Source organism: Candidatus Latescibacterota bacterium (genome assembly GCA_019038625.1).
GTDB lineage: Bacteria > Krumholzibacteriota > Krumholzibacteriia > Krumholzibacteriales > Krumholzibacteriaceae > JAGLYV01.
The window spans coordinates 1-56214 of record JAHOYU010000116.1; the positions used below are offsets into that span (position 1 = coordinate 1).

The following is a 56214-nucleotide window of genomic DNA, read 5'->3' on the forward strand; positions in this document are numbered from 1 at the left end:
GTTATATGTCGAGCCGGACAGGTATGATGTCAACAGCCCATCCTCTCTGGTAGGTAACGGCCCCGGAAGCAGGGCGAAGAACTTTCACTTCAGTCACGTATATCATACCATCTTCTGGGATTCGGGGAATCTCAATTCCGGGACGATCACAGAAGGCACCGCTCATAGCGACAAAAGTAATGACTGTCAGATGTTGCTCGACTGGATGAACTTGTCGGAACATAAGGTGGGGCTGTGGGTGATGGGGGATGATGTGGCGAACGATCTCGCTGGATCACCTGCCCCTTCGGCGCTTGGCCTTTTGAACGTCTGCGGGGTCGAATGTCTGAACGATAGTTACTTTGAGCTCTCCGGTGGCCATGTTGCCGGCGGTGTCGTGAATCCTCTGGTGGCGGGGGTTGGAATATATACTGGAATTACATACTATGTCTTCGGCGGCTGTCCTGTGATCAACGGTTTCGACGTACTCGAGACAACGGGCACCGGTGCCTACTCACTGCAACTGCCCGACTACAGCAGTAGCCAGTATTACATCGGAGTAACAAACAGCCAGCTGAACTCGGCTGCTAGTCCGATGCGCACATCATGGATCGGCCACAGTATGATGTATGTGCGTAATGTCGGAGAGGGCTATCCGGTTCGGGAAGAGCTGCTTCAAATGACAATGACTTTTTTCGTGGATTATACCTTCCCTCCTACGGGTACCGGAGATATTCCTGCAGTATCCTCTCTCACCCAGAACTACCCGAACCCGTTCAATCCGTCCACAACACTTAATTTCGGTATGGCGAAAAAAGGCCATGTGAGCCTGAAGATATACAATGTCGCGGGGCAGCTCGTGCGCATGCTGGTAAATGAGGAGCGCGACGCGGGCAGCTACAGCGAGATCTGGGACGGAACATCCGATTCGGGGTCGAAGGTCGCGAGCGGCGTCTACTTCTACAGGATGAAGACAGGCAGTTTCGAGCAGAACAGAAAGATGGTGCTGCTCCGATAGCATCATATTTTTTGAATAACCAGGGTCAAAAAAGGCCCGGCTGCCAGGTCGATGAAGGACTCTGCAGCGGGGCCTTTTTCTGTGTTACTGCGTTACGGCTCAGTCGAAATGCATGTTGATGATCGGAAGCACACGCGCACCTGATGGATTATTTTTCGCGATATTGATCAGGCCCAGCTGGATGCCCTGAAGATTTTCAGTAAAATTGACCAGGCCGATTGCGAGTCCCTGCTGGTAGTCGTTGTACCAGTTTACGCAACTCGCGGAAACCCCTTTCATCTCATCCGCCCTGACCATGATTCCTGCTGTGGCGGCTCCCGTTATCTTTCCGGCGCGGATACTGATCCCGCTGACTGCCAGGCCGAAGAGTTTGTTGTGTACCTTGATATCTATTCCGTGTGCTACGAAGATTCCCGCGTTCTCGGCCCGGATCCCGATCAGCTCAAAGTCTTCATCATCATCAATTCTGCCCCTGGATCTGGTTGTGATCAGGTCTCCGTTGATCCCTCCCAGGCCTCCGATCGCAATGCCAAAGATGTCGGATTCGGAGATTATGGCTCCGCCTGTCATGTGGATACCGGTAAGGTCGCGTTGGGACACTGTGACGATTCCGCTGAGAGAGATACCTGTCATGTCACCTTGCGAGACATTGGCGAGGCCACTGATCATGATGCCGGTCTGTTTTTCGTCAGCAACATTGGCGAGGCCGGCAACGCTGATACCGGTCTGTTCCCCATCAGCTACATTGGCAAGACCACCGACAGATATTCCTGTCATGTTTCCATCGCTGACGTTGGCAAGCCCTCCGACAGATATTCCCGTCATCTCTCCATCGCAGACGTTAGCCAGGCCCCCGACGGATATCCCGGTCACTGATCCATCGCAGACGTTCGCCAGGCCACCCAATGTAAATCCACTTACAGAGCCGTCAGTGACATTGGCAAGCCCTCCGACAGATATTCCTGACAACGAACCGTCGGTGACGTTGGCGAGTCCTGCTATTGAGATTCCGTTCAGGTCTCCCGCGATGACGTTTGCCAGCCCACCGCAGGTGATTCCGGAGGCACTGCCATCTGCAATGTTTGCCAGCCCTGCTATTGTTATCCCGCTTACCGGGCCATCCGCGACAGTGGCAATGCCGCTCAGAGCTATGCCGTTGATCTCTCCTCCACTTACAGTCGCGACACCGGCGACAGCTATTCCCGAAATGGAACATTCCGCTTCAACAGATAGAAGGCCCGCCAGCAGGCCTGAAAGCTCACACCCCGAGGGGCCGTAAAGTCCGAGGGCAATTCCACTGATCCTTGCATCCGGGTTGTATCCCGGCTTCCAGAGAGTGAAATTGAGACCGAGCACTTCTTCAACCTCGCTGTCCCGGAAGTTGATCCTGACCCCCTTCATGTGACTCGAATTTCCAAAACTCAGGCCATAACCATTGACAGCCAGGTCCAGGCTTCGATGGCTGTCGCTGCTTTCGCCGCGATATTTTCGAATATTATGGCTTTCGATCCCCATTGCTGAAGCGAAGCTGGAGAGAAGGAGAAGAGACAAAATGGACAAAGCTGCTATTCGTCTTAGCATTTCAAGCCTTTCAGTAATAGATCTGCCGGGAATAAGACATTTACGACTGTGCATTTGAAGCCTTTTAATAACTAACACGCACCCTCGTTCGGTATTATGTAATAAAATACGGATAATATCGAAGTATGTTGCATGGAAAGAGAAAACCCCTGATTATTATACAATCAGATCCTCGAGTATTTCTGAGGCTGATCTTACGAATGACAGGCATTTTTCGAAGTATTCCCTGTTTGCGTGGACAGAATCGTAACCTTCAGGAGTACTTATATCGACGCCCAGCAGCTGGTTGCATTCAAGGGAGCCATGTTTTTCTCTGAATCTGCGCGCAAACTCCTTTACGAGAGCATAATTTTTTTCCCTGATTTCAGTCTGTCCGGCTTCGGTACGTCCAAAATGAAGGCCAAGCACCATGAAAGCCCCTGTCACAGCGCCGCACACTCCACCCATCCCACCCATTCCCCCACCGAAACTGGATGCGATCTTCAGCGCGGTCTCTTTATCGAGCGGAGGCCCCTCAGCCCATGGAGCAAATACCGACTGAGAACAGGCGAACCCCTTTTCGAAGTATTCTATTGATTTTTTAGTCTTATCCATTATTTATTCTCCCGACTGACCAACCGTCTTCAGGCATCAATATTCAGTCTGCCCGGTTCAGCGTAATTTACAGCAAAGCATCATTCTGACAAAGCCGAAAATAACAAAGGGATGGAAGCTTGCCGAAGAAGGAAAGCTGATCGCTTCGCTGGGTGTACCAGATAAGCCCTGCCAGAACATCTTCTAATCCAGGCAGGCTAATGATCGCACGGTGTTTCAATCAGCAATCAAGGCTTGACTATTTAGGGCATTATACCTACGATTACTCTCGCTTTGGCAATCGAGACGGAAAGATAATTTTCAACCGTTTCCCCAGTTTTTGTATGAGAGAAACTTTACGATATTGCTACATCCTTGCCTTCATAGTGGCTGTTGCTATTATTGTTATCCCCGTTGTTGTCAGTCTATTCTTCATCAGTTCCGGATCTGGCTGCCCGTTTGATGCCTGTAATGTCATCGGTGGCAATGCGATGGCTGCCCCGGTAGTCATTGATGCGGACCCCAATCTCAAGGTCGGGGTCTACCAGAGCGAACCGTATGTATCGATCGATTCCACAGGGAGCGTGAGTGGAATCTGTGTCGATGTCCTCGAAGAGATAGCCGGAAAAGAAGGCTGGTCGCTGGAGTATATCCCCGGCAGCTGGGAGCGTTGCCTCTCGAACCTGGAGAGGGGCAAGATCGACATCCTGCTGGCGATCGCCTGGTCGGAAGAGAGGGAAGAGAAATACGACATCTCTTCGGAAACCGTTCTCCGGACATGGGGACAGATCTTCGTGTCGAACGATATTCCGATAGAGACGATTCTGGATCTCGATGGGCTGACCGTCGCAATCATGAAGAGGGATATTTATGGGCTTCAGATACGTGACATGGTGGACAGATTCGGAATAGAACCAGCATTTATAGAGCTGCAGGATTACAGTGCTGTACTCGAAGCTGTACAGAGCGGCAGAGCGGCGGCAGGACTGGTCGACAGGGTGATGGGTGGAATGCACATGGACTTCTATGGTGTCAGGGCTTCCGCGATAGTCATCTCGCCCATAGAAGTAAGATTAGCCTTTCCCCGGGGGAGTGGCGGTCTTGTCATGGATATCATCGACAGGCATATCAGGTGGATGATCATCGACGAGGAATCAATCCTTTACAAGTCTGCGAGCCTGCGTCTGGAGACGAATAGTGGCCAGGGTTTTTCATGGAAAGCCATACATTTTATGCTTTCGGTGGCGCTACCCCTGTTCGCAGTTCTGAGCATATTATTGATATGGCGGATAAAAAAGAGCAGGTCTGAGCTCTTGATAAGAAGTGCCAGAATCGAACAGGAGATGGAATTGCGTGTGGGTGCTGAGGGGAAGTTCAACCAAATAAAGGAGCGCTACAGCCGGATCTTCGATTCATGTCCTGTCGGATTTATCATCATCGATATGGAGGGCAGGATCCTTGAGATGAACAGTACGGCCGAAAAATATATCGGGCTTGCTCCCGGCGAGGGTAATGGAAAGACTCCCCGGGAGATTCCGGCGCTGGCGGAGAGCCTCCCCCTTCTGATGGGCTGGCTGAAAAGAGCTCGCGATACGGGCGAACTCAAATCGTTTGAACTGAGGATCTCTGCCGAGGCTACCAGAAAGGACAGGACCCTTCTGGTCAGCGCCAACCTGGACAGGAGTCCCGACAGAGACGACACGATCCACATCATAGCAACAGATATCAGCAGCAGGTCGCTGATGGAAGACCAGATCATGCAGATGCAGAAGATGGACGCAGTGGGAACGCTTGCAGGTGGGGTGGCTCATGATTTCAACAACCTTCTGACCGGTATCCTGGGATATGCCAACATGCTCAAGCTTAATTACAGGGACGACGAGGAAGTCTACAGGTCTGCGAAGCTGATCGAGCAGTCGGCCGAAAGGGCCGCCAGGCTGACGACCCAGTTGCTGGCCTTTGCCCGGAAGGGGAAGCATCAGATAAAAGAGGTCGACATGCATACCGTTGTCGGGAATGTCGTCTCGCTTCTTGAAAGGACGATAGAAAAGAATATCACCATAAGGACAAGGCTTGAAGCCGGATCCTTCGCTGTCTCGGGAGATCCGGACCAGCTCGAACAGGCCCTGATGAATCTTGTCCTGAATTCCCGGGACGCCATGCCGGGGGGTGGCAAGCTTGTGATCAAGACGGAAACGGTAGAGATCGACAGGATATATTGCTCAAGCCATCCGGACGCCCAACCGGGGAAATTCGTCATGGTCTCGGTCAATGATACGGGAGAGGGAATATCTGAAGAAATAAAGAGAAGGGTTTTTGAGCCATTTTTTACCACAAAGGGAATAAGCGGTGGCACCGGAATGGGTCTTGCGATGGTTTACGGGATCATCAGGAATCATGGCGGATCAGTGGAGCTTTACAGTGAAAAGGATCTCGGCACATCAGTGAAGATCTACATACCTCTTGATGAAGGTGGGAGCCTGGAAAGGCTGGGTCAGGACGAAAAAGAACCGGAAAAGGGGCATGGACGAATAATGGTAGTGGATGATGAAGTGATAGTCCTGAAGACCACCTCCGATATGTTGAAGAATCTCGGGTATGAGGTGGAAGCTTTCAGGGATTGCCAGAAGGCGATAGATCATTACCGCGACAATATGGACAGTATAGACATGGTCATTCTTGATATGATAATGCCGGTGATCGACGGTGGAGAGCTGTACGACAGATTGAAGGAGATGAATCCCCGGGTAAAGGGATTGCTGTCAAGCGGCTATATACTGGACGAAAGAGCGAGAGACCTCCTCGAAAAAGGAATAGACGGGTTTCTTCAGAAGCCGTTTTTCCTCTCCCAGCTTTCCGCGAAGGTATCCGAGATCATCGGATCATGATTATCCTGAAAGCGTTACTTCTGTCAATCCGTGAAGAAATCGAAGATATTGCCGAGCATGCTGCTCTCGGACCTGTATATTTCGGTATACTGACAACGGGTACATGTAACAGTGGCGAACTTTCTGTTCTGGACATCGAATACCTTCGTCCAGAATCCTCCAGTAGCACGGAATTCACCGATATCATAACCGGTATTCATACATTTAGGACATTTGTAATTGAGCGATTTCATCCGGAAAACCTCCTGTGACATGCATTTTGTCCTTCGAAGTGATTACACTATGTGGACAGAATATATTCAAAGGTTATTTCGTCTGGAACCCCACTGGTGCGGCATCCCGATTATTTTCTCTTTGACTGTATCTTCTTAATTGTTATAATCTAAGTTCCCTGTTTGATGGGGCAGTGTGTCCATGTAGGGAATCGCTGCTATCGACAGCGGCAGTCAGTGATATAGATCAAGGAATGAAATAAAGCGAGGAGACGTGAGTAAAAGCCTGAGATATAAAGTCATTATTGTGTTCGTGGTCCTTCTGGGATCTTTGTGGTTCCTGTACCCTACCTTCCGGCTCGTGATGATGGATCCCGAGGAAAGGCAGGCGTTGGCAGTCGAGTATCCAGAGGAATATGACAAACTGGAGAAAAAAACGATTAAAAGAGGACTCGACCTCAGTGGTGGGATGCACATCGTCCTGGAAGTCGATGATTCGAAACTCAGTGACGAGGAAAAGGTAGATGTAGTCGATCGTGCCCTGCAGGTTATCAGAAACAGGGTGGATCAGTTCGGTGTCTCCGAGCCCAACATAAAGAGAGAGGGTTCCAAGAGAATCATCATACAGCTTCCGGGCCTGCAGGACGAGGCCAGGGCAAGAAGGCTTCTGGGCCAGACGGCCATGCTCGAGTGGAGGCTCGTCAGACAGCAGGGTGAAGTAGTCGAAGTGATCAGGCGACTTGACGAAGTCCTGAAGGGGGAGCTCGGCGACTCGATCAGAGATGTCGTTGCGGCTGACCAGATTGCTTCCATCTCTGCGGGTGAGAGCTCAGCTCTGGATATTCAACCTCTGAGCCTGCCCGACACCTCGTCGGTCACGGGCGATTCGTTGCCGGTGCCATTGCCCGGGGACGATGCTCTCGCGCAGATACCTGTGCGGGAGATGGATCCTGATAAACCTTTCAGTTCGATGCTGACGACCTTCTACAGGGACTGGCTTGTCGTGTCTGAGGGCAATGTGGCCGGAGTCAGGAAGATGCTTGCAAGTCCTGAAGGGCGGGAAGCGATCCCTGAGGATTCCGACTTCCTCTGGCTGGACGAAGTCATGGATCTTCCGGAAGGTGGAAAAGGAAGGTTCCTCTTCCTGGTCGCCAGCGACGAGAAGGTATCAGGTAAGAACCTTCAGAATGCTACACCTGCTTCGGATCCGAATAATCCCGCAAACCTGCTTATCAGGTTCCAGTTCAACAGGGCTGGGGGCAGGGAGCTTGCCAGGTTCACAGGCAAGAATCTGAACAGATTTACTGCCATCGTTCTCGATGGAAAGATAAAATCCTATCCGGTCATCCGCTCCAAGATTCCGGACGGACGTGGAGTGATCGAGGGGTCGTTTACTGACGAAGATGCAAGAGATCTTTCGGTCGTCCTCAGGGCTGGCGCTCTTCCTGCAGACCTTATTCCGGTCGAAGAAAGAACGGTCGGACCGAGTCTGGGTGCTGATTCGATCCAGATGGGCATCCGCGCGGCCCTCCTGGGCCTTGCTGTAGTAATACTATTTATGGTCATATATTATAAAATGTCCGGTGTGATCGCTTCTCTCGCGCTGATCTTCAACCTGATCATCCTTTTCGGGATGCTGGCCTATCTCGGCGCGGCGCTTACTCTGCCGGGAATCGCGGGAATCATCCTTACTATCGGTATGGCGATCGACGCGAATGTGCTGATCTTCGAAAGGATCAGAGAAGAGATAAGGAAAGCCAAAACGGTCAGGTCTGCTATCGATGCCGGTTATGACAGAGCTTTCACAACTATTCTCGATGCAAATCTTACTACCCTGATCACCGCCGTCGTCCTCTGGCAGTTCGGTACCGGCCCTATCAAGGGCTTCGCCACGACGCTGAGTATAGGCATCGTGGGCAGTATGTTTGCCGCGCTGGTGTTCGGCCGTATGGTATTCGATCTGTGGACGAGAAGTGGCAAGGTCAAAAAAATAAGTATATAACGAGCTACCTGCAGAGGAGAGGAAATGCAGTTTTTCGGTGAGACAAAAATAAAGTTCGTGGAGTTACGGAACAAGGCTTTCGTGATCTCCGCAGTGATTATCCTGGCCGGACTCCTGTCCCTTCTGATAAAAGGCGGCCCGAACCTCAGTATCGATTTCGAGGGGGGGACGTTGATACAGGTCAAGTTCGACCAACACGTGCCGGTGGCGGACCTGAGGGCGGTAGTCGAAAAAGCCGGATATGAAAATGGCGAGATCCAGGGATACGGCGACGAAACAGAATATCTTATCACGATCGAGAAGATCAGCGAGGCAAAGGAGGCCGGCGAGGGCCTGATGGAGTCTCTCCTGGCGGCTGCTCCGAATGCTGGCTGGACCCTCGTATCGGTCAAGGAGATGTCGCCTGATTACGCGAAGAGCTTTGAAGGCGGGAATCTCGTGATCGTCGAGGCAAAGGCCATGCCGGACCTCGAAGAGTTAAAGACGGGTGTCAGGGAGAACGGGACGGGGTTTGTCGAGGTCACCCAGGAATCTGACAACAGGCTTGCTTTCAGCCTTCCTTACAGTGGAATCGAATCACAGGCAGCAGAGCTGCTCAAGGCTGAGATCTCGAATAGTTTCCCGGAAAGAGAGATCGAGATCCGTCGTACCGAGACTGTCGGACCCAAGATCGGTGAAGAACTCAAGAACCGTATGTGGGCAGCGATCATTATATCGATGTTCGGGATCCTGATCTATATCAGCTGGCGGTTCGAGTTCAAATTCGCGATCGGCGCGATTCTGGCCCTTGTCCATGATGTACTCATCACTCTCGGCATCTTTTCACTGATGGGCAAGGAGATCTCGCTCATCGTGATAGCAGCTTTCCTTACGATCGTCGGGTATTCATTGAACGACACAATCGTCGTGTTCGACAGGATCAGGGAAAATTTCAGCCTGCGAAGACGCGAAACGTATGATAACATGGTCAATATCTCGATCAATGAATCTCTCAGCAGAACGGTGATAACATCGCTGACCACACTTATCGTGATCCTCTTCCTCTTTCTGTACGGTGGAGAGGTTATCCACGATTTCGCGTTCGCGTTACTGGTAGGTGTGGTAGTCGGTACATATTCGTCGATCTTCGTTGCCAGCCCGATACTTGTCGAGTGGCAGAACAGGATCACGAAGAGGGCGAAGGCGAAGTCCTGACCGGCAGCCAGGCGAGAGGAACGACCGAAGCGGAGCGACCGTGATGACGGCTGTGTTGCAGCATACCGGCCTCGTACTGTTGTACGTATTATTTTTCCTGTTGAATCTACTTATCTTTGTAGGAATTCCGGGTAGCTGGGTCATGTTCGGTGGAATATTGATCTATGCGTGGATAACAGGGTTTTCAGCATTGGGCTGGTGGTACCTGGTCGCGATGGCGGCAGCTCTGGTCGTTGGGGAGATCGTAGAGGCTACCCTTGGCCTTGTAGTCGTTGCCGGAAAAGGGGCCACACGCTGGGGAGTGCTGGGTGCCTTTCTGGGCGGGATCATTGGAGCAGTAGGTGGAACCGCTGTCATTCCCGTTGTGGGAAGCGTGATCTTCGGCCTTCTGGGCGCGTTCGGTGGGGCGGTCCTCTGCGAATACATCTACTACAACTCTCTGGATCAGGCTCTCAGGACCGGATTCTGGGCTTTCCTCGGAAAACTCGGCGCGATGTTCGTAAAATTTGCACTGGGACTGCTGGCTCTGGGGATATTTGCCTGGAGAAGCTGGAACTGAGTCAAGGCACCGTGTTACGGTCGAACTGACCACTTTGTGACACACCATTCTCCAAAACAGGACAGTTTCGTCCTCGGAAACGACGTAACTTATTAAAAACGAACAAATTCTAATGGCACATGCCTTGCGGTTATCTATTAGGCCCATTAGGGCATGATGGGAGGCCTGCGCCAGGAGCGGGTCGATCCTCCACCCCCTCCAGCTTTGGAAGAAAGGGCTGTCGGATGGTTCGGCGTTTCGTGACAATATCGATTCTGGTCTTTTTGGTAGTCTTGCCACTTTCTGATGCCGTGGCGCAGAAGCGCGGGGACAAGAAGAGGGGAGGGGAACTGCTGAGCGAGATCAAGAATCCCCAGTCGGTTTTCCGGGCCATGGAAAGGGCATGGAAGAACGCCGATGCGAAATCGATATCCTCGATGGTGGGAAAGAGGAAGGCTTTCATTCATATTCGTGGTGCTGGCGACAGCGGAGGATTCTACAGCAGGTCCCAGGTATTCTATCTTTTCAAGAGGATGTTCAAGGAATACAGACAGCTCAAGTTTGAATTCGTCAAATTTCATAATCTGGAAAGACCCGACAGAAGGGTCTATGCGATAGCATATAGAAGCTGTAGGATCATGCGCAGCGACAAGGTCTTTCAGGACAAGGTGTATATAACACTGGGCAGGGAAGGCCGGGACTGGGTAGTCACGGAGATCAAGACCACTCGTTAGGCCGGATGACGGTTTCCTGGAGACTGTGGCTGTGAATATCAACAGGGAAAAAAAGATTTTTAATGCGGTGCTCTGGTCTTTTCTCGCTGGAGCACTGGTTTTCTATATATCGATGATATCGACGGGGAGGATCATCCTTCCCGCTCCCGTATGGTTCATGTTTCTCCTTCTCGATGCCGGGTTTATAGTCTTCATGTTCATCCCATACCCTGGGCGGATGCCGATAGGAAAAGCTCCGGGCCCTGGAACAGAGAGCAAATGGTATCCCCGCTCCATGTCTGATATCGTCGAAAAATCAGAAGATGAGAAAAAGCCATCCCACGCCGGTATCCTGGAAGTCGGCAGAGCGATTGGTCCGGTACCCCTCATTCCGCTTCTTCTCCTGATACCGATCATACTCTTGTCCATGTCGGGGGAGAGGGACATCGATAAATGGCAGGAGCAGGAGAGGGATAAGCTTCTTTCGATTTATGGTGATGCGGCAGCTCGGGTGGCAGATGTGGAACGGTTGGCTATGGAGACCGGCCGTTCAGTGGTGGAAAGGCTGGGTGTGGACTTTCAGGATACGATTGATTCAGTGGAGAGGGCTGGCTGGATCGACGTAGTGGATTCTCTGGCCCACGCAGCCGGAAATGGGGTTGAACCGTTCGGGCACCTGGGGATACAGGTCTTCTCGACCAGTGGAAAACGGGTTTTGTGGGGCGGAACGCCAAGGTTTGCCGGAAGGGCCGCCACCAGAGAGTCATCCCGGTCAGTGTTCATCAGCAGAACACAACTCTTCACACTTCTTGTCCACGAGACGGAGCTGCCCGACGGGTCCAGGATTCTGATAGATATACCGCTCGAAGTCGACTACCGGATAAATAATAGATTTCTGAGAAGCGAGGGGATAGGACTCACTCTGAGTAAAGAGTATGGGGAAGATGTGGATTGCAGGTTCTGGAGGGGTGGAGTCTCGAGAAAACAGGGATGGGATACCAGCCTTTTTAAGAATAAGGGTCCGAATATATATTCCGAGGAGGGTGGTAATGTAAGGGTTTACGGGCTGATTGAATCGTCGATGGGCCAGCCTCTTGCCCAACTCAACGTGACAGGCCGGTCCTTTCGCGCAATGTTGAGTGATGTGGAGAGTTCGCGGATCTTCAAAGCGGGGCTGCTTATCGTCCTGTGCGTGATAATTATTGCCAGGCACGTCTACCGTGTTCTGGCAAATAGAAAGAAGAGGGATGGGAACAGGATCTGGAACAGCGTCAGCAGGCTGGCTGTGCTTGTTTCCTTTCTGGCTTTGATAAGGTACATTCTTATCCGCCTGGAGATTCCGAGTAGAATATTCGGGTCGAACCTGTTTGATCCCTCACTCTTTGCCGACAATCTGCCGGGGGGGCTGACCAGGACCACGGGAGATCTGCTGCTGACGGCTCTCTTTTTTCTGATCCTTGTTTTTGGTGGGGTAAAGATATTCAGGACATATTACAGAGGATTCATGGAGAGAAGTGTCGATTCATCCGGGCGAGTGGTCCCGGTGAGGCTTGCACTGAAGGCTGTACTCTCATCTGTCGTACTGTTGGGTGTTGTCAAGATCTCCGGCATGATCGTAGCGAGGACGGTCCTGAACTCCAATCCAAGGCTGATAGGGTTGGATACGGAATTTTTCAGTGTTCCGGTGCTTTCGCTTCACCTGGCCCTTCTCCTGTCCGTATCGGCTGTTCTGATTGCAGGAATATTTCTTCTCCGGGTGATCTTTGTCTGGGGAGGGGGGAGACTTTTCGAGTGGATCCCCGCGGCGGGTCTCGCTCTGGCGGCAGTCATCTATCTGGCACATCCCCACTGGTCGCTGACCGTCGCTTCGGTCGCGCTGGTATTGATATCCGCGAGAATATTCCCGATGCTTCGGAAGGAGGAAGCGCTCACTGTCATCTTCGCTTCGTTTTTCCTCGTGTTGATCTGTTCGCTGGTCGTTTTCGGGACCGCTTTTGAGAAATACGATGAACTGAGAAAGAGTAAGGTGATCGAGCGTCTGAAGACTTTCAACGATCCAGATGACAACTGGTTGATGCTCGTTCTGCCCGATGTCTGCGAAGGAATATTCAACAGCCGGTCGGCGGTGGCAAAGGTCCTGTCCGGCAACAGATCGACTGCGTTCGAGCTATGGGCCGACAGTGGCATGAGCAGGTTCGGGTTTTCCTGTGTGTTCGACGTTTACAACGCCGGGGGCAGGCAGTTTTCGAGATTTTCTGTCGGTATGCCGATCGAAGTATTGAACGCGCTTCCCGGAGCGGTAAGGTCATCCCCACTGCCTGAAGTGAAAAAAGTTCTCAGAGAGACAAGAGAGGGTAAGGTCCATTTTCTCGTGGGGATCGCTCCTCTTTACAACCTTAACGGTGTGCCGGCAGGACGTGTAGAGATAAAGGTCCCATACTTCTACGAGAATCCGGAGCTGCTGGTGAAGGCCGGGCCGATGGCCCCGGAGATCTTTCAGAATATCGAGAGTGGGACCCTGGCGCCCAGGATCGATGAACCGGAGAATCTGCTGGTCGCGAGGTTGCGAAGCGACCGGGTGATCGATTCTTCTTCGCCGGTCCTTCCGGCCGGGTCGACTGTGGGCGGTCTGGAGGGTGAATGGTTCGATGTCGGTTCGGATGGAGTTAAATATACATGTACGAAGAAATATCGTGAAGGAGAAGATGGATTCCTCGCCGGCTACAGGAACCCGGGCCTGAACGAAAAAATATTGCAGTGGGCCATGGTAGTATCTCTGAATATCATCCTTACCGTGGTATCGATGATTGTTCTTTTCCTGACAAGAAAGCTCCCGTTTCTTGGCAGCGTGACTCCCGCAGTCTCATTTGCGGGAGGATTGAGTTTCAGACGCAAGCTGCTTCTCTCTTTCCTTGCTGTCTCCGTGATGCCGGTTATTCTTATGGGCATATTTTCCGGACGATACATCCGGTACAGGTTCAGAGCGGAGGGCGAGCGTGAGGCTGTTACGGCTGTTCGTTCCGCCCAATCGTTTCTAAGGCATTCGATAAGGTCAGAGGCGGAGGCTTTCTCGGAAAGCAGGTATCTTGGCGAGGTCCTCATTGGTTCAGAGACTCCCAGGATAGGCGACATGACACGGTTTCCAGGGATGCAGTTCACGCTCTGGGATGGCAAGGGGAACCTTCTTCTCGACGAGAGCCTGAGTGATTTTTCTTCTGTCGAGACATCTGGACTCATAGCGTCCAGCGAATCGGGGAAGGTGATGATCTCATACAGCTACCCCCACCTGTATGCCGGGACCGTTATCTATATTCCGATACCGGGAAGGCCGGCGGGGTATCTTTACTACAGGCGAAGGCTGGACGATGATTTCATCTCGGAGCTCGCGGCGGTCCTGGGGAGAAATCTGAATATTTATTTTGAAGGTCTTCTGAGGGTGTCGAGCGAAAGGGAGTTGTTTACCGGGGGATTTCTCGAGCCTCTTCTGTCGCCTCCTGTATACTCAGAGGTCGCTCTCGGCAGGGCCAGGATAGCTCTCAGGGACCAGAATCTCGGAGATTATACATACAAAGTGGCGGGGATCTCGCTGCCGACCTTCAGGTCGGAGGAAATGGGAGTGCTCTCGGTCCCTCTTCTATACAGGACGGCTTATATCAGAAACGAGATGCTCAGGTCTTATGCACTTATCCTCGGCCTGCTGGCTCTGCTGTTTTCGGCCGCGGTCACTCTGGGTGTATTTCTGGCCGGAAAGATAATCAATCCGATATCGGCGCTTCTCGGTGGGACGAAAAGGATCATCACTGGTGATCTTGAATTCAGACTGGAGGCAGAGGCCCAGGATGAGATCGGTGATCTTGTCGATTCCTTCAATACGATGACCGGGGCTCTGCGGGTGGCAAGGCGCGATCTCGTGGAGAGACAGAGATATCTTTCGGCGATCCTGGAGAATGTGGCGGCTGGAGTCGTCTCGACGGAAAGCGACGGAAGTGTCGTTACTGTCAACCCATCAGCAGCCAGGATGCTCGGAATGGATCCCGGCGAACTCGTCGGAAGAAAAATATCGAGTCTTAGCCGCGATGAACTGAAACCGTTCACCACGTTGTTTGAGCATCGGGGAGAAAAGACAAGAGAAGATGAGATCTCCCTGTTCAGTGGAGAGGACAGGAGAACGTTCAAGGCGGTCATCACAAGCCTGCGTGAAGGAGGAGAGGATCTTGGGACTGTCGTGGTATTCGACGATCTCACCGAACTTATCAGAACAAAGAAACTTTCGGCCTGGGTGGAGATGGCAAGACAGATCGCGCACGAAGTAAAAAATCCGCTCACACCGATCAAGCTCTCGGCCCAGCTCATGCGGCGGGCATACCGGGAGGACAGCGAGGAATTTCCCGTAATATTCGAGGAGGGTGTGGATACGGTCATTCAACAGACCGAGATACTTCGCCGGATAGCATCCGAATTCAGCAGTTTCGGGAGAGCTGTCGACCTGAGACCTGAGGCGATAGACGCCGGTGGATTCATCGAGAGTATAGTGTCCGGATACAGGGGCGCGGGACAGATCAAGGTGATACATGAAGCTGGAGACCCCGCCGTCCTCATGGCTGACATGGAGGCGCTGAGAAAGATATTGGTGAACCTGATAGAAAACGCTATGGACGCGATATCGGAAAGAGGACAGGTCGTAGTGACTCACCGGGTGACAGGTGACAAGGTGGAGATCATTGTCGTCGATTCGGGCAGTGGCCTTCCTCCGGAAGTAGAGGAAAGATTGTTCGAACCATATTTTTCGACGAAGACTAATGGTACCGGTCTCGGCCTGGCCATCTGCCGCAGCCTTGCGACAGAGATGGGGGGAGATATCTCGCTGGGGAACATTGAATCCGGGAACGGTGTAAGAGCAGTAGTGAATCTGCCGTTGGCATAACAGGAATGATTATGGATGGAAAGAGATTCCAGATGAGAGACTTTATTGTGTTCTGCGCCGCGGCAGTCCTGCTACTGCTGCCTACGGCCGCTGGGGCACAGGGACACAGGCCTTCAGGCGGAGCGGCATCCGGAGATGCTGTAACTGAAGAACCGGACAGGTTGCTGGAAGATACCCGGATCAGGGTCGGAAGGCTTAAATACGGAGGAGGCGGGGACTGGTATTCCGATCCTTCCTCCCTTCCGAACCTGCTCGCTGAATTCAGCAGAAGGACCGGGATCCCGACGGCCACAACGGAAAAGGTAATAGGCCCAGGAGCTCCGGAGCTCTACACATGCCCCTTCCTCTATTTGACCGGCCATGGAAATATCAGGCTCACCGGGCAGGAGATCTCAAGGCTGAGAAAGCATCTTCTAAATGGGGGATTCCTTTATGCTGACGATAACTACGGGATGGACAAATCTTTCAGGAGCCTGGTCAGGGTTCTTTTTCCCGAGAGGGATCTGGTGATGGTCCCCTCCGGCCATCCGGTCTACCACTCCTTCTACGACATGGAGGGTCCGCCGAAGATTCACGAACATGACGGGAAGCCACCGATGGGATTTGGAATATTCCAGGGCGACAGACTCATGTTGTTCTATACTTACGAAAGCGATATAGGTGATGGGCTCGAGGACCCGGACGTTCATGGCGATCCTCCCGGAAAAAGGGAGCAGGCTATCAGGATGGCCGTAAATGTCCTGTACTATGCCCTGACCCGTTAACAGATCCGGAACCGATTATGGACAGGGAAAAAACTGGACTTTCACGACAGATAAGCCGACTTGCTTCATCCAGAAGATGGTCGGCGGCAAGGGGAGCCGCTGCTGTCGTGCTGACTTTCCTCATTTCCACCTACACTTTCCTCATCCTGTTATGCCGCGTTCTTTATGGGTGGCGGCACATGCCGTTGGCCGCCTGGGCGGTTTTCTGGACAGGAGCAGCTGTTGGCGCTGTCCTTGCCGTCATTCAGCTGGTCGGGATGAAGAGGGGAAAGATGCGCATGGCCGAGGAAGTCGGCATGATATCGGGAAAGGGAAATCTTTTTTCGGCTGCTCTTGAATTCTCGGTGGGAGGACATCGCCTGTCGGGTTACTCGGAATATCTCATGGGAGAGACGATTCGAAGAGCGGTGTCAGAGATGGAAGGCCTGGATGTGAGGCCGTTGTTCTCAAGCGCTGGCAGGCCTGCGTGGACCCTGTCAGCGGTCGTCCTTTCGATTATCCTGCTCTCCCTGACACTCGTTGACCGCCGGGGCACTTTTCTGGTCATGGAATCCCTGTCGGACCCATTGAAGGGTTTCCGGGATAAGCCAGGCTACAATCTGCAGGCCGAACCAGGCAATCGGACGATCTTTGCTGGTGATGATCTGACAGTCGGTGCTGTAAAGACAGGGTCGATGGAGGGAGAAGTAAGGATCGGCTGGAGCAGGATAGAGGGTGTATGGCGGAGCGAGGTGCTGGAAAAGACCGTGGTATCCGAAGGCGGCGGGATGGATACCTACTATTTTACATTCGAGGACATAAGGGATGATTTTGCTTACAGATTCGAAGCTGGAAGCGAAAAGACCACGGAAAACCTTGTCTCTGTGATACACAGCCCCGTCATAAACAGAGTGGGTGCGATCCTTGACAGCCCGCCATATACAGAATTGCCTCCAGATACTGTTTCGTCTTTGTCCGGAAGAATAGTTTGCCTTGATGGCACGAAGCTTGAGATCTTCGGCGAAGTTTCGAGGATGATCGGGCGTGGAGAGATAGTGTTTTCGTCCGGACGTGTAGTGCCTCTCGAGATGGATGGGAGCAGTTTCAGGGCAGAATTTCATCTCTCCGGGGACGATACGATGCGGATAATAGTTGAGGACACGGACGGCCGTAAAAACAAATTTCCCGTTGCATGGCCTCTTGTCTCTCTGGACGACAATATCCCCGCGATAGATATCATATCTCCAGCCGACGAGACCTTGCTTCCCCGGTCGCTTGTTTCGAGGATCACATACAGGGTGGCTGATGATTTTGGAATAATGGCTGTCAGATTGCGATTCAGAAAAGAAGGCGGAAGTGGGGATTTCGATTCCCGGACTCTGCAGGCCCCGGCGACGATCGTTACCGCACTTGAAGAGGAATACGAATGGAAGATGGACGAAAGAGTTGTCTTTCCAGGGGACAGGATCGCGTGGTACCTGGAGGCCGTGGATAATAACCAGGTGACGGGCCCGGGGTACGCCAGGACATCTACGAGGATCCTGATAGCTCCATCGATCGCGCAGGTATATGCCGAGTCCAGGAAAGAAGAGCAGTATCACAACGACGCGATGGAAGAGATCATCGAAGAGAGCGAGGAACTCCGTGAAAGGCTCAGGGACCTTGCCGACGATCTCAGGGCTGAAGGGGAAATGGACTGGGACAGACGTCGGGAGAGCACGGAAATACTCGATTCGCAGATGGACCTTCGAGAGAAAATAAAGGAAATCGTCGAAAGACTGGACAGGAATCTCGAATCGCTCGAGGAGAACAGGATGACTTCCATGGAAGTCGGCCGCAAGATGGAGGAGATCAGGGACCTTCTCAGCCGGATAGAAGATGAAGAGTTAAAAGACGCGATGGACAGGTTCAGAGAGATGCTGGAGGAGGTATCCTCAGGCGAGATGATGTCCGGGATGGAGCAGGTGGAGATGGACGCGGAGGATATCGCTGAAAAACTGGACAGGACTATAGAACTTCTACAACAGATCCTGATGGAAGAGAAAATGGAAGAGTTGATGCGCAGGATGGAAGAGATGCTCGACGAACAGACCGCGTTGAGTGATTCGACCGAGACGGGAGACCTTGACAAAATGTCGGAAGCGCAGAATGAACTGAATGAAGAGTACGGAGATTTTGAAGAGTCGATGGAGGAATTCGGCAGGGAAAACGATCAGGATGAGGCCGCGGATGAGATCCGTGAGATGATGGAAAACCTTGATTCGGCGGCGGTCGACTCCATGATGGATGCTGCGATGGAGCAGATGAAGGAAGGTGAGAGGAGCGAGGCTTCGGAGACGCAGAATTGCACCGCAAGTGAGATGTTCTCCCTCTACACCAAGATGGGCCTCTGTCAGAATGCCATGGCGGTTCGGCCGGACGAAGAGGCTGAAAGAATAGTGGAGCAGGCGTTGCGGGATCTTCTCGATATTTCCAGACAGAGCGAGGAAGATGCGATCCTCATCCGGGCCGGGAATTCCGGCGTGGAACTCAAAGAACTTCTTGAGCGACAGATGGTGAGCCGGGATGCTGTGAGAATTGTGACAGGAGATCTGCTCGAAGCGGCACGGAAGAATTCAAGTGTCTCGAACACTGTTTTTTCCTGCCTGGGAGAGGCGTTGAGGTTGTCCAGCGAGGCGATGAACGCACTTGAGAGCAGGAAGTTCGCCCCGGCCGCATTGTCAGCGAGGGGGGTGTCTCTCCGCGTGAACCTGGCCGTGATCGAGCTTCTCCGATCGAGTTCTTCTTCAGGAGGGGCTGGAGGCGGCGCGATGAAGAAGATGAGACAGATGCTACAGCGCCAGTCCTCAATAGATGAACAACTCAGGCAGATGCTTCAAAAGGGGGGCGGGACACTCTCGATGGAGCAGCGGGCGAAGATGGCGCGGATCGCCGCCGAGCAGAGAAAGATGCAGGAACTGATCGAACAGATCGCCGAGGAGAGTCGGGGCACAAACGAACTGCTGGGCCGATTGGACGGACTGGGTGATGAGATGAATGAGCTGGCTGAAAGACTGGAGCGGGGTGAACTCGACAGGGATACGATCGAAAGGGAGGAGAAGATACTTTCGAGGATGCTGGAATCACAGCGGTCTCTCAACAGAAGGGATTACAGCAGAAAGAGGATCAGCAGGCCTGGAGAGGACATGGCTCCCTCAGGGGCGGATTTTATCGAGCATGATAGAGATGATGCCGAGTTGATCCTTGAAAGGATCAGAAGAGCGATGAGGGGACGGGGACCAGCGGAATATGAGGAATTGATCAGGGCATATTTCAAGGCTCTTTCGGGGAAAGTCAGAGATGAGAAAAAGTAGACGGCTGAATACCGGGCAAATCGTCCTTGCGGCTCTGCTTTCCGTTGCCGCCATTATCATCCCGGGCAGAGTAGTATGCCAGTCGGCTGGCCATCAGGCCCGGCAGGAGTCCCTCCAGGAAATCTCGCCCATGGAGATCAACAGGACCCGGTCGACTGTTTTGAATCTGATGAATGTGAAAAGATACTCCGACGCGATCGTCCTGCTTGAACCTGTATGTGAAAAGTATCCGGAAAGGCACGACCTTACGGAACTCCTGGCGACCTGCTATTTGCGGGCGGGACGTGCCGGGGAAGCAAGACTGCTTCTGGATGAGAGGATAGCGAGAGTTCCGGAGCGTCCCGGGTTTATCCGGATCCTGGCCGCAGCTTACCTGGATGCGGGGATGCGGGAAAAGGCTCTTTCCCTTTGGGAGAGTCTGCTGGGGGAAAACGATATAAACGCATCGAATCATATCCTGGTCTCAAGGATGCAGTGGGAGGCGGGAATGTTCGGCCTGGCGATAGAGACGCTGGAGAGAGGAACGAGGTTCAGTGAATATTTCGAGCCTTGTGGGAGAGAGAAGCTGAGGCTGGAAAGACTCCTCGGCAGAAATGGGGCTGCCTTCATGACCGGGTTGAGACTCGCCCGGAAGCTCGAGAATCCCATGAAAGCGAGCAACTCGATCCTGTTCAGTACATTCAGAGAAGCCGGGATGCCTGACAGCCTGCTCAGTGTGGTCGATTCGCTTTCTGTCGAAAATTCAGTGAACTGGAGGTTCTTCAGGCTGACGGGAGTGCTGCTCCGTGTGGAACGGGGGGAATTCGAAAGGGCAATAGACTATATCTCGGGTGGTGGAGGGATCGATCTGAGGCCGGACGAACTGTACTATTTTGCTTCGGTCATATTGAGGAGGAAGGCCGCAAAAGAGGCTGAGGATTACAGACGTATCTATGAGGTTATGCTATCGACATTCATGGAAAAGTTCGGACGTTCGCCGGTAGTTCCCCAGATGCTGCTTGCCGCGGCCAGCTTTAATCTGGAAAGCGGGGATCTTGCTGAAAAACCGGAAAAAGGAAGGGAACATTACAGACAGGCTCTTGCTTTTGCCGATTCTGTATTGCGCCATCCGGCAGGCAGGAGTTACAGGGAGAGGGCGACCATCATAAAGGCACAGGTCCTGGTCGACAGGCTCTACCGTCCCACGGAGGCCCTGGAATCATTGAAGGGGATAGCCCCGCGTGGAAAGCAGGAGAGGGCAAGAGTGGACGAGCTGATGATGAAAGCCTGGCTCGCGTCGGGAAGATTCGATGAGGCTGACAGCTGGTTCGATGGACTTCTGTCCTCGCCGGATTCAGCAAGAGTGGCTATGGCGTCTTTCGGGCAGGCGATGACTTTTCTCTACCGGCAGGAGTGGGAAAAGGCAGCTGGGGCCTTTTCAGCGCTGGCGGAGAAATATGTGTGGAGCACCTGGGCGAACGATGCGCTCGAACAGGCGGTGACAATAAAAAAATCAATAATATCAGGGACGGGACCTCTTGCCGCGCTGGTCAAGGCGAAAAGGATGAAAGCGGAAGGGAAGCTGGAGGAGGCGGCTGTCCTGGCAGAGTCAGTATTCGAGAGTCATCCCGATTCCCCTGCAGCTCCGGAAGCGGTCTGGACAGGGACGGATTGCCTGCTGTTACTGGGAAAGACAGGAGAGGCTCTTGATCTTCTCGCTGACGCAGTCAGCCGGGCTCCGCTTTCGGGAAGCGCTCCGAGAGCTCTCGAGAAGACCGGATCGATCCTTGAGCCCAGCGATCCCGCGGCGGCGGCATCGGTTTACAGGAGGCTGATCGAGGATTATCCTCGATATCCGTTTATCGCCAGGGTGAGATCGAGTTATCTTGAACTGGCGGGGGAGAATGATGGGCCCGCACCAGAAGATGACACGGATAGCGGGAGCCTCGACAGGCAGGATGACGACAGTCAGCCGGAGGAGATGGAATGAAAAGACCGTATGTAACAAAGTGGAAAGACTGTGGGGATGTAAAGCCGGGGGCTGGATCGAATGCGCCTGGCACGGTGGCTCCATTCAGGATCTTGATCGTGGTTATTGCCGCGATCATACTTGTCTCGGCCGTGTCCGGCAGAGTGTCAGGCGAGACTCTTGTACCCATGGACCTGTCGCAGACTAACCACCTGAAGGCTTATGGGCTGGCCTGGTACGCCCTTGCCAGGGGAGTAGACGTCAAGTGGCTCCTCAATTACAGGGGTGGTTCATTTCTGATGCCGGACGCGGCTGGCATCGGTCTGGAAGCACAACTGCGGAATGTTCTCGTCGAACGTGTCTCGGCTGACGATGTTGCCGGGATATACAGAGAGATAGAAGTCGGCAACATGGAGATCATTCTTCTGGAGAAGGCTCCCGAGATAGCGATATACGCCCCCCCCAACAAACAGCCGTGGGATGATGCGGTGATGATGGCACTCGAATACGCCGATATTCCTTATGAGACTGTCTACGACAAAGAAGTGCTTCTGGGACAGCTGGAGAGATTCGACTGGCTTCATCTTCATCACGAGGACTTTACAGGACAGTACGGGAAGTTCTACGCGGGATACAGGAACGCGCAATGGTATATACAGCAGCAGGTACTTTTCGAACGGATAGCGCTGTCGCTGGGTTTCAAGAAGGTGTCGGAAGAAAAGAAAGCCGTTGCCGAACTCATCAGGGAATATCTGCGGCGAGGAGGGTTCCTTTTCGCCATGTGTTCGGCCTGCGATACAATCGACCTGGCGCTGGCCGCCAGGGGAATCGACATCGTTCCGAGGGAGTACGACCGTGACGGGACTACTCCCGGTTGTGCCGGCATGCTCGACTTCGGACGCGCCCTGGCTTTCGAGGGGGTCAGTCTGATAATGGATCCGTATGTCTATGAGTTCTCCAACATAGACATGACGCAGGCCGCGGCCGATCGTGGCGAGACCAGCGATTACTTCACTCTTTTCGAATTTTCCGCGAAATATGACCCTGTTCCCTCTATGCTCGTGCAGAACCATGTCTCGGTCATAAAGGGATTCATGGGACAGACCACCTCTTTCAGAAAAAGCCTCATCAAGAAGAAGGTCATCATCCTGGGTGAGGTGAGGGGGCGCAACGAGGCACGTTATATTCATGGAAATCTGGGAAAAGGTACATTCACATTCTTCGGCGGACATGACCCCGAAGACTACCACCATTTCGTCGGCGACCCTCCTACAGACCTTAATTTATATCCGAATTCGCCGGGCTACAGACTCATTCTGAACAATGTGCTGTTTCCCGCAGCAAAGAAAAAGGAACAGAAGACATGAGAGGGATGTGAGGATCCCGCCCATTTTTTCTTGACAGCATTTCCCGAACCAGTAATGATGAACAAACTTAGAGGTAAGGTGTCGTGAATTTGGTTGGGATTCAATGTGGAGAGGGAGGTGACTGGTCCGGCGTTGAGGGGTGCAGGACCGGGATTATGCCTGAAATATTCACCGGATGTCTGAAGTGTGACAAGGGGTTGCTTCTTCCGCTTTCCGATTATGGCAGGGATGGAGCGCCGATAAAGTACAAGGCGTGGGTCTGTAACAATCCAGAGTGTGGATTTAATATCAGAATAGACAACGGAGAGATAAGCTACGGCAAGAAGCTGGCATATTCGAGCAAATAGGATCTGTTCGCGATTTTTTATTCAGGATGCGGGCCCGTTATCGGCCCGCATTTTTTTTACCCGTCTTGCGGCTGTCTCGAAACAGGCGATGGCTGTCGCCGCGAGAGCGAGGGAACCCAGCAACCATATAACGGATGGAGCCGGGTGTGTCCCCTGCCTGATCGATTCCACGGAGGTCGCATTGAGTCTCACCAGAGAGATCAGATTGAACAGCGCGTGGGAGAGGAAAGGATATAAGATATTTCGGGATCGGTAATAGATGTACCCCATCATGATCCCCATCAAAGTAATGCCCGGAATCATCCTGATATCGAAATGGGCGCACGCGAAGACAATCCCGGCCAGGACGACCGCCAGCCTGGCGTCCATGTTCCGGTGAAAGACCTTCTGGATGAGTCCTCTGAAAAGCATTTCCTCTCCAAGAGGAGATATGACGACCGTGCCGACCCCGAGGGCCAGAAGAGGCCATATTCCTTTGGGCTTGATTGAGACAAGAAATTCGATATAATTCTCACTCACGGGTCTGCCGCGTTCGAACAGATATGTAACCGCATCGATAGGCACTATCGAACCGGCGGAGATCAGGAGTACCAGCATAGCCGTTTTCAGGGTCGGTATGGTGAAATCGAAGTCCCGTATATATCCGCCACCGAACCTGCCGGCAAGGATGCCCAGCGGAAATATCAATCCGATCAAAGCGGGAATGGATAGTGCCGTGGCGTAGAACTCCATGTTAAAAATGATCATGGAAAGGGATGTGTACATCAGGTAGCATGAGAAGGCGAACAGAAGAAGGGTGTAGTTGTTCAGCGAGTCGAAGACAGATGCCCCGGGTTCCGGGTCTTCTATCGGCCGCTTCGGTTGATGTTCTTCAGGTGTCATGAACACAAGATATAACGTGCTCCATGGGAGCGGCAAGGGGAAAGGCAGCGATGATCAGGCTCATTATTTTCGATCTCGATAACACGCTGACAGATTTTATGAAGATGAAGGAAGACTCGATCAAAGCGGCGATCAAGGCGATGATCGATACAGGGCTGGATTTTCCGCCCGACCAGATCCGCGACGAGATCTTCAGTATTTATGACGAGGAAGGTATAGAGCATCAGAAGGTATTCAACAAGCTTCTCGAAAAGCTTGTAGGAAATGTAGACTATCGTATGCTCGCTGCGGGAATAGTAGCCTACAGAAAAGCGAGAGAGGCTGCCCTCGTACTCTATCCCCACGTACACAGGACATTGCTGGCCCTGATCAAGAAAGGCCTGAAGCTGGCTGTTATTTCCGATGCGCCCAGGCAGGAGGCGTGGATGCGCCTGTGCTATCTTCAGCTTCAGCATATTTTCGAGGTTGTGGTCGCCTTCGAGGATTCCGGTGAACACAAGCCGAGTCCGGTGCCGTTCAGGATGGTCCTCGACAGATTGAAGATAGAACCTCACGAAGCACTCATGGTGGGCGACTGGCCAGAAAGAGATATTGTAGGCGCTTCAGAGCTTGGTATAAAGACCGTATTCGCCAGATATGGGGATACCTTCGGTACGAAGGCATCAGGGGCGGATTATGATATCGACGATATATTCAGGCTGACAGAGATCGTAGATGAGTTGAACGACCTTCAGGCGAAAGGATAGCCGTATGAGGGTAGTCACTAACGGAGAGATGAGAGGGCTCGATGAAGAGACGATATCGAGGTTCGAGCCCGGCTTGGTGCTTATGGAAAGGGCGGGGCAGGGAATATTCGACGCGATTATGGATCTGATCGAAGAACCGGGGGAGGAGCGCGCGTCGATCTTTCTTGGAAGAGGAAATAATGCCGGCGATGGACTTGTCGTAGCGAGACTTCTCGCGGAGGCCGGTGTCGGGGTCATACTTCATTACATGCACGATCCCGAAAAATTCTCTCCGGACGCGTTCAAAAACTACCGGAAACTGGAGGGGCTCAGAAAGGCCGGTGTAATGGAAGAGATATTCCTTTACCTTGCCGACTGGGAAGAGAAAGTCTCCGATGCCATCGAGGCGAGCACTTTTGTTGTCGATGCGCTTCTCGGTACAGGGATCAAGAGCGTGGTGAGAGCGGAATACGCCCATGTGATCGAGTTGATAAACGGGTCCGGCCTCCCTGTGGTCGCAATCGATATTCCGTCCGGGATAAATGGAGACACTGGAGAAATATTGGGTTCGGCGGTGATTGCTGATATGACCGTGACGATGGCTATGCCCAAGATAGGAGAACTCTTTTTTCCAGGAAAGTTCCATTCGGGTGCGATCGAGGTCGTAGATATAGGTATTCCCGATGAAGTCATAGAAGCAAGTGGTGTCGGCAGGCATGTCATCGATCTCGATGCCGCATCGGAAGATTTTCCCGTGAGAGGACCCGACGCGCACAAATTTCAGTGCGGGTCACTCCTTATAGCCGCGGGAAGCCGAAGGTATAGCGGCGCGGCTTCTCTTTCTGCTTTTTCCGCTTTGCGGACCGGATGCGGGGTCGTCTATCTTGCGGGCCCCGAATCGATTCGGATATCTGTCCAGTCGGCCTTTCCAGAAGTTATATTCATCTCATTGCCTGAGACCGCTGACGGCGCCATAGCCGCTGAAGGTGCAGACGAGTTGCTGGGGCAGATTCGTTTCGATGCTCTTGCCCTGGGCCCCGGGTTGACGGTGAATGGAGATACGGCAGCGTTCGTGGAAAAGATGATCGCTGGAGTAGATGTCCCGGTCGTTCTGGACGCCGATGGTATAAACTCGTTTGAAGGCCGTTTCGACGATCTGAAAAAATACTCGGCGGAAAGAGCGATCATCCTTTCGCCACATACCGGAGAATTGAAAAGACTGACCGGGCTCGATCTTCCCCTGGACCCGGCTGGCCGGATGGACGCCCTGGCGGACCTTGTCAAGGGCAGCGGACTTACCCTGGTACACAAAGGCGCGCCGACAGTGATAGCTCATGGTTCGGGACGTATTGATATAAATGTATTCGGTCATCCGGGACTTGCTACAGCGGGCAGCGGCGATATTCTGACCGGCGCGATCGCGGGGCTGCTGGCCCAGACGGGGGACCCTGCTTCAGCCGCGAGACTGGGAGTATACCTTCATTCGAGGGCTGCCGATATGGCCGCCGAAGAAACCGGAGAACGCGGGATGACGGCAGGAGACTGCAGCGACGCACTTTCTTTCGCTCTGAGAGAGCTCGAGGAAGATCGCCGGGGCTGACAAGCAGTCGGGATGGAATCACGGAGGCAGTGATCAGAGAAAACGACATAATAGCGATGTTCAGAAAAGCATTTCCTCACTCGGGGATAGGCGATGACACTGCTGTGGTACGACACGGCGGGGGCGACCTTTTGCTCGCCTCCGACGCGGTGGTCGAGGGAGTTCATTTCCGACTCGACACCTCGACTCCCGGGCAGGCTGTCCAGAAAGCGGTCACTTCGAATGTGTCGGATATTTTCGCGATGGGTGGAAGCCCGGAGAGGATCCTGTTGACTGCCGGTCTGCCCGAAGGGGCGACGCGGGAGGATGTAGAGGGGATCATCGAAGGCGCAAGCACCGCCTGCGCGTGTTATGGAATAGGCCTGGTCGGAGGAGATACGGTCCGATCACCGGGCGGCTATTTTTTTGATGTCGCTATAACAGGAGTCGTTCCCGAAGGCTGTGCGGTCATGAGAACCGGAGCTGAAAAGGGTGACCTCATAGTGGTTTCAGGCCCATTGGGCGGATCCCTCGCCGGGTTGAGGATCCTCGAATCTTTTCTCGCGGACAAAAGCTGCGACGGGGCCCCGGGGCTGAGCGGAGAGCTTTGCGGAAAGCGATTCATGAAAAACTCGAAAGCAGAAGTAAGCCAGCTTCTCTCTGCTTCACGGAAACTCTCTCTCTCGATGGACGAGGATGATTTTCGTTCTCTGGTGACGGAGTTCGGGATCGCCGAAGAGTCGACCCCGACACTCAGGATGATAGCGCATCATATAGTCCCTTTTGCTTCAGGACTTGATAATCTTCCAGGGAGAGAGGATATTACGTCGATGATCGATATCAGCGACGGACTTGCCCGGGACCTCTCCACTCTCTGCGGGGAAAGCGGCACGGGAGCCGTGATCGAGATGGACAAGATACCGGCTGCCCCGGAAATGAATACGATTCCCGGAGCCGATGTGGATTTTGTCGATGAGATGGTGTTGACAAGCGGAGAGGAATACAGGCTGTTATTCACTTTAAAGTCCGGTTGTGCGGACAGGCTGCCGGACGATATGGCCCTGATTGGCAGGATGACTTCCGCTTCTGACGGGATTCGCCTGGTCAGTCGTGACGGCACAATTGGAGATATTCCCTTTGAAGGATATGAACATTCTTTTTGAGAGGTGAGATGCTTCTTTACATGATAAGGCACGGGCGGACAGACTGGAACCGCGATCGAAGAATAATGGGACGGGAACCTCTTCCCCTCAACGAAGAGGGAAGGGGGATGGTGGAATCGCTGGCCAGTTTCCTTAAGCCCGACGGTATAGGAACGATCTATTCAGGTACACTCGCAAGGACGGTAGAGACTTCTGATCTGCTGGCTCGGGAGTGGGGCGCACAGGTTCTTCCCGAGTCGATGCTTGATGAATCGGCATATGAGAATTGGGTAGGCAGGCGCTACTCGGAACTGAAGGACGACCCGGATTTTATTCTCTATAACGAGACTCCCTCGAAGTCGAAGTTCTCTGCCGATGAGGGGATGCTCGATATTCAGTCGCGCGCTGTCAAGGCGGTAGACAGGATTCTCGGGGAGAATGAGGGTGCCGGTGGAAGGGTGGCTCTTGTCTCGCACAGCGATGTCATAAAACCGGTCATCGCCCACTATCTGGGAATGGATATAGACGCGATGCACAGACTCGGGATCGCCAATGCTTCGGTGACTCTGCTCGACACGAAAGGTCCCGCGGGATCGCGGATACGATATATGAACCTGATGCCCTGGAAATGGGAGCTCCGGCCGCGGCAGGAGACGGAATTGCCGCGGTAAGTCGCTTCCCGATCCGGGCCCGCACGAGAGGAACCTGGGATGGCAGGAAAAACAAAAAGACTGTATCTGGGTATCGAGACCTCCTGTGACGATACATCATGCGCGATATATTCGCCTGATGAGGGCGTGGTCGTCCATCGGACAGCCGCGCAGCTCGATCATGCAAAGTACGGCGGAGTGGTGCCCGAGATCGCGTCACGTTCCCACATGAAGACGATCCTGCCACTTTACGAGAGTGTGATGGGGGAGGCGGGTCTGAGTACGGGCGATCTTGCGGGGATCGGAGTGACTAACGGGCCGGGGCTGACAGGGTCGCTTCTGGTCGGCCTCTCATTCGCCAAGGCTCTCGCATACGGAAGCGGCCGGCCTCTTGTCGGCATACATCATCTCGAGGGGCATATCCTCGCGAATGACCTTGAAAGACCTTTTGTCACCCCGGCAACTGTCCTCGTCGTCTCAGGAGGTCACACGCAGCTGATATTCGTCAAAAAGATAGGATGTTACAAGTTTCTGGGAGGTACGAGAGACGATGCGGCAGGCGAAGCTTTCGACAAGATAGGGAAACTTCTTGGGCTGCCGTATCCGGGCGGGCCTTCGATCCAGAAGGCCGCGGTGAATGGAGATCCGGGATCCTTTGCTTTTCCGCGGGCGCTCAGGAAATCAGGCGAGTGCGATTTTTCGTTTTCAGGACTGAAGACGGCGGTAAGGCTGAAGGCCGAATCGATGGGGGAACTCACGGCCGGTGATATTGCCGGGCTTGCGTCTTCCGCCCAGGAGGCTATCGTCGATATTCTTGCCGAAAAATCCCTGATGGCCGTAGAAAGGACATCGCCGGAGATGTTTTATCTCGCCGGTGGAGTAGCTGCGAACAGCAGGTTGAGAGAGGTCATGAAGGAGAGGATGGGGAAGGCGGGAATCGCCGTATCATGGCCATCGATAGAACATTGTACCGATAATGCCGCGATGATAGCCTGCGCCGCGAGTCATCATATCGGGGCTGGAAGGACCGATGGCCTGGAGCTTAATACCTTCCCGAGGGGAGTACTCGCTTCCTGGTCGTGATCACCTGCCGCATCCAATCCATCGCTCCGAAACAGACTGATACCCGCAAATGGGGTTTGGATTGTGGACTCTCCCGGAATGGGTAGTTGTGCCCACAAACCGCCCAGCCTCTCCTTTCGTCACGATATTCCATATGCAAAATTAGCGGCAAGGGCAACTCATTCTGCGAGAAAAATTCGCACGGGGCTTGCGAACCGCCATAACGCCACACATGTAACCATATGATAGTCATACCGTTAAATGATATGTGCCGTCAGGCTCCGTTGGCATATTAATTGCGAACCTGATGATTGCATCAGGAATATCCATGCAGGATCGATGACCGCCATTAGCAGGACAGAGAGAATGAGCCCGGAAGAAAACCGCGATGTATTCAAGATTCTTGTAGTCGACGACGAGGAGCATATCCGTCGGATACTGCAATTTCAGCTGGAAAAGTACGGCTATGTCGTCAAGACCGCCGAGAATGGCGAAGTCGCTCTCAGGATCGTACATCGTGAGGCTCCCGATCTGATCATCCTCGATCTGATGATGCCGAAGATAAATGGCTTCGAAGTATGCAAACGACTCAGGGCCGATTTCCAGACCAGCCATATACCGATCATCATGCTTACGGCCAAAAGCGATCTTCCGGACAAGATAAAGGGACTTCGTGACGGCGCGAACGACTATCTGGTCAAACCCTATTCCAACGAGGAACTGCTTTTACGGGTAAAGAACGTTCTCGAATGGAGTCAGCAGCAGAAAAACGCGAACCCCCTGACCGGTTTTGCCGGGAACAAGGCCATCGAAAAAGAACTTCAGAACAGGATAGAAATCGGTAGTTCGTTCGCTTTCATTTACATCGATATAGACAATTTCAAGGCTTATAACGATTACTACGGTTATCAGAAAGGTGATGAGTCGATCCTGTTTCTGGCGGATATCATCACCGAGTCGGTCAATTCGCTTGGTGGTTCAGGCGATTTCGTCGGTCATATCGGGGGGGATGACTTCGTCATCATGACTTCCATAGACAGAGCAGAATTCATCTCGCGTCATATCGTGGATGAATTTGACAAGGGGTCCCTCGTGCTCATGCATGAAGAGGACATCCGAAAGGGATATCTCGAGATCAAGAACCGACTCGGAGAGATCAAGAGGGTTCCGCTCATGTCGCTGACCATAGCTCTCGTCGTGAACGAGGGCGGCAGACTCAAGCATTTCGCGCAGGTCAATGATATCGCCTCTGAATTGAAAAAGTTCGGAAAGGGCATGACGGGCAGCGTAGTGGTCCGGGAGAGAAGAAAAGAGAAAACACCTTCTGAGAAATTAGAACAATGGTAAGCACGGTGACAGTTTTGATAGCCGCCGTGATTCGAGCGGTCCAGTGATCTCTGGAGGCCCTGGAGTGGAAGGCATAAAAGACAAAAACGAGAATGCAGGTAAAGAGACCGTTCTGGACGCGAGAAAAGAACTGGAACACCTGCGCTCCGAGATCGAGAGAAACAAGGGAGTCTTTGATTCCGCCAGGCTTATAGTCGGTCACGAACTCAATCGTCCGCTTACATCGATAAACGGATATCTGGAACTGATCGAAGCCCGCTTCGAAAAGATCTCGGAGGACAAGGAAAAGCGCTATTTCTCAAAGATTAAGGAAGCGGTCGCCGAGATGGAGGGCCTTATCGAATCGTTCGTTCACATGCTTCGTTTTGATACTCCTGGCGAGTATTCCGAAGATTTCGACGAAGTGGAACTGCACGGACTTGTCGAGAAGTTCAGGATCAAGAACGAAGGCTACATGGTGGGCGTGGAGAATCTCGTGCCGAGGAATCTGCCGCCGATCCTTGTGAGAAGGGCATGTCTCGATATCGTTCTCGACAATCTTATCTCGAACGGCCTTAAGCATGGTGGAGGGTCCGAACCTGTCAGTGTGAGCGCCAGGATACAATTGGACAGGCGCGGGATGTCGGAGAGGAAGATCCTCATAATGGAGATCAGGGACAACGGGCGGGGCATGCCGCCGAAGGAACTGGACGAGATATTCGACCCCTTCTACAGGGGAAATTCCAGAAAAGATGTTCAGGGGCTCGGGCTGGGGCTCGCGCTGGTTAAGAATATTATGAATATAATGATGGGGAACATTCATATAAAAAGCTCTCCGGATATGGGAACCGTAGCGATTATCTGCGTGCCTGTACCGGAGGACAGACCTGGTCCATATGACAGGATCGGGTAAGGGTGGGGAAATGGAAGAAATAAAAAACAGGGGAGAAGGCCGTAAGCCTGCCTATGTCAGCATACCGCAGATCAGACTCATAGAGCTGATAGCGATCTTCTGTATCGTTTACGTAGCGGGAGAGATCGCTGGATTCTCATACAATTCCGGATGGATAGTGGCTGTATTTCTCGGTTCGGCGTTTTTCAACCTTCTTCTTGCGGGGCTGGAAAACCGCATATCCGGAATACAGGATGGCGTAATCCGACCGAATCATTTCTGGTGCTGGATGACTGTGTTCCTGGATCTGGCAACAGCGCTGGCGCTTGTTTATTTCACTGGAAATATCGAGAGTCCCTTCATTTTTATTCTCGTCGTTCCGCTGTTCTTCGCGGGCAGGCTCCTTCCCGCTCTACAGGCGGGGATAGCAGTCACCGGTGTGACGATCTTTGCTGTAGCGAGTCTGGGGATGCTGGAAATAAACGGAATCATACCCCAGTTTTCCTGCGCGCCAGGTAGTGTCGCTGTGACTCGGGACCCGCATTATCTTGCCGGTGGCATCCTTGTGCTCGGCGGATTCATGGGGCTCATGACATATCTTTTCAGCACCTTCTACGACAACTTCAATGTTTATTTCAAGACAGCCGAAGACCGGTTGATGAACACACGAAAAAGGATAATAGAGCTGACACGGCTGTACGATATCAGCCTCGGGATAAATTCGGTGATCAGCCTCGATACTCTTTTGAAAATGGTATGCAAGGAGATCACTCTTCTGCTGAGGCGTCCATGGGCATCGGTGATCCTTCTCAATCAGAAGAAAGAGATCGTCAACTTTGTCGAACTTGGAGAAGAAGGGGTCGTCAGTGTCACATCGGCCGATGACTTTGAGGACGATCCGCTTCTGAAGAGAGTCCTTTCCCTTGAAGATGGAGTGACGATAGAGAATGTTACGAAGAACGAATTTTCTTCAAAGTCGATAATCGTATCCGGCAAGAAACTCAACACGCTCCTGGCCGTCCCGGTGATCTCGGGCAGAGAATCCGCCGGCGTATTATTCGCCGGCGACAAGGAAGATATTCCGTTTTCGGACGAGGATGTCAGGCTGTTGACGATTCTCTCCGGACAGGTGGCGACCGCCATCGAGAAGAGTCGTCTTTACGAAGTGATGAACAGCCGTATCAGCAGACTTGAGCAGGAGAACGAGAGGCTCGAGAGTTCGAACAAACTGAAGATGGGATACATCTCACACCTTTCACATGAGTTCAAGACGCCACTGACCTCCATAAAAGCCTATGTAGAATCTCTCAAGGACCACATCGATGATCCAGGATTTACTGAGAAGAAAGAATTTCTTGGAGTCGTGTCAAACGAGACCGACAGACTCATACGTATGGTAAACAAGGTGCTGGATGTCTCGAAGATCGAGTTCGGGCAGAGAACTCTCAAACGCAATATCTTTGGTCTCACAAATGTCATCGAGGATGTCGACTCATCGCTCCAGCCTTATCTTCTGGACAAGAGGCTTCATCTGATCGTGCGATGTGCGGATGATCTTCCTCTCATAGACGGGGATGAGGATCTCATAAAGCAGGTATTCATCAACCTGATCGGTAACGCGGTCAAATTTTCACCACAGGGATCCAGGATATTCGTAGATGCTGTCGAGGATGCTGTCTCCGTGAAGGTGTCGATCCGCGACGAGGGTGTGGGAATCCCCGAGGATGACCTCAATAATATCTTCAAGCATTTCTATCAGGTGGGGACCGGCATGAGCGACGGAGTGGGCCTCGGGCTCGCCATCGTAAAGAACATCATAGAACAGCATGGCGGATATATACATGTATCAAGCAACATGGGAGAGGGTTCGACGTTCACGTTCACCCTGCCCAAGGAACATCATTTCAATGATCTGATAGGGTTTATTTTCGGAGCTCACGACTCCATGAACGAGATCAACGAGATCTTCAAGCTTTCCGTGAAGATCGTCGCCGAGCTTTTTTCGGCCAAGATAGTCTCCCTGATGCTTCTCGACCAGAAGGAGGGTGACCTGTTCATCAAGGACGCATATGGACTTGACGAAGAGATCGTGGAGACTACAAGGGTCAAGATCGGTAAAAGCATAGCGGGCAAGGTCGCCCAGACCGGAGAGCCGCTGCTGATAGAGAATATAGAGGAAGTAGGTTTCAGCGGGAACCCGAACAATCCGCAGTATGAGACGAAATCACTGCTCAGTGTTCCCCTCATAGTGGGGATGTCGGTGATCGGCGTGATAAACGTCAATAATAAGACATCCGGGAAACCATTCAACGATGACGACCTGCTGCTGTTGACATCGATAAGCCAGAGATTGGCAAAGATCATAGAGAGGATGCGTACAGCCGAGAATTTCGCTGCCTTCGTCGACGAGGCGATCCATTCACTCCGGTCATTGCTTCGTGTATGCGAGAAAGACAGGACCGGGCTGACGAGGAAAAGTGTGCGATGGGCCGTGAAGGTGGCCAGGAAGTTGATGCTTACCGAAAAAGATATACAGGTGATCCAGTTCGTCTCAAGCATTCATGATGTAGGCATGACGACAGTCAGCGAAGATATACTCAAGAAAACACTGGACCTCACTTCAGACGAAGTCGATGAGATAAGAAAGCACCCTCAAAGAGGTACCGCGATACTCCGGCCCCTGGAGTTCGTCGAGTATGTGAGCCAGATCATGTTGTTCCACCATGAAAGGGTGGACGGCAAGGGATATCCGATGGGGCTGAAGGGTGACCAGATACCGATCGGCGCGAAGATATTGTCAGTTCTTGACGCATATGTGTCGATGGTAAGTAAGCGTCCGTTCAGGCGTCAGCTCGCTGTCGAGGAATCGATAGAGGAACTTCTGGCGAATGTGGACACCCAGTTCGACCCAGCGGTCGTGGGTGCTTTTGTCGAAGTCCTGATGGATGAGGGCTATATCGATATTGATGAGTACTCCGTCGTTTCAGAAAGACTGAGATTCGGCGGTAAGCACAAGGCTATGCCTTAAGGAAAAGCATCACCATGATACCGGGAACCGAAAATATGTTTACAGGCGATTCGGGTGAGGCGACCTACCTGTTCCTTATACTGCTCATTTCCCTCGCTTCGATCGCCCGAATAGCCGTTCTAAGGAAAGGGAAGTCGATCAGACCGATAATGGCGGTCATGGCGGGATTCCTCGTGCTTACCGTTTCGCGTGCGACGCTTGTCGCGTGTACGCCGGGAGGAAACCCGATCAAGTCGATCATCTCTCTCATTTTCGGGCTCGCCGGGATATACCTGCTTCTCACTTGTGTTGCTACGGGGAGAAGAGAAGACGATTATTCGCTCTGGAATCCCAGATTCGTTCTGGCGGGGGCCTCAACGGGATTGATCTTTGGTGCTGTGCTGTTCATTTTCACCGGGGAGAGACAGGCAGGCTCGGTGCTGATACAGTCGCTTGTCTCGTTCATGGTATTTGCTCCGATCGGTCTCTGGGCCGGGGTCTATTGGCAGAGGGAAAGACTGAGGATGGGTGGGACCGGACTCTTTCTGGTCGCGGTGGCCTTCATGGCGTCAGCCTCGTCGATCGGCGGACTCGTATGGTCGGGTGTGGTTGGACAGGAACATTTCTGGGCACAACTTTTCTCCCTGCTGGATATTGCGGGGATGTTCCTCTACCTTGTCACCTTCGTCTTCGAGTCAGTTCCAGGACGGAGACCTGTGTCACATCGAGACAAGGAAGCCGTACACTCTTTCAGTACGGAACTTATAGCTTCGACCGGGAAAGTCGGTATCCGGGCAGTAGATCTAAGCATGAAGATCATCGGAGGAGAGAGAGAGTCAAAAGTCTACCATTCGATCGTAGAAGCGGTCTCGGAAGAGACTTCGGCTGAATTCGTCCTCCTCAGGACCTATGACAGGACGGACGAGATATTCAATACGACAGGGTATATGCTTGATGGAAAATACAGGACCGAATCGCAGTTCCAGGCCGTTCTCTCGAAGTCGAAACTGGCTCATTTCTGCAATGAAGAATCCGCATCAGGTGTGGGCTTTCTGCTGAACCGTGAAGATCTGGGTGAAGACAGCGATGCATTTTTGCCCGAAGGACTCAAGTGGACAACCGGGGAGATCGTCGTTGTTCCAATAAAGAACGATGGACTGCTCACGGGATTCTTTACGGCAGGCTTTTTCCGCACCGAACCGCGAGCCGAAGTCATTGATACATTACGGATATATTCCGCTAATGTCATTGAGGTCATTGCGAGGGAGGGGATGAAGAGGAAGGTGAGGGAAAGCCGGAAGGCTCTCTCGGATTGTCGCGAGGAACTCGATGCTGCGAACAAGCTCAAGTCGAATTTCCTCTCGGTAGTCTCTCACGAACTCAGGACGCCACTCACTTCCGTCAAGGCCTACAATGAGACCCTTCTTGAGAATGTGGAAACGATTGAAAAAGAAACTATAAAGAATTTCCTCTCTGTGATGGGTGAAGAGAACGAGAGAGTGATCAAGCTGGTCGATAACATGCTCAGCTATTCAAGCATGGAGACAGGCCACCTGAATGTAGAAAAATCCTTATGCAACCTGAATTCCATAATTAAAAAATCGCTCGAAGCATCAGAAAGCCAATTGATGAAGGGCAGGATCGATACCGACCTGAAACTTCCAAGGAAAGACGTCAAGCTGGAAGCTGATCCGGAGTTGATCTCGCAGTTGATGAGCAACCTCATCAGCAATGCCGTCAAGTTTACACCCGAATCCGGAAAGGTGTCCGTCTCCCTTGAAGAGGAGGCTTCCGGTGTGAGGATAGTGGTGCAGGACACAGGGAGCGGTATCCCGGAAGACCAGCTCGAGAAGATATTCGAACGATTCCATCAGGTCGATGCAAGTGATACGAGAGAGTTCGGTGGGTCCGGACTGGGCCTGGCAATATGCAAGAATATCGTCGAATGGCATGATGGAAGAATATGGGTGGAGAACGTGAAGGAGGCCGGGGCTCGTTTCGTCGTCATACTTCCGATGAAGGATATCATCGTCCGGCAGGCGTCCAATAGTGGGACCATAGGTTCAGTAAGGTTTGAAAGGGAACGCTACCTGTCGCTTCTCGTCGAAATGATATCAGAGTTCCTGCAGGCCAGGAAAGCGTCTATCATGATGCTTGGCGAGGACAGAAAGACCTTGAACGTGATCGCAGCAAAAGGCCTCGATCCAGAATTCGTCGAAAATACGAAGATCGAGATCGGGGAAAGAATCGCGGGCCGCGTGATCCTGGAGGGCGAGTCATATCACGTCTTCGACATAGAGAAGGACGGCAAGGTCGGCAGGGTGAACAACAGCGCCTATTATGGCACCAACTCGTTTATATCGATTCCATTGAAAGACGGCAATGAAGTGGTCGGCGTCCTCAATGTGAGTGATAATGTAGAAGGAAGAGAGTTCACCAGGGCCGACAAGGAGATCCTGGAAGCCTTTTCCGGGATAATCTCGAGAATGCTGAAAAAACTTGATGCCTTCGAAAAGGTGTCCCTGAACTTCGAACAGCTCAAGGACGCGATGAAAAGCATACTTCATATCCGGGAGATATGGGGAAGCAGGAACCTAAACAACTACACGCTTATAGCTCTCGGGGTCGGCCGCAGGCTGGACCTGGGCGAAGATTCGATGACCGCTCTTCGGATGGGGATGAACATGTACGATCTTGGCATGATGAAGATCCCCCGTAGTATCAGGGTGAAGAAGGAAGAGTTGTCGGAGGGGGAGTGGAAAGTACTCAGGGAACACACCAATCTCGGATATACGCTTCTTTCCCCTATGGGACTCGATGAACGAATCATGAAGATGGTGCGATGCCATCATGAATATTTTGACGGAAGCGGATATCCCGACGGGTTATTAAGGGAAGAGATCCCTGTCGAGGCAAGGATACTCGGAGTGATAGACGCGTTCAGGGCGCTGATATCGCTCGGACCGTATCGCAGGGCATTTACGATCGATGAGGCCAGGAACGAGATCATCAGGAGTTCCGGTACAAAGTTCGACCCGCAGATAGTCGGCGCATTCGTCAAGGTCCTGCACGAGCTCGGGGCGAGGGACGGTGATGGGGAAATGAACCTCGACGCAGTCGAACAAGAACTCGAAGAGATGAGAAAAGAATACGAAGAAACAGGTAAACGGTAGGAAACAAGGGAGGAGATTCAATGAAGAAGGGAAAAGTCCTTGTCGTGGACGATGAAGTCAATATCACTCAGATCCTGGAGTTCAGTATCGGGTCGGAAGGTTATGAGGTGCTGACGGCATCGAACGGAGAAGAGGCGATCGACAAGGCGAGACGCGAACAGCCGGACCTTATCATCCTCGATATCATGATGCCGAGAATAGACGGGTACGAGGCATGCAGGATCCTCAAAGCGAATCCGATCACGAAGAATATCCCTGTGGTACTGCTTACTGCCAAGGGAAGGGATATCGACAAGCGTCTGGGTTATGAAGTAGGAGCGTCTGACTACATAATCAAGCCGTTCAGCCCTAACAAGCTGATCGAACGGATACACGAACTGCTCGTGACTTCGTCTAAATAGTCTTTTGCGTTGCCGGGTGGCAGCCCACGTAATATACTCTCCCCCACTATGGGAAAAAGCCCGGCATACCCGCGTTTCGTCGATGTAGCGCTACCTGTCCCAGTCGACAGGACCTTCACATACAATGTGCCACTCGAACTGTGTGAATCGATTTCTGCCGGGGCCAGGATATCCGTTCCTTTCGGAAAGAGAAAGATGGTGGGGTACGCGTTATCCTTTCCGGATGAGGCTCCTGCCGGTCTTGGAACGAAGGATATTGTTGCGGTTATCGACCAGCCGCCAATGCTCACCGGCCCGATCCTCGAACTCGCCGCATGGATGGCGGAATATTATGTCCAGCCGATGGGTATAGTGTTGAAGGCTGTCCTTCCCGCAAGCATCAGGGGGGCAGGAAGAAAGAAGGGCGGCGACGAACTGGCGGAGAGGTTCCCTGAAGAACCGGAGAGGCCGGAACTGAACCCCGACCAGACACAGGTCTTTGAAGCGGTCGTGAAAAGTATCAGTGAAGGTCGGGGCGAGAGGTTTCTCCTTGCCGGAGTCACCGGGAGCGGGAAAACCGAAGTATATCTCAGGTGTATCGAAGAAGTCCTGGCAGCTGGCAGGAGCGCGATAGTACTTGTCCCGGAGATCGCTCTTATCCCCCAGTCAACGTCGCGTTTTCAGCGCCGGTTCGGTGGGAAGGTATCTGTACTTCACAGCAGGCTTACCGGCCCCCAGCGCTCGACGATATGGAAAAAGGCCGCGTCAGGGGAGGTCCGTGTGATCATCGGACCCCGTTCGGCTGTCTTTGTCCCGGTCCGGGACCTCGGCATCATAGTGGTGGACGAGGAACAGGATTCATCGTTCAAGCAGGAGGAGAAACCACATTACAGCGCGATAAGGGCGGCGGAGTTCCGAAGCCGCAATGAGAATGCGGCACTTCTCCTGGGTTCGGCAACGCCTTCACTTGAGAGTTGGCACGAAGCGTCATCGGGCGGCATCACGAGCTTCAGGCTTAATGACAGGCCGACGGGTGGCGGTATGCCTGAAGTCGAAGTCGTCGATATGCGTGAAAAGGAGGGTCTCTTCTCCGAAGAACTTCTTGGCGCAGCCGAGGATTGTGTCGACAGGAACGAGCAGGGGATCATTCTCATCAACAGGCGTGGGCACGCGAACTACGTTCAGTGCAGGAGTTGCGGATGGATAGCGAGGTGTCCCCACTGTTCGATATCTCTTACATATCACAGCCGCGGTAACAGTCTGATCTGCCACTATTGCGGCCACATGGAATCGACGCCGGGCAGGTGTCCCAGGTGCGGTGAGTTCGGGGTGATACAGAAAGGCGCGGGCACGCAAAGGGTCGAGATGGAACTTCAGAATCTCGTTCCCTCGGCAAGGGTGCTGAGGATGGACCTCGATACGACCAAGGGCAAGACAGGACACCTCGATCTGCTGGAAAGCTTCGGCCGGGGAGAGGCAGATATTCTGATGGGTACTCAGATGGTCGCGAAGGGCCATCATTTTCCCAACGTCACTCTGGTTGGGATACTTTCTGCAGATGACGGGCTTAATTTCCCCGACTTCAGGGCCGCCGAACGGACATTTCAGCTTCTCTCCCAGGCAGCCGGCAGGACCGGGAGGGGGAAAAAAGGAGGAAGGGTCATTATTCAGGCCTTCGCGCCGGACCATTTCATATACGATTACATTCAGGCGCATGATTTCGACGGTTTCGCCACCACCGAGATCGAGCTCAGAAGGCAACTGAGATATCCTCCCGTGACTTCACTGATGCTGTTCACTCTTTCGTCAAGGTCGATGACCGTGGCTGCCGAGACGGCGGAAAGGGTGATGGAGGCCCTTGTCGCATCGGGTGCGGCAGGTGGAGACGGAATCCTTGGCCCCACACCCGCCCTGATAGAGAAACTCAGGGGAAATTATCGATTTCATGTCCTGGCCAGAGGGGAGATCGGTTTCGCGGACAGGAAAGTCCTCGCAGCGGCTGCGCGTAAAGCAATGACAGGCGCAAAAGGCGTGGATATCCAGTGGAATGTTGATCCTGTAAACCTTTTCTAATAAACCGGATGCGTATTTGATAAAACCAATAGTGCTTGACACGACCACATGCTGTTGCTAATTTTCAAATGTCCAGAGGGACATAGACAGGTTATTGTCAAGGCAGACGAAGGAGGAATCTTCCTGATGAAAACTAACAGGATATTGGCAGCGGTCATGATCTTTCTGCTTCTCGGTATCTATGCCTGCAAGAGTGTAGAGACCAGGAGCGCTATGCTGCGTAACCAGGAAAAGAATTATGACAAGGCCATTGTGTTGGGAAAAACGGCGGTCGAGAATAATCCATATGACGCGCAAGCATACTACGAGCTCGGTTATGCTTACAGCCTCAAGGAAGATCCTGACATGGAGAAGGCCTATGAATACTTTCGCAAGTCGGCCCAATATGATCCGGAAAAAGAGACGCTATGCGAGGAAAGTATCGGTTCCAACTGGGCGACACATTTTAACCTCGGAATACTCGAATATCAGTCCGATAACCTGGTTGGCGCCTCGAAGGAATTCGAGCAGGCGACCCTTGCCGATCCAAGAAAGGTAAAAGGCTGGCTGAATCTGGCTATGGCCTTTAACGCCATCGTAAAAGAGGATTCGACGTACCAGGAAGCCCTCTACTCTGCTACCGAGAAAGTGATGAGCCTGGTCGAGACGGGCGACCCGAATTACGGCAAGGTCCTGGCACTTTCCGGTCGCGTGATGATCATGAAGGGCGATGAGGACAAGGCGGCCGAGATCTTCGAGAGGCTTCTCATCGATGATCCCACTCATGCCGAAGAGATCGAGAGAGCGGGGAACGATTATCTGCGTCAGGAGAATTATGCCGGTGCTATCAGGATGTTCGAGATGGCTGAGAAGGGATATCTTGAGACTGAAACGGAAAACCCTGACCTCTATTACAATGTGGGTGTGTGTTATCTGAGGTTAAAGATGTATCTGGAAGCGGCGGAGGCCTACCAGCAGGTCATCATGTACCAGCCGGATAACTTAAGAGCTTTTTACAGCAGGCTTCTCGCTTATTACCAGGGAGAGTTCTGGGACGAGTCGATTATGTACGGGCAGGAATACACGGAGACCGTGGCGCCTGAGGACCCGAGGGGATGGCAGATACTGGGCCTGACGTACAGCAAGAAGAACATGAAGGAACTGGCTGAGCAGGCGATCAAAAAGTTCCAGGATCTTTCGGGACATTAGTAGAATCAGGGACGGGTGGGCTGTTTGCAGCTCACCCGTATCCCATTAAAACCCCTTCGGTTTTCTTCCCCGCTGTCCCTATTTTGCTTGACATAATGGAGAATTTTCTGTAAATTTTCCGGAGAAGAGAAAAGATATTTCTTCTACGCCCCTGAATCTCCACAAAATATTTCTGGAGGCTGATCTTTCAGGGGAGCGTTTCGACCTCAAGGTGACAGTTTTCCCGGACGATATCTTGAGAGGTCCCACGAAAAACACTGGAGTGATCGATAGGCAGGAATAGGACCGTCGGCCGGTCCGAATTAATCAGAGTCAAGTCAACAGGGGAAAGAAACGGTCAACAGACTTGTTTCGTCCTTGAATCCCGGTTTATGGGGATGGTATTTAGAAAAGGTTGGAGTTAATGGATATTGCCGAACTGAAAAAGAAAAAGATCGACGAACTCATGGAGATGGCGGTCGAACTGAACATCGAGGAAGCCAGCAGCCTTCGCAAGCAGGAGCTCATCTTCAAGCTCCTGGAAACACATTCCAAGCAGAACGGACTGATTTATAACCAGGGCGTGCTGCAGGTGCTTCCTGAGGGATACGGATTCCTCAGATCTCCATCATACAACTATCTGCCGGGACCTGACGACATCTACATCTCGCCGTCACAGATCAAGAAATTCTCTCTGCGCACCGGGGATACGGTATATGGTCAGATAAGGCCCCCGAAGGAATCGGAGAGGTATTTCGCTCTCCTCAAGGTGGAGGCTGTCAATGGAGAGAATCCTGACAAGGCCAGGAAAAAAACGCTCTTCGACAACCTCACCCCTCTTTATCCTGACAAAATGATCGATCTGGAACACGATCCAAAAGACCTTTCCACGAGAGTCATGAATCTTATGACGCCGATCGGCAAGGGCCAGCGAGCACTCATCGTTGCTCCGCCGCGTACGGGAAAGACGGTCCTTCTGCAGAAGATCGCCAACTCTATTACTGTCAATCACCCCGAGATCGTGTTGATCGTCCTTCTCATAGACGAGCGTCCGGAAGAGGTGACCGACATGGAGAGGTCGGTGCACGGCGAAGTGATCAGTTCGACCTTCGATGAACCGGCCGACAGGCATGTCCATGTAAGTGATATGGTGATCGAGAAGGCGAAGAGGTTGGTAGAGCATGGGAAAGATGTGGTTATCCTTCTCGATAGTATCACAAGGCTGGCAAGAGCCCATAACTCGGTCGTGCCTCACTCGGGCAAGATCCTTTCAGGTGGTGTAGACTCAAACGCTTTACAGAGGCCGAAAAGGTTCTTTGGTGCGGCGAGAAACACAGAGGAGCAGGGCAGCCTGACAATCATCGCTACAGCTCTTGTGGAGACCGGGAGTCGGATGGACGAGGTCATCTTTGAGGAGTTCAAGGGCACAGGCAACCTTGAAATAGTGCTGGACCGCAGGTTGTCAGACAAGAGAGTCTGGCCAGCGATCGATATATTGCGGTCGGGGACCAGGAAGGAAGAACTTCTTCTCGAAGAAAAGGTTTTAACCAAGGTCTATATATTGAGGAAGTTCCTGAGCGACAAGTCAAGTGTAGAGGCGATGGAGTTCCTGTTGGAGAAAATGGTGAGGACGAAGACGAATTCTAAGTTCCTCTCATCGATGAACGCCTGATAATTTCCTGGCTTGCATGGAAAAAAGTGAAAATTCAATTTGAATTCGTGATCGTCGCATATTAGATTGTATTCCCTGCGGCAGATGTCGCGGGAACAGGGAAAAAACCGGAGAAAGAAAATGAAAAAAGACATTCACCCGGAGTATAAGAAGACAAATATCAGTTGTCTGTGCGGCAACGTCATCGAGACGCGCTCGACGCAGGAAGAGATCTCGGTTGAGATCTGTTCCAACTGTCACCCCTTCTTTACGGGCAAGCAGAAGCTTATCGATACGGCTGGACGCGTTGAGAGGTTCCAGCGTAAGTATGGGGATTACCGCAAGAAATCAGCTGAAAAGAAAAGCTGACCTGTACTACTACTGCACGCGGGAAAACAGGTGAACAATGTCCGGCAATGAGGAAGCAATAAATCTTCATGTCGGGGGGCAGGCTGTCATCGAAGGCGTTATGATGCGTTCTCCGAAGGGCATTGCCACAGCCGTCCGAACGCCTTCTGGCGACATAGTTGTAAAGGCCGAACCATTTCGGAGCCTGACGAAAAGGTATCGTATATTCAATATCCCCATCATTCGCGGGGCGATCACCCTTGTAGAGACTCTCGTCGTGGCAGTGAAATCCCTGTCGTTCTCCGCTGACCAGGCTTCGACAGAGGAAGAGAAAAAAAAGGAGAACGCTGCCCTGTCCTCCCTCTACATGGTAATTACAGTGGTCGCAGCCTTTGGCCTCGGCTTCCTTTTCTTTTTCTATATCCCGCTTCTTCTTACAGAGTTGTTCGGGTTTGAGAACAGTTTCCTTTTCAATCTTGTGGACGGGATCCTGAGGCTGTTATTCATCTTCATGTATATCATTCTGATAACGAGATGGAAGGAAATGCGGAGGGTCTTCGAGTATCATGGTGCGGAGCACAAGACGATATTTGCTTTCGAGGCATCAGTCGAGCCCACTCCAGAAGACATTACTCCCGAGAGCGCCAGCGGGTTCTCCAGATTCCATCCAAGGTGCAGTACGAGCTTTCTGGTCATCGTGGTCCTCGTCAGCGTGATTGTCTTTGTTTTCCTCGGCAAACCGGATAATGTGACCGACAGGCTGGTCAGGTTTTCTTTTGTTCCGGTGATCGCCGGACTTTCCTATGAAGTCCTCCGTTTCTCGGCTCGTCCGGGTGTGAAGCAGAGGATCGGATTTCTCTTCTGGCCGGGTCTCTTCATGCAGAGGTTCACTACCTGCGAGCCTTCAGCGGACCAGATCGAGGTCGCGATAGTAGCCCTGAAGGCCTGTCTCGATGACAAAGTGCTGGAAACGGGCGGAATAATCAATTAGCATACGATCCTGTGGAAATCCGGGAGCATAAGGCGCCCGGAGGTGTTTCCATGTCCGGAGGCCTGTCTTGGATATATTGAAAAGATACGAAAAGGTACTGGAAAGGTACGAACAGCTCGGAGAGGAGCTGTCACGTCCAGAAATCATCAAGAACCAGAAGGTATACCGCGAACTGGCCAGAGAGCGAAGCAACCTCGACAAGGCAGTTATAGCGATCCGCGAGTATGTGTCGAAATCGGAACGCCTTCGTCAGGCCGGGGAAGTCCTGGAGAAGTCGGAAGACCGTGAGATGAAAGAACTGGCGGAGATGGAGATAGAGGAGATCGGCGGGGCAGTAGATGAGCTCGAAGAGGCGATCAAGCTGATGTTGATACCGAGCGACCCCGACGATTCCAGAAACACGGTAATGGAGATAAGGGCGGGGACGGGAGGAGACGAGGCGGCACTCTTCGTCGCCGATCTTGCGAGGATGTACAGGCTTTTCGCCGAGAGCAATAAATGGAAGATCGATATTCTCAGCAGCAATCCCACCGAGATGGGGGGATTTAAAGAAATTATTTTCCTTGTGACAGGACAGGAAGCGTTCGGCAAACTGAAGTTCGAGAGTGGTGTGCATCGTGTGCAGAGGGTGCCGGTGACCGAATCGGGAGGAAGGATCCATACTTCAGCGGTGTCCGTTGCGGTACTTCCCGAAGCCGAGGCTGTTGATATCAATGTAGAGCAGAAGGATCTGAAAATAGACGTCTACCGGTCGAGTGGGCCGGGAGGACAGAGTGTAAACACTACGGACTCGGCTGTCAGAGTCACTCATATTCCTACGGGCCTGGTCGTTACCTGCCAGGACGAAAAGTCACAACACAAGAACAAGGCCAAGGCGATGAAAGTGCTCATGTCCAGGTTGCTGGAAAAAGCCAGGGACGAGCAGGCCGACGAGATAGCTGCTGTCAGGAGAGATATGGTGGGTTCCGGTGACCGCAGCGCCAAGATCCGTACATATAATTTTCCCCAGGGGAGAGTGAGCGATCACAGGATCGGTCTTACACTTCACAACCTGAGTGGTGTACTTGACGGAGACATCGGAGGGATAGTCAGTGAACTGGCTCTTGCTCACAGGGAAAAGCTGCTTGCTCTTGAGATGGAAAGGGAAGTGGAGCGGGGGGAGGAGTAGATGGCCAGCACACCTACGGTCATGGAAGCCGTCAGCATGTCTGAGGGATATCTTCAGAAACACGGTGTCGAATCGCCAAGGCTGAGCGCGGAGCATCTTCTCGCGCGTGCCCTTGACTGCTCGAGGCTTGATCTGTATCTCAGGTTCGAGGAAAATCTCGAAGAAAAGACCCTCAAAGCTTACAGGAAAGATTTGAAAAAAAGGGCGAGCCACTATCCCCTTCAATACATTCTGGGAGAGACCGAGTTCTTTTCTCTGCCTTTCAGGATGAGCGAGGGAGTGTTTATCCCGCGTCCCGAGACAGAAGTGCTGATAGAGGCGGTTGAAAAGAAGATGAAGCAGATGGAAAAGGCGGATTTCATGGAGATCGGTGCCGGGAGTGGTATCATCTCAGGCACGCTTGCCAAGCGCCATCCGGGGTGGAGGGGCGTGACGTTCGATATTTCTCCAGAGGCTGCGTTTCTCGCGAGAAAGAATTTCAAGGCTCTCGGCGTCGATGACAGGCTGGAGATCCTGATCGCGGACAGCTTCGATGCTGTCTGTGGCGGGTCCAGGCTCGATATTCTTGTATCGAATCCTCCATATATACCTACCGGTGACATTGAAGGGTTGCAGGAGGAAGTAGCTCTTTTTGAATCGAGGGTCGCGCTGGACGGAGGGCCGGATGGACTATCTTTCTATCCGATGATCGCGGTCCGGGGTGGTAGTCTCCTGAAGTCGGGAGGTCTGGTGGCCCTTGAGATCGGTGATGGGCAGGCGACCGATGTCGGAAACATCTTTCAGAACGAAGGATATGAAGACATCGAGGTATGGAAAGATTATAACGGCAAGGAAAGGGTCATGACGGCCCGAAAACAATAGAGGGTAAGGAGGGGGGCCTGATGGAAAGTTTTACGATAAAAGGACCCTGCAGGTTGAATGGAAGCGTTTCGGTGGGAGGGGCGAAAAACGCCATGCTTCCCCTGATGGCGGCCACGATATTCACCGGCGGGAAATGTATTCTGACAAATGTTCCTGACCTGAGGGATACCAGGACGATGATGCAACTCCTGGAAGTCCTGGGAATCCCATCGTCCCTCGAGGATGGAACGTTGACAGTTGACGCGTCGAAGGTGGATTCTTTCGAAGCCCCCTACGATCTTGTCCGGACGATGAGGGCTTCGATATATGCACTGGGACCCCTGGTTGCCAGATTTGGCAGGGCCCGGGTCTCGATGCCGGGAGGTTGCGCGTGGGGGCCGAGGCCTATCAACCTTCACCTGCAGGGGCTCAAGTCGCTCGGAGCCGAGATCAGGATCGATCACGGGTATATCGACGCGGTCGCGGACCGGCTGAAGGGCGCCGAGATCATCCTTTCCATACCGAGTGTAGGCGCGACAGTCAACCTGCTGCTTGCTGCCGTCCTGGCCGAAGGCAGGACCGTCATAGAGAATGCAGCTCGCGAACCTGAGATAATGGCTCTTGCAGGAGCTTTGAAGTCAGCGGGCGCGATGATCGAGGGTGAAGGCACTTCCAGAATAGAGATCGAGGGCGTGGATCAGATAAAACCTTTCGAATACAGGGTCATTCCGGACAGGATCGAGGCGGGGACATTTGCCGCTGCTGCGGCTATCACGGGAGGCAGGGTCGAGATAAACAACTGCGAACCTTCCCACATGGCGGCGGTAATAGACAAGCTCAGGGCCTGCGGCGCCGAAGTGGAGGTCTCCGATTCGACGATGATCGTCACCGGTCCGGACCGGATCGGGCCTGTCGATCTGGATACAGGGTTTTACCCGGCATTTCCGACAGACATGCAGGCACAGATGATGGCCGTGTTGTGCATGGCTGACGGATCGAGCTCGATCGTGGAGCATGTCTATTCGGACAGATTCACGCATGTCCCCGAACTTAAAAGGTTCGGAGCAAAGATCACTCTGGACGGGAGTGTGGCTGTTGTCAGCGGAGTGGGATCTTTACAGGGAGCTCCGGTGATGGCGACAGATATAAGAGCAAGTTCCGCTCTGATCCTTGCGGCTCTTGTCGCCGAAGGTGAAACCAGAATACTGAGGATCTACCATATAGACAGGGGCTACGAAAAGATAGAGAGCAAACTCAAGGCTCTGGGCGCCAGTATAGAGAGGGTCGGCGGATAGGGATCAGTGAAAGGGATGGCTTGAAGAATCTGATCATTGGGACTGCCGGGCATGTCGATCACGGCAAGACCGAGATTGTCAGAGCTCTGACAGGGAAAAACACCGACAGGCTCGAAGAGGAACAGGCCCGTGGCATATCGATCGTGCTGGGATTCGCTCCCCTGGATCTGGGAGAGGGCATTGTGGCAGGGCTGGTCGATGTCCCGGGACACGAAAAATTCGTCAAAAACATGGTTTCCGGCGCGACCGGAGTGGATATGGCGCTGATGGTCGTCGCTGCCGACGAAGGAGTCATGCCACAGACGATGGAACATTTTGAAGTCTTGCGCCTTCTCGGGCTCGATACTGCAGTGATCGCCATAACGAAAATCGACCTTGTCGATGATGAGATGGCAGGCATAGTGGAAAGTGAAGTCGAGGATCTCATTTCCGGCACCCCCCTTGAAGGTTCCATCCTTGTCAGGACTTCCTCGGTTACAGGGGAAGGCATAGAGGAACTCAGGAAAATATTGAGAGAGTGTACTGAAAGGGTGAGTAGCCTGAAAGACGGAGATATTTTCAGGCTTCCGGTGGACAGGGTGTTCACACGTGACGGAATAGGTACTATCGTTACGGGTACTGCCTGGTCCGGGTCGGTCGGCAGGGGCGATGAGCTGGTGATCGAGCCCGGTGGCAGGAAGGCCAGGGTCAGGGACGTTCATAATTTCGATAAAGCACTTGATTCTGCACGGGCCGGAATGAGGACCGCGCTTGCCCTTCACGGCTTGAAAAAGGATGAGATATCTCCCGGGGACCAGGTGGTGACACCGGGGCTGTTGTCAGCATCAAGTATGCTGGATGTCACCGTCGAGATAAGCGCCATAAAGGGCTCCCGGCTGAAGAACAGGCAGCGGGTCCGGTTTCATCACGCTGCCGGCGAGTCTCTTGCGCGTGTAGTCCTGCTCGACAGCGAGGAGATCATAGAGGGCGCGAGCGGGCTGGTGCAGCTTCGCATGGAGTCTCCAGTCGTGGCCCTCGGGGGTGACCGGTTCATCCTGAGGACATATTCGCCGATGAGGGTCCTTGCGGGTGGACGTATCCTCGATCCGGCAGCGCCGAAGGCCCGAAGATTCGATGATGCCCGCAGCAGTATCCTGCGAACGTTAAGAGATGGAAAGGACGGGGAGATAGTCGAGGTCCTCACATCCGATTCGGGACTTTCCGGACTCGACCCCGACAGTCTCAGACTTCTTGGCATGTCATCAGGCCGTATCGGGGATGCGATCGCCGGGCTTGGGGAAAATATAAAAGAAATCGAGGGAAGGTTATTTACAAGAGAGATAATAGATCTTCTCGATGCGAGAATGAAGGAGGTCCTCACTGAATTCTCCCGGAAAGACCCACTGCTGTGGGGTATGGAAAGAGAGCAGCTCAGGACGGATTCCTGTGCTGGTGGCGGACCTCTGTTCGGCTATCTTCTTGAGAAGGCCGACCGGGAAAAGATTATTTTCTTCAGGGATGGAAAGGTCAGGAGCGGGACTGCCGTAATGGAACTTTCAGATGAAGATATGAAAATCCTGGACAGGATATCCTCGCTGGTGAGGGAATCCGGACCCGCCTTTGTCACAACAAGAGATCTTTCCCACAGGATGGACGGGGTGGAAGACATCCTGAAGTATATCCATATCCTTCTGGACGACGGCAAACTGCTTAAAGTGGGTGGCGACGGATATATCGACTCGGGAGCATTCGAGGACATGAAAAAAACGCTTCGGGACATGCTGGCCGATGGCGGGACCATGAAGGTGGGCGATTTTAAGGACAGGTTCGGCCTGACCAGAAAACACGCCGTACCGATGCTTGAATTCCTGGACAGCGAAAGGATCACGGTCAGGAAGGGAGACAGCAGGGAAAGTGGCCCTGAACTGGATTGACTGACCCTGCCAGAAAGCGGTGAAAGGAAGAGAGATGCCGTTACCTGAAAGAAGAAAGACCAGGAAGACCCGTTATGGAACGGTCGAAATCGGGGGCGGTGCGCCCGTATCGATCCAGTCGATGTTGACATTCCCGGCGTCCTCTGTAGATGCCGCGTCAGGGCAGATCGAGGAACTTGCGGCGGCGGGTTGCCAGATCACAAGGGTGTCAGTCCGGGATATGAACGATGTAGACGCTCTTTCCAGACTTTGCGATGAAAGTTCGATCCCGGTCATTGCCGACATACATTTCGATCACAGGCTGGCCGTAGCTGCGGCTGAAAAGGGTGTCGCCGGATTGAGGATCAACCCGGGGAATATCGGGGGAAGGGAAAAGACACTCGCTGTGGCGGCCGCGGCTGGAGCGGCAGGTATCCCGATAAGGATCGGTGTCAATTCCGGCAGCCTGGAAAAGACGCTTGCCGGTCTGTATGTCACAGCCCCGGCACAGGCGCTTTGCGAAAGCGCGGCGGGTTTTGTCGCCATGCTTGAGCGGGAAGGTTTCGAAGAGCTTGTCTTCAGCCTGAAATCATCAGATCCGATGGTCACGGTAGAGGCCAACAGACTGTTCTCTTCAGAATATGATTATCCTCTTCATATCGGGGTGACGGAAGCGGGCCCCGTCCTTTCCGGAACAGCCAGATCAGTCGTCGCGCTGACGATGCTGCTGTCTGAAGGGATCGGAGATACAGTCAGGGTATCACTTTCGGGAGATCCGGTGCGTGAAATAGTTGTCGCTGGAGCAATGCTATCCGCCCTGGGCCTCAGGACGGACCTTCCGAGGATAATATCCTGTCCGACATGTGGGAGAAGTCACCTGGATGTGGCTCCTCTGGCCGAAAGACTCGAGGCGGTCCTCCCTCGATACGGAAATATAACGGTAGCAGTGATGGGCTGTGAGGTGAATGGTCCTGGTGAGGCGAAAGAGGCTGATATAGGGCTGGCAGGAACGAAGAAAGGTGCGGTCCTTTTCAGGAATGGTGAGATCGAGGGAGAGGTGGAGGGTGACCTTCTAGAGCTTCTTCTTGAAGAAATAAGAAAAATAAGTGGAAAAGACACTTGACAATCATATCGATTTCAATAATGAATTAAATATATAGTAAAAAATGCGGGTTTATGCTATATTCCTCACCGTAATTGCATCTTTGCATACACCTTTGCTCAGCACCATCGGTCCACATCGTAGAGGAGATTGCTCGTTCTTCTTTAAAGAAGAGGGGAGACTTTTTAATGAAGGGCATAGCAGGAGTCTTGTTCATCGCCGTTTCAGTGCTGGTTCTGTCCGCCTCGGCAGCTTCGGCTGCGTCATCGATCGAGAACCAGATGGATGTCCCCGTGAAGATTGTAGACTCGGGGTTCCAGATAGTGCAGTTCGATGGCATAAACTACAGGATCTTTACTTCAGGGACAATCGCTGTTACTTTCGAGAGAGTTGACAGTGAACACCATCGAATATTCATCATTGCCGGCGAGGGAGAAGTCCTGCCATACAGTTCGGTCTACATTCAGTGGGAACTTTTCCCCCCTGTATGTCTTGAAATCGGACTTGGTGGCGGTGGCACATATCTGCTTGGAACAGAGACTGGTTACGCGGAAAAGTAGAGTAAAGAAAGTTAACGCGGAATCAGAATTTTTTACTCAAGCATTTATTTGGGGCTTAGGGGTAGTTTAGTCCCCGATTATGGTCTTCTCGAACCTATTTAATATCAACAGGTTGCAGGCTCGACCCTCCGTCGGGCTTTTTTCGTCTTGGTACGGCTCTTGCGGTTATAAGTGTTTGCCCGCGGTAACAGGAAGATGTGTGGCTGAGGGATAACAACCTATCCGGTAGTATGGGCGGCTCGCCGCCGGACCGCTGTCGGGTTCAGTTATCGGAAAAGGAGGCTTTAGAGCCTCCTTTTTTTCTTATTATCGTCAGGCAGAACAGGGGTGACGAAGAGAGTCTTCTCTCTCTGGCAGCTTGCTGTTCCCGGCCTCGATTTTCTGGGCTTGCGGACATATCGTTTTTCGGTGTAGATCACAGGTACAGTAGATGAGTTTCTTCCCTTGCTGAAATAAGCGGCGACCGAGGCAGCGATCTCGATGAGTCTTCGGGGAGTCGAGTTGTCGGCACCGGCAAGGAGGACATGGGATCCGGGGAGTCCCTGCGCGTGAAACCAGAGGTCGGAAGGTGAGGCGAACCTGTGGGTGAGAGTATCGTTCTCACGGTCATTACGTCCGACGTACACCGTATGTTTCTCGTCGAGCCTGAAACTTCTGAAGGGAGGTTTTCTGTCCCCGCTGTTTTTGAGATCTTTTCTTTCGCCCGGCGGTGCCGGCAACAGGGCAAGAAGATTATCCAGTGTCATCGATTTTTCGATTCTCTCGAGCCCCTTCTCTGCTTCCGACAGATTCCGCCTGATGGCTACTCGCCTGTTTCGAATGACCAACAGGCCCTTTTCGCCTTTTCTCGCTTTTTTAAAATATGAGCGTATGTTCCTGTCAGGGTCGAGAGCGGGATCGAGACTGATGGTGATCTCTGACTCGCCGGAATAATCTTTCACCGTGATACTGTCCATCCCTCTTCTTAAAAGATGGTGGTATGTGGTAAGGAGGTTGCCGAACTGCCTCATTTCCTCGAACTTCGATGCTGATTTGAGGTCGGCATCGAGATTGGACAGGAGTTTTCTGGTTTTCCTTACATCCTGCCTGACCGGTTTTGATACGGTCCTTCGCAGGTAGGCAGTATAGTCCGGCATCATTCTTTCTTTCGTCATGATGTCGAGAGCCTGCAGAAGATCGGATGATGTCCCTGGCCTGGCTTCGAAAGGCAGATCGACAGGATAAAGATGGCAGGTATCGCTGCCTGGCGACCCGGGAAAATCGAATATTCTCCAAGAGAACTGTTTCTTGTCCAGATGCCCCGATATTTTTCCAAGCTCAGCCCACAGCAAATCCGGGTCGCCGGGAAATGAAGATATTAACATCTCCGCTACGGCCGGATCGATGCCGGCAATATAGTCGATGAGGACTCTGGAAGGATTGCCGCCCGGACTTTTCGATGGCGTTTCTTCGGTTGCCGGCACAGGGGACCTATCCTCCAGCAAGGTTCCAAGGTTATCCGGTATCACCGGCGGCAGTGAAAGCAGGGAGTATAGTTTTTCTGGAGGAAGCTGATCCGGAGAGGACGGCAATCTTGATCGGGCCGCACCCGAAGTCATCACGGGCCTGTTTCCTTCGCCCCGGAAGATAGAAAAAGCCTTTCCTCCTGGAGACAGGTCGATCCGGAGGGTAAAAGCAATATCAGTTCCCCAGCTACCCTCTCCGGAAAGGGAGAAGAGGATCACCCTTTCCACTCCGAGTGGCCTGACGGATTCCACGCGCGTTCCCGCTGCCTGCGCGAAGGCTTCATCCAGGTATTTAGAGGGGATCAGGATATCATTCGATATGGCGATCCCGGCTTCCCTGGCGAAGTGGAATATGTGGAGGTGCATCTCCCGATCCCCGTCCAGCGAGACTACCGTGCCACCCGGGAATCTCCGGATGGAACGTACGGGAGTCCCCGGCAGGATTTTTCCCAGTTCGATTCCCAGCGCGTATGCCGTCATTCCGTTCATCCGCGGTATCATAATGTGAGGGGAGGCACATGTCAACCCGGCATGGGAAGTTCCTTATCTTTGACAAAGTATGGTTTTACGTTTAAGATGGGGCGACCAGATGATAATTACAGATTCTCGAAGAGGGAGAAGAATGATGGTGACCAGCATGACTGGTTTTGGAAAAGGTTCTGCGAAGATCGGTGACGGTGAGGTGATAGTCGAGATCCGGACGGTAAATCACCGGTATATGGATTTTTCGATAAGGACACCTAGGCTGCTGAACGGATTCGATAATGATATTGAGAAAATACTCAGGAAGAAACTCAGGCGCGGACATGTCTATGTGACAGTGGCTTTTGACAAGGACTTCGAGGCCGGGAATTTCGCGATCAACAGAGAGTTTCTTAAGAGCGCCTATGGCGAGCTTTCCTCTTTCGCGAAAAAGGAGGGTATCCCGGGGAAGGTGGATATAAATTCGCTGCTGGCTCTTCCCGAGGCGTTCACCAGCAGGGCAGGTTCTATACCGGTCAAGAAAATGAAGGGTGCTGTGAACAGGGCCGTAGGCGAGGCGCTCGATAGATGTGCGGAAATGCGGAGCAGGGAGGCCCTCGCGCTCAAGGCCGATCTCGAAAAACACATCGCTGCAATCGTGAAGCTTACAGTCGGGATCGAGAAGAAAGCGCCAGGTGCGTTGAAGAAGTCCCTTGCGAGAGTCCGCGAGAGGCTCGAGCAGCTTCTCGGGAGTATGGGGCTCGACGAGAGCCGGTGGGGTGTGGAGGCTGCGCTATTGGCCGACAAGGCGGATTTCTCCGAGGAACTGGTCAGGTTGAAAAGTCATCTTGAGCAGTTCTCCGGAATCCTCGAAAAGGGGGGGGAAGTATCGAAGAAGCTCACTTTCCTGCTTCAGGAGATACATCGGGAAGCGACTACGATGGGCAACAAGGCCACAGATAGTGTGATAATAAGGGATTGTATCTCGATAAAGGGAAAAATCGAAAAGGTCAGGGAGCAGGTGCAGAACCTGGAATGATTCGTCCGGCCCGGGCGTATCCGTTGCGTGAGTGGCTGCGTTGTGCGGGCTTTCCGGAGGAAATATGCTGCTGAACATAGGATTTGGAAATGTTGTGGCGAGAGACAAGGTAGTGGCGATAATAAACTCGGATTCTGCGCCAATGCGGCGGTTCAGGGAAGAAGCCGGTCAGACCGGCAGGCTTGTCGACGCGACACAGGGGCGAAAGACGAGGACGATCCTCGTTACCGCGTCGGGTCACGTGATCCTGTCGGCGATCGCCGTTGAGACGATCACCCAGAGATGGAACGAAGGCAGGACGAGTGAGGGGTGAGTTGAAATAGGTGAAACAGGACCAATGATAATCGTGATATCGGGCCCTTCCGGGGTCGGGAAATCGACGGTCGTCTCCAGATTACTCGAGACGATGGAGGGGATAGAGGCCTCGATCTCTGTCACCACGAGAAGTATTCGCGGTGATGAGGAAGATGGAGTCGAGTATTTCTTTACCAGTCGCGGAGATTTCGCGAAGATCAGAGACGAGGGACAACTTCTGGAATGGGCTGAGGTGCACGGCAATCTCTATGGTACTTCGGAGAAATTTGTCGATGAGCGCCTTGCGGAAGGGATGAGTGTCCTGCTTGAGATCGACGTGCAGGGTGGTACGAAAGTAAAGGTGAGAAAACCGGAATCGCTGCTTATATTCATCATGCCTCCGTCGTTCGAAGAACTTGAGAAAAGGCTTCGGGGCCGGGATACCGACGGCGATGAGGTAATCAGGCAGAGGCTGGCAAACGCAAGGCGTGAAATGGAATACAGCTCAAAATATGATTACCGGGTCGTCAACGGTGACCTTGATAAATGTGTCGGAGAGATAAGGGAAATAATCACTTCAGGACGTGTGGCGGGTCGATAGCCGACTTTTGCTGTTCTTCGGTCTGGAAGCCGTCACTGTACATTAGGGTTGATAATATGGCCTGAATGTATTAAATATATAAGTTCCCGCTGCAATGGCGGCCCGTGTCAGGGCAGAGGCCAGCAGACTACCGGGGAAGTGCCCGGATGCGGTTCCCGGGGAGGAGTGCAATAACATGAGAGGTAGATATGCAGAGTAAGGCAATGGAAGACATCCTGGCTCAGGTTGAGAACAGGTACGAAGCGATCAGGGTCCTCGCAAAGGAAGCCAGAAGAGTCAATACGATCATCAAGATGTCTCCGGAGGAGATCGAGGAAAAGCCTACCACTATCGCCATCAATCGCATGATCGAAGGGAAAGTGAAGTATTACTATGAAGAGCCGGAGGCGGAGTAAAGACAGTAAGGTCGCCTTCGACGGCAGGAAGATACTTCTCGTAGTGACCGGCGGGATATCCGCGTACAAATCCGCCTATCTGGTCAGGATGATGAAGAGGTCCGGAGCACAGGTCCGGGTCGTTATGACAGCCGCAGCAACGAGATTCGTGACACCACTTACCTTCGAAGTCCTTTCAGGCAATCCCGTACAGACAGACATCTTCGCCCGGAGAGAAATTCCTGCAGTGGAACATATCGAGCTTGCCACATGGCCCGACCGGGTCGTCGTGGCACCCGCGACGGCCGATTTTATAGGCAGCGTGGCATCGGGGATGGCAGGAGACCTTCCTCGTGCTGTCGTGTGCGCCACCGCCGCGCCTGTATATATGGCACCCGCGATGAATGATGGTATGTGGGCCAATACGGCAGTGAAAAGGAATATAGATATTCTTGAAAAGGACGGGCGCCACATCATAGCGCCTGGAACGGGTGATCTGGCATGCGGGACTTCTGGCAGTGGACGTATGGCGGAGCCTGAAGAGATAATGGCTGTGATCGAGAGATCGTTCGAGCCGGGGCCACTAGAGGGAATCCGGTTCCTCGTGACGGCGGGACGGACCATTGAGGAGATCGATCCGGTAAGATATATATC

43 protein-coding genes are annotated in these 56214 nt (G+C 52.7%); 38 read left to right on the forward strand and 5 right to left on the reverse strand.

Features of this window, described 5'->3' with window-relative positions; translation table 11 throughout:
• The coding region (locus KOO63_09095) for a T9SS type A sorting domain-containing protein (protein MBU8921963.1) at nucleotides 1–997 on the forward strand (997 nt) is incomplete at its 5' end.
• A gap of 99 nt (nucleotides 998–1096) precedes the next feature.
• Here KOO63_09095 and KOO63_09100 read toward each other — a convergent pair.
• Together KOO63_09100 and KOO63_09105 are read right to left on the reverse strand one after the other, a co-directional pair.
• On the reverse strand, nucleotides 1097–2578 hold the full coding sequence (locus KOO63_09100) for a hypothetical protein (GenBank protein ID MBU8921964.1): 1482 nt from the start codon (nucleotides 2576–2578) through the stop codon (nucleotides 1097–1099).
• Between the two features lie 156 nt (nucleotides 2579–2734).
• Nucleotides 2735–3172: a C-GCAxxG-C-C family protein gene (locus tag KOO63_09105; protein ID MBU8921965.1), complete on the reverse strand. Its 438-nt coding sequence runs from the start codon at nucleotides 3170–3172 to the stop codon at nucleotides 2735–2737.
• 323 nt (nucleotides 3173–3495) lie between these two features.
• Between KOO63_09105 and KOO63_09110 the strand changes: the two genes are divergently transcribed.
• Nucleotides 3496–6039 carry a transporter substrate-binding domain-containing protein gene (locus KOO63_09110; GenBank protein MBU8921966.1) on the forward strand — a complete coding sequence of 848 codons (2544 nt, stop codon included), beginning with the start codon at nucleotides 3496–3498 and terminating at the stop codon, nucleotides 6037–6039.
• Between the two features lie 23 nt (nucleotides 6040–6062).
• On the opposite strand, the gene KOO63_09115 is transcribed toward KOO63_09110, so the two are convergent.
• Nucleotides 6063–6272, reverse strand: coding sequence for a zinc ribbon domain-containing protein (locus KOO63_09115; GenBank protein MBU8921967.1), 210 nt, complete (start codon nucleotides 6270–6272; stop codon nucleotides 6063–6065).
• Nucleotides 6273–6525: 253 nt separating this feature from the next.
• On the opposite strand from KOO63_09115, the gene secD reads away from it, so the two are divergent.
• From secD to KOO63_09165, 10 genes are all read left to right on the forward strand, one after another.
• Nucleotides 6526–8253, forward strand: coding sequence for a protein translocase subunit SecD (gene secD / locus KOO63_09120; protein MBU8921968.1), 1728 nt, complete (start codon nucleotides 6526–6528; stop codon nucleotides 8251–8253).
• Nucleotides 8254–8277: 24 nt separating this feature from the next.
• Entirely contained in the window at nucleotides 8278–9447 is a 1170-nt protein-coding gene (secF, locus tag KOO63_09125) for a protein translocase subunit SecF (protein ID MBU8921969.1), read from the forward strand.
• A gap of 43 nt (nucleotides 9448–9490) precedes the next feature.
• Complete coding sequence (locus tag KOO63_09130; protein ID MBU8921970.1) at nucleotides 9491–10006, forward strand: DUF456 domain-containing protein; 516 nt, start codon at nucleotides 9491–9493, stop codon at nucleotides 10004–10006.
• Between the two features lie 224 nt (nucleotides 10007–10230).
• Nucleotides 10231–10719, forward strand: a complete 489-nt coding sequence (locus KOO63_09135; protein MBU8921971.1) for a hypothetical protein — start codon at nucleotides 10231–10233, stop codon at nucleotides 10717–10719.
• Between the two features lie 31 nt (nucleotides 10720–10750).
• On the forward strand, nucleotides 10751–15622 hold the full coding sequence (locus KOO63_09140; GenBank protein MBU8921972.1) for a PAS domain S-box protein: 4872 nt from the start codon (nucleotides 10751–10753) through the stop codon (nucleotides 15620–15622).
• A gap of 11 nt (nucleotides 15623–15633) precedes the next feature.
• A complete protein-coding gene (locus KOO63_09145; protein MBU8921973.1) occupies nucleotides 15634–16386 on the forward strand; it encodes a DUF4159 domain-containing protein in 753 nt (250 codons plus the stop codon).
• A gap of 17 nt (nucleotides 16387–16403) precedes the next feature.
• Complete coding sequence (locus tag KOO63_09150; protein MBU8921974.1) at nucleotides 16404–19718, forward strand: hypothetical protein; 3315 nt, start codon at nucleotides 16404–16406, stop codon at nucleotides 19716–19718.
• The gene (locus tag KOO63_09155) at nucleotides 19705–21687 is read left to right on the forward strand and encodes a tetratricopeptide repeat protein (GenBank protein ID MBU8921975.1); all 1983 of its coding nucleotides are present in this window, start codon (nucleotides 19705–19707) and stop codon (nucleotides 21685–21687) included. Before KOO63_09150 ends, KOO63_09155 begins: the two co-directional genes overlap by 14 nt.
• Nucleotides 21684–23033, forward strand: coding sequence for an asparagine synthetase B (locus KOO63_09160; GenBank protein MBU8921976.1), 1350 nt, complete (start codon nucleotides 21684–21686; stop codon nucleotides 23031–23033). Before KOO63_09155 ends, KOO63_09160 begins: the two co-directional genes overlap by 4 nt.
• 83 nt (nucleotides 23034–23116) lie before the next feature.
• Nucleotides 23117–23380 (forward strand): hypothetical protein, encoded by a 264-nt coding sequence (locus tag KOO63_09165; protein MBU8921977.1) that lies wholly within the window; start codon nucleotides 23117–23119, stop codon nucleotides 23378–23380.
• 21 nt (nucleotides 23381–23401) lie between these two features.
• On the opposite strand, the gene KOO63_09170 is transcribed toward KOO63_09165, so the two are convergent.
• The gene (locus KOO63_09170) at nucleotides 23402–24268 is read right to left on the reverse strand and encodes a CPBP family intramembrane metalloprotease (GenBank protein ID MBU8921978.1); all 867 of its coding nucleotides are present in this window, start codon (nucleotides 24266–24268) and stop codon (nucleotides 23402–23404) included.
• Nucleotides 24269–24312: 44 nt separating this feature from the next.
• Between KOO63_09170 and KOO63_09175 the strand changes: the two genes are divergently transcribed.
• From KOO63_09175 to KOO63_09275, 21 genes are all read left to right on the forward strand, one after another.
• Nucleotides 24313–25008 carry an HAD-IA family hydrolase gene (locus KOO63_09175; GenBank protein MBU8921979.1) on the forward strand — a complete coding sequence of 232 codons (696 nt, stop codon included), beginning with the start codon at nucleotides 24313–24315 and terminating at the stop codon, nucleotides 25006–25008.
• A 4-nt stretch (nucleotides 25009–25012) separates the two neighbouring features.
• Complete coding sequence (locus tag KOO63_09180; protein ID MBU8921980.1) at nucleotides 25013–26587, forward strand: NAD(P)H-hydrate dehydratase; 1575 nt, start codon at nucleotides 25013–25015, stop codon at nucleotides 26585–26587.
• Between the two features lie 29 nt (nucleotides 26588–26616).
• Nucleotides 26617–27729, forward strand: coding sequence for a thiamine-phosphate kinase (locus KOO63_09185; GenBank protein ID MBU8921981.1), 1113 nt, complete (start codon nucleotides 26617–26619; stop codon nucleotides 27727–27729).
• Between the two features lie 8 nt (nucleotides 27730–27737).
• Nucleotides 27738–28379, forward strand: a complete 642-nt coding sequence (locus tag KOO63_09190; GenBank protein MBU8921982.1) for a histidine phosphatase family protein — start codon at nucleotides 27738–27740, stop codon at nucleotides 28377–28379.
• Between the two features lie 39 nt (nucleotides 28380–28418).
• Nucleotides 28419–29441 carry a tRNA (adenosine(37)-N6)-threonylcarbamoyltransferase complex transferase subunit TsaD gene (gene tsaD / locus KOO63_09195; GenBank protein ID MBU8921983.1) on the forward strand — a complete coding sequence of 341 codons (1023 nt, stop codon included), beginning with the start codon at nucleotides 28419–28421 and terminating at the stop codon, nucleotides 29439–29441.
• Between the two features lie 345 nt (nucleotides 29442–29786).
• The gene (locus KOO63_09200) at nucleotides 29787–30767 is read left to right on the forward strand and encodes a response regulator (protein MBU8921984.1); all 981 of its coding nucleotides are present in this window, start codon (nucleotides 29787–29789) and stop codon (nucleotides 30765–30767) included.
• Between the two features lie 64 nt (nucleotides 30768–30831).
• A complete protein-coding gene (locus KOO63_09205) occupies nucleotides 30832–31659 on the forward strand; it encodes a HAMP domain-containing histidine kinase (protein MBU8921985.1) in 828 nt (275 codons plus the stop codon).
• Nucleotides 31660–31669: 10 nt separating this feature from the next.
• Entirely contained in the window at nucleotides 31670–34666 is a 2997-nt protein-coding gene (locus tag KOO63_09210; protein ID MBU8921986.1) for a GAF domain-containing protein, read from the forward strand.
• A gap of 14 nt (nucleotides 34667–34680) precedes the next feature.
• Nucleotides 34681–37818 carry a GAF domain-containing protein gene (locus tag KOO63_09215; GenBank protein MBU8921987.1) on the forward strand — a complete coding sequence of 1046 codons (3138 nt, stop codon included), beginning with the start codon at nucleotides 34681–34683 and terminating at the stop codon, nucleotides 37816–37818.
• A 20-nt stretch (nucleotides 37819–37838) separates the two neighbouring features.
• Nucleotides 37839–38219 carry a response regulator gene (locus KOO63_09220; protein ID MBU8921988.1) on the forward strand — a complete coding sequence of 127 codons (381 nt, stop codon included), beginning with the start codon at nucleotides 37839–37841 and terminating at the stop codon, nucleotides 38217–38219.
• A 48-nt stretch (nucleotides 38220–38267) separates the two neighbouring features.
• Nucleotides 38268–40271 carry a primosomal protein N' gene (gene priA / locus KOO63_09225; GenBank protein ID MBU8921989.1) on the forward strand — a complete coding sequence of 668 codons (2004 nt, stop codon included), beginning with the start codon at nucleotides 38268–38270 and terminating at the stop codon, nucleotides 40269–40271.
• Between the two features lie 126 nt (nucleotides 40272–40397).
• The gene (locus KOO63_09230; GenBank protein MBU8921990.1) at nucleotides 40398–41459 is read left to right on the forward strand and encodes a tetratricopeptide repeat protein; all 1062 of its coding nucleotides are present in this window, start codon (nucleotides 40398–40400) and stop codon (nucleotides 41457–41459) included.
• A gap of 403 nt (nucleotides 41460–41862) precedes the next feature.
• Nucleotides 41863–43110, forward strand: coding sequence for a transcription termination factor Rho (rho, locus tag KOO63_09235; GenBank protein ID MBU8921991.1), 1248 nt, complete (start codon nucleotides 41863–41865; stop codon nucleotides 43108–43110).
• Between the two features lie 120 nt (nucleotides 43111–43230).
• On the forward strand, nucleotides 43231–43458 hold the full coding sequence (gene rpmE, locus KOO63_09240; GenBank protein ID MBU8921992.1) for a 50S ribosomal protein L31: 228 nt from the start codon (nucleotides 43231–43233) through the stop codon (nucleotides 43456–43458).
• A 37-nt stretch (nucleotides 43459–43495) separates the two neighbouring features.
• On the forward strand, nucleotides 43496–44428 hold the full coding sequence (locus KOO63_09245) for a DUF1385 domain-containing protein (GenBank protein MBU8921993.1): 933 nt from the start codon (nucleotides 43496–43498) through the stop codon (nucleotides 44426–44428).
• Nucleotides 44429–44501: 73 nt separating this feature from the next.
• Complete coding sequence (gene prfA, locus KOO63_09250; protein MBU8921994.1) at nucleotides 44502–45596, forward strand: peptide chain release factor 1; 1095 nt, start codon at nucleotides 44502–44504, stop codon at nucleotides 45594–45596.
• On the forward strand, nucleotides 45597–46457 hold the full coding sequence (prmC, locus tag KOO63_09255) for a peptide chain release factor N(5)-glutamine methyltransferase (GenBank protein MBU8921995.1): 861 nt from the start codon (nucleotides 45597–45599) through the stop codon (nucleotides 46455–46457).
• Between the two features lie 20 nt (nucleotides 46458–46477).
• The gene (gene murA / locus KOO63_09260; GenBank protein ID MBU8921996.1) at nucleotides 46478–47731 is read left to right on the forward strand and encodes a UDP-N-acetylglucosamine 1-carboxyvinyltransferase; all 1254 of its coding nucleotides are present in this window, start codon (nucleotides 46478–46480) and stop codon (nucleotides 47729–47731) included.
• Between the two features lie 20 nt (nucleotides 47732–47751).
• The gene (selB, locus tag KOO63_09265; protein ID MBU8921997.1) at nucleotides 47752–49644 is read left to right on the forward strand and encodes a selenocysteine-specific translation elongation factor; all 1893 of its coding nucleotides are present in this window, start codon (nucleotides 47752–47754) and stop codon (nucleotides 49642–49644) included.
• Between the two features lie 34 nt (nucleotides 49645–49678).
• Nucleotides 49679–50746: a flavodoxin-dependent (E)-4-hydroxy-3-methylbut-2-enyl-diphosphate synthase gene (gene ispG, locus KOO63_09270; GenBank protein ID MBU8921998.1), complete on the forward strand. Its 1068-nt coding sequence runs from the start codon at nucleotides 49679–49681 to the stop codon at nucleotides 50744–50746.
• A gap of 167 nt (nucleotides 50747–50913) precedes the next feature.
• Nucleotides 50914–51285, forward strand: coding sequence for a hypothetical protein (locus KOO63_09275; GenBank protein MBU8921999.1), 372 nt, complete (start codon nucleotides 50914–50916; stop codon nucleotides 51283–51285).
• Nucleotides 51286–51569: 284 nt separating this feature from the next.
• On the opposite strand, the gene KOO63_09280 is transcribed toward KOO63_09275, so the two are convergent.
• Nucleotides 51570–53279, reverse strand: coding sequence for a DUF814 domain-containing protein (locus tag KOO63_09280; protein ID MBU8922000.1), 1710 nt, complete (start codon nucleotides 53277–53279; stop codon nucleotides 51570–51572).
• 133 nt (nucleotides 53280–53412) lie between these two features.
• On the opposite strand from KOO63_09280, the gene KOO63_09285 reads away from it, so the two are divergent.
• The 5 genes from KOO63_09285 to coaBC all read left to right on the forward strand — a co-directional run.
• Entirely contained in the window at nucleotides 53413–54291 is an 879-nt protein-coding gene (locus tag KOO63_09285) for a YicC family protein (GenBank protein ID MBU8922001.1), read from the forward strand.
• A 64-nt stretch (nucleotides 54292–54355) separates the two neighbouring features.
• On the forward strand, nucleotides 54356–54604 hold the full coding sequence (locus tag KOO63_09290) for a DUF370 domain-containing protein (protein MBU8922002.1): 249 nt from the start codon (nucleotides 54356–54358) through the stop codon (nucleotides 54602–54604).
• A 24-nt stretch (nucleotides 54605–54628) separates the two neighbouring features.
• Nucleotides 54629–55186, forward strand: coding sequence for a guanylate kinase (gmk, locus tag KOO63_09295; GenBank protein MBU8922003.1), 558 nt, complete (start codon nucleotides 54629–54631; stop codon nucleotides 55184–55186).
• 188 nt (nucleotides 55187–55374) lie between these two features.
• A complete protein-coding gene (gene rpoZ / locus KOO63_09300) occupies nucleotides 55375–55581 on the forward strand; it encodes a DNA-directed RNA polymerase subunit omega (protein MBU8922004.1) in 207 nt (68 codons plus the stop codon).
• Nucleotides 55559–56214 (forward strand): bifunctional phosphopantothenoylcysteine decarboxylase/phosphopantothenate--cysteine ligase CoaBC (gene coaBC / locus KOO63_09305; GenBank protein MBU8922005.1); only part of this gene is annotated, 656 nt, incomplete at its 3' end. The genes rpoZ and coaBC, both read left to right, overlap by 23 nt.

What these genes read in the sequence shown, in the direction of transcription:
- KOO63_09100 (MBU8921964.1), bottom strand. Translation starts at nt 2,578, where the DNA reads ATGCTAAGACGAATAGCAGCTTTGTCCATTTTGTCTCTTCTCCTTCTC.
- KOO63_09105 (MBU8921965.1), bottom strand. Translation starts at nt 3,172, where the DNA reads ATGGATAAGACTAAAAAATCAATAGAATACTTCGAAAAGGGGTTCGCC.
- KOO63_09110 (MBU8921966.1), top strand. Translation starts at nt 3,496, where the DNA reads ATGAGAGAAACTTTACGATATTGCTACATCCTTGCCTTCATAGTGGCT.
- KOO63_09115 (MBU8921967.1), bottom strand. Translation starts at nt 6,272, where the DNA reads ATGAAATCGCTCAATTACAAATGTCCTAAATGTATGAATACCGGTTAT.
- secF (MBU8921969.1), top strand. Translation starts at nt 8,278, where the DNA reads ATGCAGTTTTTCGGTGAGACAAAAATAAAGTTCGTGGAGTTACGGAAC.
- KOO63_09130 (MBU8921970.1), top strand. Translation starts at nt 9,491, where the DNA reads ATGACGGCTGTGTTGCAGCATACCGGCCTCGTACTGTTGTACGTATTA.
- KOO63_09135 (MBU8921971.1), top strand. Translation starts at nt 10,231, where the DNA reads ATGGTTCGGCGTTTCGTGACAATATCGATTCTGGTCTTTTTGGTAGTC.
- KOO63_09145 (MBU8921973.1), top strand. Translation starts at nt 15,634, where the DNA reads ATGGATGGAAAGAGATTCCAGATGAGAGACTTTATTGTGTTCTGCGCC.
- KOO63_09150 (MBU8921974.1), top strand. Translation starts at nt 16,404, where the DNA reads ATGGACAGGGAAAAAACTGGACTTTCACGACAGATAAGCCGACTTGCT.
- KOO63_09155 (MBU8921975.1), top strand. Translation starts at nt 19,705, where the DNA reads ATGAGAAAAAGTAGACGGCTGAATACCGGGCAAATCGTCCTTGCGGCT.
- KOO63_09160 (MBU8921976.1), top strand. Translation starts at nt 21,684, where the DNA reads ATGAAAAGACCGTATGTAACAAAGTGGAAAGACTGTGGGGATGTAAAG.
- KOO63_09175 (MBU8921979.1), top strand. Translation starts at nt 24,313, where the DNA reads ATGATCAGGCTCATTATTTTCGATCTCGATAACACGCTGACAGATTTT.
- KOO63_09180 (MBU8921980.1), top strand. Translation starts at nt 25,013, where the DNA reads ATGAGGGTAGTCACTAACGGAGAGATGAGAGGGCTCGATGAAGAGACG.
- KOO63_09190 (MBU8921982.1), top strand. Translation starts at nt 27,738, where the DNA reads ATGCTTCTTTACATGATAAGGCACGGGCGGACAGACTGGAACCGCGAT.
- tsaD (MBU8921983.1), top strand. Translation starts at nt 28,419, where the DNA reads ATGGCAGGAAAAACAAAAAGACTGTATCTGGGTATCGAGACCTCCTGT.
- KOO63_09200 (MBU8921984.1), top strand. Translation starts at nt 29,787, where the DNA reads ATGAGCCCGGAAGAAAACCGCGATGTATTCAAGATTCTTGTAGTCGAC.
- KOO63_09210 (MBU8921986.1), top strand. Translation starts at nt 31,670, where the DNA reads ATGGAAGAAATAAAAAACAGGGGAGAAGGCCGTAAGCCTGCCTATGTC.
- KOO63_09215 (MBU8921987.1), top strand. Translation starts at nt 34,681, where the DNA reads ATGATACCGGGAACCGAAAATATGTTTACAGGCGATTCGGGTGAGGCG.
- KOO63_09220 (MBU8921988.1), top strand. Translation starts at nt 37,839, where the DNA reads ATGAAGAAGGGAAAAGTCCTTGTCGTGGACGATGAAGTCAATATCACT.
- priA (MBU8921989.1), top strand. Translation starts at nt 38,268, where the DNA reads ATGGGAAAAAGCCCGGCATACCCGCGTTTCGTCGATGTAGCGCTACCT.
- KOO63_09230 (MBU8921990.1), top strand. Translation starts at nt 40,398, where the DNA reads ATGAAAACTAACAGGATATTGGCAGCGGTCATGATCTTTCTGCTTCTC.
- rho (MBU8921991.1), top strand. Translation starts at nt 41,863, where the DNA reads ATGGATATTGCCGAACTGAAAAAGAAAAAGATCGACGAACTCATGGAG.
- rpmE (MBU8921992.1), top strand. Translation starts at nt 43,231, where the DNA reads ATGAAAAAAGACATTCACCCGGAGTATAAGAAGACAAATATCAGTTGT.
- KOO63_09245 (MBU8921993.1), top strand. Translation starts at nt 43,496, where the DNA reads ATGTCCGGCAATGAGGAAGCAATAAATCTTCATGTCGGGGGGCAGGCT.
- prmC (MBU8921995.1), top strand. Translation starts at nt 45,597, where the DNA reads ATGGCCAGCACACCTACGGTCATGGAAGCCGTCAGCATGTCTGAGGGA.
- murA (MBU8921996.1), top strand. Translation starts at nt 46,478, where the DNA reads ATGGAAAGTTTTACGATAAAAGGACCCTGCAGGTTGAATGGAAGCGTT.
- ispG (MBU8921998.1), top strand. Translation starts at nt 49,679, where the DNA reads ATGCCGTTACCTGAAAGAAGAAAGACCAGGAAGACCCGTTATGGAACG.
- KOO63_09275 (MBU8921999.1), top strand. Translation starts at nt 50,914, where the DNA reads ATGAAGGGCATAGCAGGAGTCTTGTTCATCGCCGTTTCAGTGCTGGTT.
- KOO63_09280 (MBU8922000.1), bottom strand. Translation starts at nt 53,279, where the DNA reads ATGAACGGAATGACGGCATACGCGCTGGGAATCGAACTGGGAAAAATC.
- KOO63_09285 (MBU8922001.1), top strand. Translation starts at nt 53,413, where the DNA reads ATGATGGTGACCAGCATGACTGGTTTTGGAAAAGGTTCTGCGAAGATC.
- KOO63_09290 (MBU8922002.1), top strand. Translation starts at nt 54,356, where the DNA reads ATGCTGCTGAACATAGGATTTGGAAATGTTGTGGCGAGAGACAAGGTA.
- gmk (MBU8922003.1), top strand. Translation starts at nt 54,629, where the DNA reads ATGATAATCGTGATATCGGGCCCTTCCGGGGTCGGGAAATCGACGGTC.
- rpoZ (MBU8922004.1), top strand. Translation starts at nt 55,375, where the DNA reads ATGCAGAGTAAGGCAATGGAAGACATCCTGGCTCAGGTTGAGAACAGG.